The organism is Cyclobacterium plantarum (assembly GCF_011290685.1).
GTDB classification, from domain to species: domain Bacteria; phylum Bacteroidota; class Bacteroidia; order Cytophagales; family Cyclobacteriaceae; genus Cyclobacterium; species Cyclobacterium plantarum.
Genome location: NZ_JAANYN010000012.1, coordinates 1 through 45,900 on the forward strand (window position 1 = coordinate 1; position 45,900 = coordinate 45,900).

37 protein-coding genes are annotated in these 45,900 nt (G+C 43.6%); 4 read left to right on the plus strand and 33 right to left on the minus strand.

The features are described 5' to 3' along the window. Nucleotides 1-167: 167 nt before the first annotated feature. From G9Q97_RS21095 to G9Q97_RS21140, 10 genes are all read right to left on the minus strand, one after another. A complete protein-coding gene (locus G9Q97_RS21095; RefSeq protein WP_246255810.1) occupies nt 168-2,123 on the minus strand; it encodes a polysaccharide biosynthesis protein in 1,956 nt (651 codons plus the stop codon). A gap of 115 nt (nt 2,124-2,238) precedes the next feature. Continuing rightward, a complete protein-coding gene (locus G9Q97_RS21100) occupies nt 2,239-3,849 on the minus strand; it encodes a capsule assembly Wzi family protein (protein WP_166150602.1) in 1,611 nt (536 codons plus the stop codon). A gap of 476 nt (nt 3,850-4,325) precedes the next feature. After that, nucleotides 4,326-4,919 carry an acetyltransferase gene (locus G9Q97_RS21105; RefSeq protein ID WP_166150604.1) on the minus strand — a complete coding sequence of 198 codons (594 nt, stop codon included), beginning with the start codon at nt 4,917-4,919 and terminating at the stop codon, nt 4,326-4,328. A 19-nt stretch (nt 4,920-4,938) separates the two neighbouring features. Next, entirely contained in the window at nt 4,939-5,547 is a 609-nt protein-coding gene (locus G9Q97_RS21110; RefSeq protein ID WP_166150606.1) for a sugar transferase, read from the minus strand. Beyond that, nucleotides 5,544-6,710, minus strand: coding sequence for a DegT/DnrJ/EryC1/StrS family aminotransferase (locus G9Q97_RS21115; protein ID WP_166150608.1), 1,167 nt, complete (start codon nt 6,708-6,710; stop codon nt 5,544-5,546). Before G9Q97_RS21115 ends, G9Q97_RS21110 begins: the two co-directional genes overlap by 4 nt. Before the next feature lie 237 nt (nt 6,711-6,947). Beyond that, entirely contained in the window at nt 6,948-7,886 is a 939-nt protein-coding gene (locus G9Q97_RS21120) for an MraY family glycosyltransferase (protein WP_166150610.1), read from the minus strand. Nucleotides 7,887-8,617: 731 nt separating this feature from the next. After that, on the minus strand, nt 8,618-8,944 hold the full coding sequence (locus G9Q97_RS21125) for a type II toxin-antitoxin system PemK/MazF family toxin (protein ID WP_166150612.1): 327 nt from the start codon (nt 8,942-8,944) through the stop codon (nt 8,618-8,620). Next, nucleotides 8,944-9,225: a hypothetical protein gene (locus G9Q97_RS21130; RefSeq protein WP_246255811.1), complete on the minus strand. Its 282-nt coding sequence runs from the start codon at nt 9,223-9,225 to the stop codon at nt 8,944-8,946. Before G9Q97_RS21130 ends, G9Q97_RS21125 begins: the two co-directional genes overlap by 1 nt. Before the next feature lie 1,077 nt (nt 9,226-10,302). Beyond that, nucleotides 10,303-10,854: a helix-turn-helix domain-containing protein gene (locus G9Q97_RS21135; protein ID WP_166150614.1), complete on the minus strand. Its 552-nt coding sequence runs from the start codon at nt 10,852-10,854 to the stop codon at nt 10,303-10,305. A gap of 128 nt (nt 10,855-10,982) precedes the next feature. Continuing rightward, nucleotides 10,983-11,324, minus strand: a complete 342-nt coding sequence (locus G9Q97_RS21140) for a type II toxin-antitoxin system HigB family toxin (protein WP_162344337.1) — start codon at nt 11,322-11,324, stop codon at nt 10,983-10,985. A gap of 702 nt (nt 11,325-12,026) precedes the next feature. On the opposite strand from G9Q97_RS21140, the gene G9Q97_RS21145 reads away from it, so the two are divergent. Together G9Q97_RS21145 and G9Q97_RS24905 are read left to right on the plus strand one after the other, a co-directional pair. Next, nucleotides 12,027-12,254, plus strand: a complete 228-nt coding sequence (locus tag G9Q97_RS21145; protein WP_166150616.1) for a DUF4160 domain-containing protein — start codon at nt 12,027-12,029, stop codon at nt 12,252-12,254. Further along, complete coding sequence (locus G9Q97_RS24905) at nt 12,251-12,772, plus strand: helix-turn-helix domain-containing protein (protein WP_222852051.1); 522 nt, start codon at nt 12,251-12,253, stop codon at nt 12,770-12,772. The genes G9Q97_RS21145 and G9Q97_RS24905 overlap by 4 nt, the downstream gene beginning before the upstream one ends. 1,346 nt (nt 12,773-14,118) lie before the next feature. Here G9Q97_RS24905 and G9Q97_RS21155 read toward each other — a convergent pair. The 18 genes from G9Q97_RS21155 to G9Q97_RS21245 all read right to left on the minus strand — a co-directional run bounded on the left by G9Q97_RS21155 (nt 14,119) and on the right by G9Q97_RS21245 (nt 37,582). Continuing rightward, nucleotides 14,119-15,069 (minus strand): NAD-dependent epimerase/dehydratase family protein, encoded by a 951-nt coding sequence (locus G9Q97_RS21155; protein WP_317168794.1) that lies wholly within the window; start codon nt 15,067-15,069, stop codon nt 14,119-14,121. Between the two features lie 283 nt (nt 15,070-15,352). Further along, nucleotides 15,353-15,679 (minus strand): type II toxin-antitoxin system PemK/MazF family toxin, encoded by a 327-nt coding sequence (locus G9Q97_RS21160; RefSeq protein WP_162419620.1) that lies wholly within the window; start codon nt 15,677-15,679, stop codon nt 15,353-15,355. Next, nucleotides 15,679-16,008 carry a DUF2281 domain-containing protein gene (locus G9Q97_RS21165; protein ID WP_246255812.1) on the minus strand — a complete coding sequence of 110 codons (330 nt, stop codon included), beginning with the start codon at nt 16,006-16,008 and terminating at the stop codon, nt 15,679-15,681. The genes G9Q97_RS21160 and G9Q97_RS21165 overlap by 1 nt, the downstream gene beginning before the upstream one ends. 548 nt (nt 16,009-16,556) lie before the next feature. After that, nucleotides 16,557-17,750, minus strand: coding sequence for a glycosyltransferase family 4 protein (locus tag G9Q97_RS21170; RefSeq protein WP_166150618.1), 1,194 nt, complete (start codon nt 17,748-17,750; stop codon nt 16,557-16,559). Further along, nucleotides 17,747-18,847, minus strand: a complete 1,101-nt coding sequence (locus tag G9Q97_RS21175) for a glycosyltransferase family 4 protein (protein ID WP_166150620.1) — start codon at nt 18,845-18,847, stop codon at nt 17,747-17,749. The genes G9Q97_RS21170 and G9Q97_RS21175 overlap by 4 nt, the downstream gene beginning before the upstream one ends. A gap of 1,018 nt (nt 18,848-19,865) precedes the next feature. Continuing rightward, nucleotides 19,866-21,044 (minus strand): hypothetical protein, encoded by a 1,179-nt coding sequence (locus tag G9Q97_RS21180; protein WP_166150622.1) that lies wholly within the window; start codon nt 21,042-21,044, stop codon nt 19,866-19,868. Between the two features lie 16 nt (nt 21,045-21,060). After that, nucleotides 21,061-22,263, minus strand: coding sequence for a glycosyltransferase (locus tag G9Q97_RS21185; RefSeq protein WP_166150624.1), 1,203 nt, complete (start codon nt 22,261-22,263; stop codon nt 21,061-21,063). Nucleotides 22,264-22,315: 52 nt separating this feature from the next. Beyond that, nucleotides 22,316-23,254 (minus strand): glycosyltransferase family 2 protein, encoded by a 939-nt coding sequence (locus G9Q97_RS21190; protein ID WP_166150626.1) that lies wholly within the window; start codon nt 23,252-23,254, stop codon nt 22,316-22,318. A 7-nt stretch (nt 23,255-23,261) separates the two neighbouring features. Beyond that, on the minus strand, nt 23,262-24,359 hold the full coding sequence (locus G9Q97_RS21195; RefSeq protein ID WP_166150628.1) for a polysaccharide pyruvyl transferase family protein: 1,098 nt from the start codon (nt 24,357-24,359) through the stop codon (nt 23,262-23,264). Nucleotides 24,360-24,405: 46 nt separating this feature from the next. Continuing rightward, nucleotides 24,406-26,160, minus strand: a complete 1,755-nt coding sequence (locus G9Q97_RS21200; protein WP_166150630.1) for a thiamine pyrophosphate-binding protein — start codon at nt 26,158-26,160, stop codon at nt 24,406-24,408. A gap of 34 nt (nt 26,161-26,194) precedes the next feature. Continuing rightward, the gene (locus tag G9Q97_RS21205) at nt 26,195-27,079 is read right to left on the minus strand and encodes an SDR family NAD(P)-dependent oxidoreductase (RefSeq protein WP_166150632.1); all 885 of its coding nucleotides are present in this window, start codon (nt 27,077-27,079) and stop codon (nt 26,195-26,197) included. A gap of 94 nt (nt 27,080-27,173) precedes the next feature. After that, nucleotides 27,174-28,721 (minus strand): lipopolysaccharide biosynthesis protein, encoded by a 1,548-nt coding sequence (locus G9Q97_RS21210; RefSeq protein ID WP_222852052.1) that lies wholly within the window; start codon nt 28,719-28,721, stop codon nt 27,174-27,176. 862 nt (nt 28,722-29,583) lie between these two features. After that, nucleotides 29,584-32,004, minus strand: coding sequence for a GumC family protein (locus tag G9Q97_RS21215; RefSeq protein ID WP_166150634.1), 2,421 nt, complete (start codon nt 32,002-32,004; stop codon nt 29,584-29,586). A gap of 779 nt (nt 32,005-32,783) precedes the next feature. Beyond that, complete coding sequence (locus G9Q97_RS21220; RefSeq protein ID WP_166150636.1) at nt 32,784-33,176, minus strand: four helix bundle protein; 393 nt, start codon at nt 33,174-33,176, stop codon at nt 32,784-32,786. Nucleotides 33,177-34,732: 1,556 nt separating this feature from the next. Next, the gene (locus G9Q97_RS21230; protein ID WP_166150647.1) at nt 34,733-36,046 is read right to left on the minus strand and encodes a nucleotide sugar dehydrogenase; all 1,314 of its coding nucleotides are present in this window, start codon (nt 36,044-36,046) and stop codon (nt 34,733-34,735) included. 257 nt (nt 36,047-36,303) lie between these two features. Further along, entirely contained in the window at nt 36,304-36,597 is a 294-nt protein-coding gene (locus G9Q97_RS21235; protein WP_246255814.1) for a GIY-YIG nuclease family protein, read from the minus strand. 5 nt (nt 36,598-36,602) lie between these two features. Then, a complete protein-coding gene (locus G9Q97_RS21240; RefSeq protein WP_166150651.1) occupies nt 36,603-36,782 on the minus strand; it encodes a hypothetical protein in 180 nt (59 codons plus the stop codon). Between the two features lie 65 nt (nt 36,783-36,847). After that, a complete protein-coding gene (locus tag G9Q97_RS21245; RefSeq protein WP_166150768.1) occupies nt 36,848-37,582 on the minus strand; it encodes a polysaccharide biosynthesis/export family protein in 735 nt (244 codons plus the stop codon). Nucleotides 37,583-39,348: 1,766 nt separating this feature from the next. On the opposite strand from G9Q97_RS21245, the gene G9Q97_RS21250 reads away from it, so the two are divergent. Both G9Q97_RS21250 and G9Q97_RS21255 read left to right on the plus strand, forming a co-directional pair. Next, complete coding sequence (locus G9Q97_RS21250; RefSeq protein ID WP_166150653.1) at nt 39,349-39,597, plus strand: hypothetical protein; 249 nt, start codon at nt 39,349-39,351, stop codon at nt 39,595-39,597. Then, a complete protein-coding gene (locus G9Q97_RS21255) occupies nt 39,572-39,997 on the plus strand; it encodes a putative toxin-antitoxin system toxin component, PIN family (protein ID WP_222852053.1) in 426 nt (141 codons plus the stop codon). The genes G9Q97_RS21250 and G9Q97_RS21255 overlap by 26 nt, the downstream gene beginning before the upstream one ends. A 435-nt stretch (nt 39,998-40,432) precedes the next feature. Here G9Q97_RS21255 and G9Q97_RS21260 read toward each other — a convergent pair whose 3' ends face one another. From G9Q97_RS21260 to G9Q97_RS21280, 5 genes are read right to left on the minus strand one after another with little or no spacing between them, the layout of a single operon-like run. Then, nucleotides 40,433-41,386, minus strand: coding sequence for a glycosyltransferase (locus G9Q97_RS21260; protein ID WP_166150655.1), 954 nt, complete (start codon nt 41,384-41,386; stop codon nt 40,433-40,435). Next, nucleotides 41,386-42,348, minus strand: a complete 963-nt coding sequence (locus tag G9Q97_RS21265) for a glycosyltransferase family 2 protein (protein ID WP_166150657.1) — start codon at nt 42,346-42,348, stop codon at nt 41,386-41,388. The genes G9Q97_RS21260 and G9Q97_RS21265 overlap by 1 nt, the downstream gene beginning before the upstream one ends. Continuing rightward, a complete protein-coding gene (locus tag G9Q97_RS21270; RefSeq protein ID WP_166150659.1) occupies nt 42,348-42,905 on the minus strand; it encodes a DUF4199 domain-containing protein in 558 nt (185 codons plus the stop codon). Before G9Q97_RS21270 ends, G9Q97_RS21265 begins: the two co-directional genes overlap by 1 nt. Before the next feature lie 3 nt (nt 42,906-42,908). Further along, nucleotides 42,909-43,424, minus strand: coding sequence for a DUF4199 domain-containing protein (locus G9Q97_RS21275; protein WP_166150661.1), 516 nt, complete (start codon nt 43,422-43,424; stop codon nt 42,909-42,911). Then, nucleotides 43,417-44,664, minus strand: a complete 1,248-nt coding sequence (locus G9Q97_RS21280) for a dihydroorotase (protein ID WP_166150663.1) — start codon at nt 44,662-44,664, stop codon at nt 43,417-43,419. The genes G9Q97_RS21275 and G9Q97_RS21280 overlap by 8 nt, the downstream gene beginning before the upstream one ends. Nucleotides 44,665-45,900 lie beyond the last annotated feature (1,236 nt).

Here is a 45,900-nt window from a genome sequence, read left to right on the forward strand (position 1 = left end):
TTCGGGGTTTTTGAATTAAATTACCTCTATTTAATTCATTGTATATCAGTTTTTTAGGGATTCAGAAAGAAGCCCTACAATGTCGGGCCACAGATGAAGAGGATTTGCAATCCTACTTTATCTGAACCACGGAATGGCAAATTCCGCTGATCCGAACGAAAAAAATATTATTTTTCCACTTTTTGCTGGTCCAGCACCTCAAAACGGGACATTTGGCTGGTGTACTCGGGTACCATTTTTTTCATGTGCATGACAAGTTGCATCTCTTCTTCAGGATGAAACAAGGTTTCAAACAAATGGATTTTTCTTTTTATTTCCGGGTAATTTCCCGGACGCACCAGGGCTATTTTGATTTTGGGATGGTGGGTTTCTACCGAGAGTTCCCCGGAATCCAGCACTTCTTCGTACAGCTTTTCTCCAGGTCGAAGTCCGGTGATTTCAATCTCAATATCCTGACCTGGTTTTTTTCCACTGAGGTGAATCATTTTCCTGGCCAGATCGATGATCCTGATCGGCTCTCCCATATCAAAAACAAATATTTCCCCGCCATTTCCCATGGCACCTGCCTCCAAAACCAAATCACAGGCCTCAGGTATGGTCATGAAATACCGTGTTACATTGGGATCTGTCACCGTCAAAGGCCCTCCATTTTTGATTTGCCTTTTGAATAGGGGAATAACCGATCCATTGGAACCCAATACATTCCCAAAACGGGTAGTAATAAAGGCAGTACCTACCTTTTTCTGGTCTTTTAGATACTTGTCCAGAGATTGCACGTAGATTTCAGCAAGTCTTTTGCTCGCCCCCATTACATTGGTAGGGTTAACGGCTTTATCCGTACTGACCATCACCATTTTTTCCACCCCATAGGCCACCGAACAGTCCGCTACATTTTTTGTGCCCAGGAGGTTGCATTGTACGGCCTTAAAGGGATATTTTTCCATCATGGGCACATGCTTTAGTGCCGCTGCATGGAAAACAAAATGGGGCTTGTAAAGGTCAAACACATACCGGAGCCCGTCGAGGTTGGTCACATCCTCCAACACGGTGTGGAGTGGTAAATCCTTGAATTCATTTTGGATAAAAACCTCCTGATCATGCAAGGGAGATTCTGCAGTATCAAGTATCACCAGTAACTCAGGAGAGGACCTGGCGATCTGTCTGGACAATTCGCTGCCAATGGATCCGGCAGCTCCGGTGACCAGGACACGCTTTCCGGCAATGAGTTCGGCAACCCGCTTGTTTTTCAGGCAGATGGATTCCCTGCCCAGCAGGTCTTCAATCTTTACATCCCTAAGGGCACCCGGACTGAGGTTTCCCCCTACCCACTGGTTTACCGGAGGAATGGTCATGGCATGAATATCCAATGCGATACAGGCATCAATGATTTCCCGCTTGCGCCTGGTAGGAAGCTCGATAATGGCGATGATCAACTCCTCCAAGGCAAACTTCTCCACCAAATCCGGTAGTTCTTCCATGTTGCCAAAAACAGGCAAACCTTCAAAATTTTTACCCTTCTTCCGGGGGTCATCATCCAGAAAGCCATAAACCATATACTGGTATTGGCTGTCCTTCACCACGGCACGGTAGGTAATGCTACCGGCCTCCCCTGCTCCGTAGATCAATATTTTTTTCTTGGGCAAATCCATTCCCCTGAGCTTGTTTTTCCTGAAAAAATCCTTTACAAGCAGGCGGTAGGTAATTAAAAAAAACAAGGACATGACTCCGCCTATAATCAAAACAGCAAACGGCACCACCCTGCCACCACCATTAAACAGGACCATCAGCAGGTTTAAAACAGATACCGTAAGAATGGTGAAACCTACCGTGCGCAGGATCAACATGCCATCCATGATGCCGGTATGGCGTACGATTCCCACATAACTTTTTGTCAGGTACATGCCCACCAGCCCCACAAGAAGAAAAATCAAGGCTCCCCTGAATACCTGCAGATCAGCCATCATCAGCCAATCAAAATTCGTAGCCAGGAAATAAGCAAAAAAGATGGATACAAAAAGAATGATGCTGTCAAGACATGCGATGATCCACCTGGGCAGAACTTTGATTTTCTTTGAAAAAAACATCCTTAAAAACTTAGGGTTAGAAGCTGTTGTTTGTAACATCCAAATATAATGGTTTTTCACTTTACAAAAAAGCCATAACTTATCTCTGAAAAATACTTTTATTGAAATAAATACCCTGAAAAGCTGGTGGGGGACAAAAAACCCCTTTTTGCCTTTACCAATGGTAAACCATATGCAGCTGCATGTTGAAATTGGTACTTAGTCCATCTGCTTCCTGCCATTGGTAGTGGTGGGAATGGATGAACTGCCCGGTAGCCGAAACATTGATGTTACCTACCTTTCTTTCCCAAAGTAAGGCCAGGGCCAAATCGGTCCAGGGAGCCAAATCCGGGGACCCACTTTTTGCCGCATAGAAAAAGTCTTCATTTCTGCCCACCCGTTCCAAACGTATTCCTGTTTTTTTCCAGCCCTGCAAATAGGCAAATTCAAGTGTCTGTATATTGCTTCCCGGGCCCAGGCCCACTCCCAGTGGCTCGCCTCTGTGGGTGAAGCCCCGAAGTTGGGAATGGCTGTGCCAGGTAGCTCCGGCATTTCCCGAATAGCGTACCAGTCGGTTGATGGATTCCTGCTGCCGGGTCATCTCCCCCCGAATCTGGAAATGACCTTTCTCCATGGACCATATTTTGGTGAAGCCCGTTAAATAGGCCCTGGCATGTTCTGGATTGAGCATGAATTCCCGCCAATTCAAGGCATGGTCCCGCCGGCCATACTCAAAATAAAGCTCCGCCTGTACCTTCGGCAGCAGCCACCTGCCAAAAACCGCCACCTGTTGGTCCCAGTTGCCATTGGCGTTGGTGAAACCGTAATTTTCCTTGATCAAAGGCAGGAGAACCGGCACCATGGCCCTAAAACCCGATGGCCTGTCACTGTTATGGATCTGAAAAGTTCGGGAAAAGCCAAGGGACAATCCACTCAGCCATTTGGGTGACCAGGTAAGGATCAGCGCATTCAGGTAACGGGCATCTTTGCGGTGTGGCCTGTAAAATTGCTGATTGAGGCTTTCGTCCTGTACAGGCTTATAGGCAGTACTCTGCAGCCTGCCAAACAACAGCTGTGTTTCGAAAGAACCGAGAAATGTAGTAAGGGGAGCCCTGCTGCCCAGACTCAGGTGAGGAAATCCCGGTGCATGATGACTGAAAATAAGGGACTGGAATTGCCCCGGCCCCCACCAGATACTTTGGGTGCTCAGGCTTGCTTCCCAATTTCGCCAATGGGCTGCCAACTTTGATTGCCCCCAGCCCAGGCGCAGCAAAGCGCCCTGATTGAAGCGCTCCGGAAAATTGAGGGTATTGGGATAACGAAAGTAGGTGAGATTGGTAGCCCGCCCGTAAATATCCGGGAAGCCATCAAAGGAGGAATTGGCCGCCAGTACCAGCTCCGGTTGAAAGCGGAATTCCAGCCAATTGTCCTTATTGTATTGTACACCAGGATTCAACCAAAGCTGGGGGCCCCTGGCGGGTACGGTCAAATAAGGAAAGGCACCATAGGGCCTGCTACCGGAATGCCCCAAAGATGCCCTGAGCGGCAATAATTTCCAATTTTCTTTTATTTCCCTGCCGGCCGCCAGGCTGTCTCCTTCCAGCAGATCGGCAAGGGTTAAAGCAAAGGGACGTATGGTAAAACTTGCCTCGTTATTTCCCTGATTCAGGAGTTGCGCCCTTCTGCCCACCTCTTCCAGCATGGGCTCTCCGGCAATCACCTGGGCCTGAATCTGGTAAGAATTGACAGAAAGGAGAATCAATAAAAAGAATAGGGTTCGTCGCATTTGAGCCGAAAGATAAACTTTTTTGCAGAAAAAGTCGAAGAAAATATCCCGTCCTTTCAGGCCTGGGGTGAGTCGTGCTCTTTATATCGATGGGCTGCACCCATCGCTGCGGTATTCCGCCCGTTCAGGGCTTGGGATTTATTGATGATGGGATGATATGCTGATGTGGGGATGTGATGGTGTGATGGTGTGATGATGTGATGGTTTGATGGTTTGATGGTTTGATGATCTGAGTAGGTTAGGATAGAATTTGCAATCCTGATTTCGTGTCCCTCCGGGGATTACAAATCCCCCCCCTATCTGTACCACGGAATTGCAAATTCCGCGGAGCTGGAAGACGCGCTGGCCGACATTTGCAATGTCGGACCACAGATGAACAGGATTTGTAATCCTGATTTCATGTCCGTCCGGGGATTACAAATCCCCTCTTATCTGTACCACGGAATTACAAATTCCGCGGAGCGGTGAGCAGTATGCTATATATTTCCCTTGAGGCGATTGCCTATCCAGGTACTTCCATCGGGGATATTGCGGGTGACCACGGAGCCGGCACCAACCTTTACCCAGGCACCAATGTGCAAGCCTGGCAATACCGTGCTCCCAGCACCGATCAGGCTGCCCTCTCCTACCTCCACCCCGCCGCATAAAATGGCTCCGGGAGCAATGTGTACAAAATCCGATAGGCGGCATTCGTGATCCACAGCCGCCCCCGTATTGACGATGACCTGCTTTCCCAGACATGAATCTACCTTTACAATGGCGCTTTCCATTACTACCGTCCCCGCTGCCAGGGTAGCGCGCTTGCTAAAAATAGCCGAAGGATGGATGATGCTGGCAAAAGTAGCCCTTTCCCTGAAGCGCAAATAGAGGTTTTTTCGGTGGTTGTTGTCCCCTACGGCTATAAACAAAGGCTGGTCAAAAATGAAATCCTCCGGAACAGGACCACGAACAGGTATCTCCATCAATCGCGGAATTCCGGGATCATCGTCAAAGATACCTTGGACCCTGTCCGTGGAATCCAACAGATCAATGATCACCTTTGCATGACCGGATGCACCGAAAATATACATTCATTTAGCAATTAATGATTTAGGCACTTTGTCGGTTTCCGTTGAATGGCACCACCGACAGCCTGCCTTTCGGATAGACATGCTCCTTGCTGATCAGGGGCCTGAAGGTCCAGAACAGGATTTTCAGGTCCAGCAGAAAAGAGCCATGCCTAACGTACCAGGTATCATAGCGGAATTTTTCCTCCCAACTCAGCCTATTCCGCCCTTTGACCTGGGCCAGACCGGTAATGCCCGGTAAAACCTCATGTCTGCGGTTTTGTTCTTCGGAATACAAAGGCAGGTATTCGGGCAGCAAGGGCCTTGGACCTACCAGACTCATTTCTCCGGTAAGTACGCAAAATAACTGTGGCAGCTCATCCAGGGAACTTTGCCTTAACCAGGAGCCAAACGGGGTCAGCCGCTGTTCATCCCTGAGTAGATTGCCCCTTTCATCCCTGGGTCCGGACATGGTCCGGAATTTCAGCAAGGTGAATGGCCTGCCGGCTCTCCCCGTGCGGGTTTGCATGAAAAACACCGGGCCCTCCTTCTTGTACCAAAGCAGGATCACCAAAGCTGCCATCAACGGCGAAAGTAGCACCAACAATACCAGTGCCACTAAAAAATCAAAAATTCGTTTTCCCACCCTCATGACATTTTATCAGACAGCCTCAGGCTTTCTTTGTGTAGTAAAAAAATCACTTCCAGTATCCGGTCCATGTCATCGGCCGTCAGCGCCGTACTGCTCGGCAGGCAAATGCCCTGAGAAAAAAGCTCGGAGGACACGCCCCTTCCGAAGAAAGGCGTATTTTTATATAAGGGCTGCAGGTGCATGGGTTTCCACAGTAACCTGGACTCAATCAGCTGGTCTTCAAAGGCGCACATCAACTCTCTTGCTGAAAAACCTGTCTTCAGGGGATCTATCAGCATGGTCGTCAGCCAACGGTTGGAAAAATAACCATCCGGTTCTTTCAAAAAACTTATACCGGGAAGCTCTTCCAGGGATTGCTGGTACCTCTGGAAAATAGCCCTTCTTTTTTGGATCCGGTCTTCCAGACTCGCCAGCTGGGCCAGCCCTATACCGGCAGAAATATTGTTCATTTTATAATTAAATCCCAATTCGGAATGCTCGTAATGGGGATAATCCAGTTTGGCCTGTGTGGAGAGGTACCTGGCTTTTTTGGCCAGAAAACGACTGTCAGTGAGCAGCGCTCCCCCACTACCGGTGGTAATGATCTTGTTGCCGTTAAAAGAAAAAATACCGAGATCACCGAAGGTTCCGGCATACTGCCGGTCGATGCGGGACCCTACGGCTTCCGCCGCATCTTCAATGACGGGAATTTGGTACTTCTGGCTGATTTCCCTTATCCTGAGCCAGTCGGCCGGCATACCGAATAGGTTGACCACCACAATGGCTTTGGGCTTCTTGCCCAGCAGGAGCCGCTTTTTTATGGTTTCTTCCAGGATATCCGGACAGATGTTCCATGTTTTCCGCTCACTGTCTATCAATATGGGGCGGGCCCCCTGATAAAGTATGGGATTGGTGGAAGCGATGAAAGTAAAACTCTGACACAGCACCTCGTCTCCCGGACCAACACCCAAGAGGTGGAGGGCAAGGTGAATGGCGGAAGTACCGGAATTGATAGCCACCACATGAGCTGCCTCAAACCTGTCAGACAGCCCCTGCTCAAAGCCCGTAATGAACCTGCCATGTGTAGCGATCTGCCCCTCCTCCATTGCGGCCATGACATGGGCCAATTCCGTTCCATGAAATTCGGGAAAAGACAAGTGAATCTTTTCTTTAAATTTTTCCATTCTTATCCTCAATTCGAGTATTGCCGATTAAAGATAAAAATATTTCTATTAAAATTAAATTATATTAAATCCAGAGAAAGCAACTTTTGATGGCAAATACTTTCTAAAATCAGATAATTTATTCGCCAAAAAAATCAAGTACTTTTTACTATGGGCCTGTTGCATTTTCCTGATGGCTAAAAAAAAATCAGCTTTGTCAGCCAACTAAATACCGGGTGAATATTTTTTTATTTTTTTTTATATTTTTTTTATGAGCCAGTACCGGAAGCCTAAAAAAGCCGGAATCACCAGTATGACAAAAGCCAGGGAAGGTATCCATTGAAAGGTTTCCATGCCAATGCCATAAATCCATATCGCATTGATCAACAACTGCAAACCTGCATAGGCCAGGGATACCTGTACGTGGGGAATGCCTGCCTCATTGGCCAGGTACTGGTACAGGTGACTGCGGTGGGGCTGGAAGATATTTTCCCGGCGGATAAGGCGCTTCAGGAGTGTGATCACCGCATCCAGTCCATAGATGGTAAAGAAAAACAAATAGGCGGGGTTTCCGCTCAGGAGTATGGTTTTGACCATCAGGTAGCCCAGGATCATGGCCATGCTGACGGATCCCACATCTCCGGCAAAACAACGGGCTTTTTTACGTACGTTAAACCAGGCAAAGGCCAGTGAAGCCAGTGCCAGCAGTACCAGCAAGTTTCTTTCAGCGGACAATTCCGGAACCAGGGCAAAGCTCCCCAGGGCCACCAGGGCATAGAGCACGGTAATCCCGTTGATCCCGTCCATAAAGTTAAACAGATTGGTCCAGCCGATCAGCATAAAGAACAGCAATGGTATCCAGGCTCCCAGACTGGCTCCCTGCCCCAGATCCAGGAGCAGCAGGGACGTGGCCAGAAAATGCGCACCGATGCGCGGCAACTGGTGCAGGGGCCGGATATCGTCCAGCAGGCTGACTCCTCCGACCAAGAGGATGGCCAGGGCAAGCGGCCAGGAAGCTGCCCCCTGTAGCCAGGCCAGCAAGATGGCCAGGACAAAGACCATCCCACCGCCGCGTATGGTGCTGCGGGTATGGGAGGAGCGTTCATTGGGCCTGTCAATGATGCGATACCGCTCTGCCAGGCTAAAATAAAGGAGCATGGCTCCCATAAAAAAGAAGAATACGATCAGGTAGTACATGGATTCAAAAAACACCAGCGCAAATGTAGGGATTTTTTGGGTAAATGGTCAATGGTTTGATGGTCTGATGATGGGATGATGGGATGATGGGATGATGTGATGATGTGGTGATGTGGTGATGTGGTGATGGGATGATGGGATGATGTGGTGATTTGATGGTACGATGGTACAATTTGTTTAACCCTTAACAACCAGGGTTGAATCCAAATTAAGGGCTGACTGCCAAATAGCCAGGATGAACACCTCAGCCAGTTCCGAGCCTCTTTAACCCTTAACCACCACGGTTGAGCCCGAAACCAGCCATACTGCCTAAATACCCATTACAAATCTCCGGCCGGGTTCGAGCCAATTAACCCTTAACATCCCCGATGCTACATAAAACAAACCCCGGTGCCAGATAGCAACTTTGATTCCCTCAGCCCTTTCTGAACCACCTTAACCCTTAACCACCACGCCTGAATCCAGCACCCGGCCCAAATGCAAAAAAGCCAAGACATGTGCTCATGGTACGTGCTTTTTGGCATTTGCAATGCCGAACCCAGATGAACAGGGTTTGTAAGCCTGGGTTCGTGAATGCCAAAGGATGATGAATGATTTATTGATGGTATGGTGGAGGATTTATGATTTTTGATTTAGGGTTGGAGGTTGGCTGTGCCAAAAGCTAAAGGTCAACGGATGAATCCCAGTACCATACGTTTCCGCTCCGGTTTAGATGGCTTCGGTTCCGAAATTTAATCCGTTTTAATGTCAAATAACTGAATCAACTTCTTATGTAACTCACTTATTTCCGTTTCATTTATACTTCCCAGTTTTCCTATTACTAAGGACTTATCAATTGTGGCCATCTTTCCAATTCTTACGATCGAACGCTTCTTGAGTCCATTTATTGAATTGGGATGTAGTAGCAAATCTGTCGCTTCTTGCCAATGCAGCTGGGTAGAAATAAAACCTACAGTGACGTCTAAACTTCCAGCAATCAAAATCAAAGCAGGACGCTTTTTGCTTCCTGTCAAATCAGTAAATGGAAAGGGGATTAAAATTATATCTCCTTTCTGCATCAATATTTTTCTTTTAAATCACTCTCATTGTATAAATCTTCTTCATCCTGCAAAAAAGCAAAGGTATCTGATTCACTGGCAATTGTTTCGATCCCTTTTTGAAGGATTTGTTCTTCATGCTTTTTGAGTACAAAATCGGCAAAGTCAGCAATTTCTTGAATTCTACCTTCGGGGAGTCTTTCCAACGTTTCAACTGTTCTATGAATTAACCCTTTTTTTGTCATGTCTTCCTCCTTTTCTGAAATATACGGTTTTTTTAGATTTAGTTTACCGTTCCTCATACCGGGATTTTCTTACTGAACTGCAAGATTCGACTATTTCTGCTAATGAGATATTATTTTTTTGCACGGATTTATTCAGCCACTTAGCCTGAGCCATCATCAATGCTTTTTTATCCGCAACCCTCAAATCCATTCCCAGCTTTTTTGCAATATCCAAAAGAAGCTTCAGATCATCCTCGGAAGTACTATTTAAAATCAATGTTTCCGTCTTTTGATTTATATTTTTGCCAGATTGCCTGTTTAAATTATTTCTCCACTAAAGTAACGAATTAGTAGAACAAAAGATTTAAATGAACTATGCTTTTGATTTTTTGAATGATGTGATGATTTGACGATGTGGTGATATGCCCGGGCAGGTTCCATTTCTGGTTGACGCAGATGCTGCAGATTGTGGAAGGAAATGCCTGCTCCTTCTGCACCCATCGCTGGGGTATTCCGCCCTTGCAGGGCTTGAAGTAATTTGGCTATTCATTTATCATTAACCGTCGATTGAGCGATCACTCCCTTTTCAATTCTCCAACCGAATTCCAGCCTTTTAACCCTTACCCACCACGGTTAAATCTAAAGTAAGTCTTCCTGCCAAAATGCCCGTCTCAAATTCCCAAAAGGCTTCGAGCCAATTAACCCTTAACCAAAACGGTTGGACCAAAAGCAAGGTCTAAAAACAAAAAAAGCCAGACCTTAAAGTCCAGCCCTTATCGAACATAACCACCACAATTGGACCTAAATTGTATGGCAGCTTGTCCAACGGCTACTATATCAGGTATCCGGTACCAAGCCCCAAGGGGGCGAAATACCATAAGCCCCGGGTAAGCCGACAAGGGAGGCGCAGCCCGGGGTAGTTGGAGCCTCGCGTTTCCTGCATTGGCTATCCAGCCGCTCAATAGTGAAGCTGACTTTCCGCCAATGCCGAGCCACGTTTGTGACCTCCCCCCGGGCCCCCTCCTAAAACAGGAGGGGGAGGCAAGCCGGTCAACATGACCATATTAACCCTTAAACACCACGGCTGTAAAGTAATCTGGACCGATACTGCCATCTTTGATTAAAAGGATATCGGATGACATATGGCTGTTGATCTTATACCAATTCCGTCTTTATCATTCCGAGTTTTGGTTTATTTAATTTCTTAATCGACTCTTTGACTTTTTCTCTAGTCTCAAATTGTAAAAAAGTAGGAATCAAAATAGGTAGCTTAATACCTAAAACCCGATGAATAATAACCAGATCTTTTAATGAAAATTGAGATACACCATTCATCAATTCGCTCATATACGATTTTGGATGACCTAAAATTAATCCCAAATCTTGCTGAGTCATGTCAAAGGCTTTAAGTTTTTTGCGGATCACATACTTTCGGTTATGGATGAAATTTTCCTCAACTTTCACCATCTGCTCTGCTTTATCAGATTCTTCTACCTGTGATTCGGTTATTTTTTCAAAATCAGACCATTCCTTGTCTTCGTAATCTTTAATCAAATCACGAAGTTTTTTTCTTAAAGGTTTTAAATCCGGATTTTCATCAATCATTAAACGCAATTTACGTTCATATAATGATGCCTTTTCCAAATCATACTCATTCTCTAATCTTTCTATTTTCTCAATTTCGTTTATGTCAAAAATGTCTTTCATGTGTTTATAATTTGTTTTTAATAGGTCACATAGCCTGTCCCGATCTTAAATCGGGAGAATCTCGCATGCTTTATAATTATCCCTCCGTGTCCCGCTTGCGTCATGCTCGATTTCATGATTACCAATTTTTAAATCCAGTTATTATCTCTCAACCATTTTTTAATAACATTCCGATTGTTTTTAAAAGTCAGTTCATAATCATCATGACTACCAGCCCAAACAATGGTAGCTTCACCGTTTTCTTCAAATTCAATCATTATTAAAGTGCGATGAATATTGATGTTGAAGAAATAAAATTCTCCGCCATAAACACAATCGGCATCAGGTCTTTTAGCGGTCAAATCAAGTGGCGTTTCCCAATTGCTATTCTCAATCTCCGAAATCAATTGCTGAACTGCTTTAACCAGTTTCGAGTTCCCCCGATTTTTCCGAATCAGTTTACCCAAAATGGGTTTATTAATAATTCTCAAGTAACTGCTGTTTTAACCATTTTACGGGAAAGATAACAGATAGTTCGGAAATAATCAGAACAAATACTCATTTATTTGCATGGTGACAATTGCGCAAATTTGATAAGGGTTAGCCATAAAACTTTTAGATTTTTGGAGAAATGGCTAATACTTTAACGTTTAACAACCAGTGTTCGGTTAAAAATCAAGCCTTATTGCCAAAAAGAATGTTTGAATCTGCCAAAACCTACCGTGCCAATTAACCCTTAACTACCGCAGCTGAACCTAAGACAAGAGAACTTGTCACAAACCCGATCCCTACACCTCAGCCAGCTCCGAGCCTATTAACCCTTAACCACCAGTGTTAAGCCCAAAACAAGCTATCCTGCCTAAATGCCCAATTCAATTCTCCAGCCGAATTCCAGCGTGTTAACCCTTAACCACCACGTTAGAATCTAAAGTAAGGGCTGACTGCCAAATAGCCACGATGAATACCTCTGCCGGTTCCGAACCTCTTTAACCCTTAACCACCACGTTTGAATCCAAAATAAGTCTTCCTGCCAATATGCCCGTCTCAAATTCCCAAAAGGCTTCCAGCCAATTAACCCTTAACCAAAACGGCTGAACCCGATTCTACGCTTACTGCCTGGTTAGGGTCAATCTAAGGACTGAAAAACACAAACGACTATTGTACCTAATTAGATACTTTTCTATCTTTGTCGAATGCCATCAATCGACAGATTCGGTGGAATCAAAATCAATGGTGACCACAGACCAGCCCATATTCATGTTTTATACAATGAATTTGAAGTTTTGTTGACAATTGAAACTTTTGAAGTTTATGCGGGAGATCTTCCTTCAAAACAAATGAAGAAAGCAATGGACTGGCTTGCAGGAAATGCCGATTGGGCTTTAGAAGTGTTTTATGAACTTAACCCGAGTTTAAGATGAGAAAGACCATAAAAATCCCAAGAATTCTAAAAATCAACAAAATCGAAAACCATTCGATAAATGTCACTTTCAACAATGGAGAATCAAGAATAATTGACTTTAGAAAGGTTTTGAAAAGCATCGGAGTTGATGAAAATTCACCCGCTTATATCCTGTTCGACGATAACGAATTGAAAAAAGGTGAACTAAAAAACCATACACTTTCATTCGACAATGTTGAACAGTACCTAACAATGAGAAACGGGCAGAAAGAAAGAGTTCCATTTGAAATTGGTGCCGACATTTTATTAAAATATAGTCTTCCTGAGAAATCAGAAATTATGATGAAACTTGGTCGACTAATTCGTGACGCAAGACGGAAAGCGGGCTTGACACAACAAGAACTCGCAATTTTGAGCGGAACATCTAGAACATATATTTCAAGAATCGAAAATGACAGATCAGACGTTGAATTGGCGACTTTGAAAAAAATAATAGAAATCGGACTCGGACGTCAATTAGAAATCAAAATAAAATAAAAACAATTAACCGATTAAACATTTTTACCCCTAACCACCACGCATGAATCCAAATCCCCCCCCAAATGCAAAAAGGCCAGACCCTAAACAGTCACATGGCTGTAGGTAAAGGGCATGGCAGGACACAAGTTGTTTTCCTTGTTTTAACCCCAATTCCTTTCGTACTTTTTGCCTTGACGCAAAAAGATACCAAAAAAGTCAAGGCACAAAAATCCTTCCCCCCGCAACCCTCCCGCGCACCCCGGTTTTGTGCCGCCCCTCCCGCTTTACTCATACATATATGTTCTATCAAAACTACCAGGCACAACCGACTGACCTATAACCCTTAACCACCAGGCTTGAATCAAAAGTAAGGGCTGACTGCCAGAAAGCTACAATGAATACCTCAGCCGGCTCCGAGCCTCCTTAACCCTTAACCACCACGGTTGAGCCCGAAACCACCAATACTGCCTAAATGCCCATTTCAATTATTCAGCCGAATTCCAGCCTGTTAACCCTTAACCACCAGGCTAGAATCCAAAATAAGTCTTCCTGCCAATATGCCCGTCTCAAATTCCGAACAGGCTTCGAGCCAATTAACCCTTAACATCCACGATGCTACATAAAACAAACCACAATGCCAGATAGCAACTTTGATTCCCTCAGCCCTTTCCGAACCACCTTAACCCTTAACATCCAAGATTGAAACCAGCACCCGCCCCAAACGCAAAATGGCCAGACCCTAAAGCCCGGCCATTCAAATGCCATTTAACCCTTAACCACCACGTTTGAATCTAAAGTAAGTCTTCCTGCCAAAATGCCCGTCTCAAATTCCCAACAGGCTTCCAGCCAATGAACCCTTAACCAAAACGGTTGGACCAAAAGCAAGGTCTAAAAACAAAAAAAGCCAGACCTTAAAGTCCAGCCCTTATCGAACATAACCACCACAATTGGACCTAAATTGTATGGCAGCCTGTCTAACGGCTACTATATCAGGTATCCGGTACCAAGCCCCAAGGGGGCGAAATACCATAAGCCCCGGGTAAGCCGACAAGGGAGGCGCAGCCCGGGGTAGTTGGAGCCTCGCGTTTCCTGCATTGGCTATCCAGCCGCTCAATAGTGAAGCTGACTTTCCGCCAATGCCGAGCCACGTTTGTGACCTCCCCCCGGGCCCCCTCCTAAAACAGGAGGGGGAGGCAAGCCAGGAACAAGCATTACTACCGCACCTAAATCCCAAAACCAGCCCCAAATGCAAAAAGGCCAGACCCCAAAGCCCGGCCATTCAAATGCCATTTAACCCTTAACCAACTTTTCTGCCAAAAAAATCTGTGTTAATCTGTGGCTATCTGTGGTGAATCGGTAAACATTTACCCCTTGAATGCCTCAAAGGTTTTTTTAAATCCGTCCTCAGCACTCAGGGGAAGATCGCTGCCCAGGGCATCTAGCAGCTTTTCGTTGCTGACTTTATAGCTTTCGGTGAGCTTTTGCAGGCGTTCGCTGGTGAGGGGGAGCCGCAGCCGGTCCCCTACCCTTGCAGCAGCTCTCAACAGGCCCGCCGGGATTTTTAACAGTCGTGCCGGTTTCCCCATGGAGGCGGCCATCATTTGTATGAGTTCATTGGTGGAAAAAACACCGGAATCGGCTACCTGATAAATGCCGGAAGTGATCTCCTCCTCCATTAGCCGGAGCATCACCCAGCAGAGGTTATCCACGGAAAGGAAAGAGCGTTCGTTCGAAAAGGCAGCCAGGGGATACGGAAGGCCTTTTTGGGCAAAGGCATACAGCAGGTTCAGGTTGCCCTTGTTGCCGGGACCGTGGATCATGCAGGGGCGCAGGATATAGACCCGCTTGCCTTCGGGCAAATTATCCAGCAGGTATTCCTCCGCTTTCCGCTTGGACTTGCCATAAACGGTTTCCGGAGTGCAGGGGGTTTCTTCCGTAAGCCAGCCTGCTACCCTGTCGGCGCAGGCTTTGACGGAACTGATAAAAATAAAGGATTTGGCTTCCGGATCCGCCAGAAAGCGATCGTACAGCTTGCGGGTCAACTCGTAATTGGCCTCCCAGTAGTCCTGTTCGCTGGATGTTTTTTTCAGGTCATGGGCTTTTCCGGCCAGGTGGATGTAGTGGTCAAAGGACAGGTCGCTTTGCTGCCAAAAATCGGCATAGGACAAATCCCTGGCGGAGGGATTTCTGCTGAGTGCCTTCCAGGGCCTGTCTTTTAGGTGCTTTTGCAGGTTTTGGCCTACAAAGCCGGAGGCGCCAGTGATGATTATTTGATGGTTTGATGGTTCGATAATATGATGATTTGATTTGAGGATGTGATGATGTGATGATGTGGTGATGTGGTGATCTGATGATGTGGTGATCTGATGATGCGATGATGATGGGTACCTGAGCTTATCGGACTGAAAATCAGCCTAAAAAGGCATGCTGTGATGGGTTAAGGAGCGGAATTTAGGTTTTTATTGCAGTAACAAGACTTTGTTCCGCTGGGTGATTGTTGGCCTTGATTAGGAATTTGTTAAGGGTTAAGAGACTTATTTTTGGTTGTTACTTTGGTGATTGAGCTTTTATTGGGCTTATTCTTGGATTTGTTAAGGGTTAATTTATTTTAATTTCAAAAATATGAATCAACTTTTTATGCAACACCTTAATTTCTTTAAGATTAAGGTTTCCCAATTTCCCTATTACCAAGGATTTATCGATTGTGGCCATCTTTCCTATTCTTACGAGTGAAGGTTTCTTAAGTCCATTTATTGAATTTGGGTATAGTAGTATATCGGCCGGTTCCTGCCAGTGTAGCTTCGTAGAGATAAAGCTTACAGTGATGTCTAAAATTCCAACAATCAGTATCAACGCAGGGCGCTTTTTACTGCCCGTCAGATCGGTGAATGGAAAAGGGATCAAAATGATATCTCCCTGCTGCATCAGTATTTTTCTTTTAAATCATCTTCATTATATAAATCTTCCTCATCCTGAAGAAAAGCAAAACTATCTGATTCGCTGACCATTGTTTCTATCCCTTTTTGAAGAATTTGTTCTTCATTTTTTTTCAACATAAACTCCGCAAAGTCAGCAATTTCTTGAATACTGTCTTCTGGCAGTTTTTCCAATGTTTCAATTGTTTTATGAATCAAACCTTTTTTTGACATAAGTTCGTCTTTTTCTGCAATATACGGTTTTTTTAGATTTAGTTGGTTCCATCCAAGTCTGGAGTTAATGGCAGGACAAAGGCTGATGGGGGTAGTAAACGCCAAATCCTTTCGTACTTTTGGCTTAGATCCAAAAGTACCAAACCTACCTATCGGTAGGCAGGCCTACCTATCGGCAGGCAGGAGATCAAGGCACAAAAATCCTTCCCCCCGCATACCTCCCGCTCGGCCCGGTTTTGTGCCGGCCTGCCCGCTTCTTTCAATCGTAGACGTTCGATCAAAATTAGCCGATGCTTCGAAAATCGGTTCCTGGCAAAAAGTACGGATCCATACGTCAGCCGACAAGCGGCCACTTAACCCTTAACCACCAGGGTTGAATCCAAATTAAGGGTTGAATGCCAAATAGCCACTGTGAATACCTCAGCCGTTTCCGAGCTACTTTAACCACCACAGTTGAACCCAAAACCAGCCCTCCTGCCAAAATACCCATTTCAATTATTCAGTCGAATTCCAACGAGATAACCCTTAACCACCACGATGCTACCTCATTAAACCCTAATTGCAAAAATTGGCCTCTGGACCCTCAAACTACCTACCGAACCCATTAACCCTTAACTTTCCAATACGTGGTGAATGGATGATGGATACATTGGTTAGCTGGAAGGCAAATAGCTTAAAATAGAATCTGCCATGCGTTGATTGACTTTTTCCCGAAGAAACTTTTCTATAAATACAGATCGGTCTGCGGGAACAAAGGCCCCTAAATCGTGTTCTTGTAGTCGATTCACCAATCCCTGGTGATCACCGGGATCAAACAATAAGGTATCGGGAAGGTTTTCCCGGAGGAATTTCCGGGAATAGCCCCCTACCCCGGCAAGCACTGGTTTTTTAAACATGGCCAGTTCGAAAACCTTTGAAGGCAGTACTTTTTTAAAGGCGTTGTAGTCATTAAGATGCATCAGTAAATAATCAGCTTCCTGGTATGCTGCTAACAGTTCTACACGGCTAACCGGAGGATGCAAGGTTACGTTTGTAAGCTTTAGTTCGCGGATCTTTTGTTCCAGCAAAGGACGGGTACCGCCGTCTCCGATCAGTTTGAAATGAAATTCATCTCCCAGGGATGTAGCCGCCTGCGGAATGATTTTTTCCAGGCCCTGCCCCTGCCCCATATTACCCGCATAAAGAATGGTTTTTTTAGCGGGGTCGGAACGAGAAGGGGAAGCCGTTTGCTCGTAGATACGAACGAACTCAGGGTCAATTCCATTGGTGTAGTAACTGATTGTAGCCTGCGAATAGGGGGCGAAATAAGGAGCAAATCCCGGACTGATCAGATTGATATGGCTGGCATAGGTAAAAGTCTGTTTTTCCAGCACCTTCAAAACCGGCAAAGTAGCCTTCCTGACCAGTGGATTGTGTAATACTTCGGCCATGGTATCGACAAAGATATCGCGGACATCCAGGTACAAGGGCACCTTTAAGCTGCTGGCAACGCGATAGCCCAGGTAGGCCGTAAACAAACGGCTGCTGGAAGAAAAGACCAGATCGTACTTAATTCCTTTCACTTGTTTCCGGACCTGCTCGTAATAGGTTTTAAAACTCAGGATCTGATCTTTGATACCACTTTTATGTTTGGGGATGGCTATCCGATGAATGAAAACATTCCCCAAAGTCTCGTCTTCAGGAGCTTCCTGAGAAAAGGAACCATAGCGGTTGGGAAGCGTCGTCATCACATCTATCCTCACATCAGGATTCGTCCGAGCCAGGCATTCCAGTAAAGGGGTATTCCGAAAAGAACCAGCACATAAGTCTGGTTTAAAATAAAAAGTAAGATAAAGTATTCTCTTCAAGCCATTAGGATTTTGCGAATAACATCAATTTGAGACTCCCAAACAAATCTATCTTTAAGTTCCATTGCATGTTTTTTATAAAATTTATAGTCCTCCTTTAAGCGCCGTATCGCGACCTCTATATCCCTCGAGTTTTCGCCAAAAGAATCGACTACGATACCGCACTCATGCCTTTCGACAACCGTAGCCATAGTAGGGTTTTTCCCAACGATTACAGGAAGACCATAGTTTAGACTATGGTATAACCTATTTGGCGCACAATAAAAGTTATTCAAATTTCTATTAGTATAAAATACAAATGAAAATTTCGATTTACTTAAGTAATAAGGTAAGACAGAACTTGGTTTTTTACCTAAAACCAATATATATTCATCAAAACCAATTACAGAACTCCTAACGTTTTTAAAAACCTCATTCTTTTCACCTACAACCAATAGAGGCATTTTGGCATCAACACATGCTTGAGCAAGACTACCAAAACTTCTGGAAGGATGCGTAGCACTTTGGCAATAAGCAAAAAAATCAACATGAGACCAATTTTCAAAACTATCATCTCTATAAGACAAAAGTGATTTATGGTTCGAATTGGAAGGGTAATTCTCGAGAACAAGATAATCATGTATCGAAAATTCTGTTTTCATGAGTTCACCTCTTGATTGGTTTGCAACAATAACTTTAGATGACTTTTTTAATGCATAATTAAAAATCCTTTTTAATACCTTATTTTTAAACACGATTTGAGGTGGAAGTTCGTGCAAATCCCAGATTACTTTAGAATTACTAAGGAAAGGAATAACAAACATCATTATTGGGTCATGAACCCAAACTAAGGAATATCTGGAATCACGAATGAAAAATAATTTGTAAACTAGCAGATAAAAAATAGAAAAAAATCGAAAAAATAAATTATTTGAAAGTTTACTAAAATTATATAAATTTTTAAAAACAACTTTATCGATAAACACATTAGATTTAACATCCTCTAATACATAAGCTGTAATACTATTTACATCCATTTGAAGCAACGAATTAATCTCTTTTTTTAGTCGTTCGTCAAATAAAATTGATGAGGTTTTAATTAAAATAAGAACGTTCATTTAATAAACAAATTTTTTAGAGGTTAAATAAATTGAATAAGGAATTTATCAAATAAACGTTTTGTACGAATAAGTTGGGTTTGCCACCATCCTTTGCAGTAGTTTCTCAAAAATCCCATATTTCATTTTATGGCGATTATACTGGTAGGTATAATTGTGAATGTAGTCTTGATGATCCGTCACCGAATAATGAGTTCCTCTCTACCAAGCTTTGAACATCAAAATTACCCGACGCATATGCTTAAAATATCTCTCCTGATTTTTAACGAACAAGTTTTGGAAAATGGGCCTCCATACCATTCCAGCAATCTGTCTTTACCTGTGTATCTCTATCTATATAATCTGTCAAAAAACCTCCTAGATTGATCTTTGAGTCGGTTTCAATAATCCTTTCGTACCAACGGGAAACAATACCTAGCCACTTTCTATGGACACCACCAGGATTTTCTTATTCCCCTCGCTTCCTCCAAGAGCTTAGCCAACCTGCCCGGCTACACGGGTTCCGTCTACTTCTACTTTCCCCGCCATGTGCAAGTCTAGGCTATTTTCAATTAACTTCATCACTTTCCGCTGAAAAGCCAACAAGTATTTCGCCTGAGCTCAAATCTAGGGCTTAATTCCCCGCTACTAACGCCATTTTTGGCAGTAGATACAGAATAAACAATATAGAAGACCTTAAGAAGAGAGAGTTAACTGTTGTGAAAAAGAGTGCCAGCCGTCGGTGATTCTAGACTGCGACATTTGGTACACTATTTGTCAATTTCATTAAACGCCTTGTAATGATGTGAATGGCGGCATTTCTTACAAATATAGCCATCTCTACTCTTCATATCTGCCAAATACTCATAACATGATCTATAATAGGGCAACTGGTCTTTAAAACCAAATATAGAAAGGCTCTTATAATTCCTTTCCATAAAATCACCGCTAAATGGTATTATACCCTTATTTTTGCCATTTAATAAACGAATTGTTCAATAACATATAATAAGAAAAAAATTTGAACAAATTTAATACTTCAAAAAATACCTTTTCTTTTTATTACATTGGCAACAACAAATCCAGTAAAAGGAGTAATATATGCATCTCGCAAAAACGTCCCATCTAAAAAAAGTAGAAATAGAAGAATTAAACCACTACTAAACCAAATACCGCTTTCTATATGATTTAGAAAAAAAAAGAATATAAATCTTTTAATCAAATTATATAAATAAAATATAAAAAATATAATAACTAAAAATAATCCAAAGGTATAGGTTAACTCCAACAATGGAAAATCTATAAAAATTCCAAGGGAACTATCAATAGAAGTTCTCTTACTGACAAAGCCTCTAGGGAAAATTAAATCATCTATGGAGTTAAAGTAAATGTTAAAATTATTTGATCGAATATTGTCAGCATTTGAAAACTCACCTTGAAGAAGTGACTCGGATTTCAAAAAAACTCTAAGATGGAGATCCGGAGAAATTGAAAAGAAATATGAAGAAATAGAAGAATAATTAATAATTATGAGAAAAATGAACAGAACTGGAATAATAAATCGTTTTATAGCCTGAAAGAAATCTATTTTAAACGAGGAGAAAAAAGACAATGTCAAAGAAATAATAAAAACAAAAATTTGTCTTCTAACCCCGGAAAAAAAAGAAAGAAAAGTACAAACAATTAATGAAAAAACCTGAATTCTTCTAAGATTAATAAAAACAGGTATAATTACTAAAAGTGACAACGCAACCATATTGCCGTATACTGCCAAAGAACCATCTGTCTGATTTCCTACAACTAGAGAATTGAATTGCAATAAACTTAATATCAACCAACCAAAGGTTGAACCAAAGCAAATATAAAAAACATCCTCAAGGGATGTTTCATTATACCTATTGAAAACAGAAATTGCTAAAACCAAATAGAAATAACCTCTGAATGTGGAAAGTATAGATATTAAATCATATTTTTGATAAATAAAAGAAATAAATAGAATTAAAAAAAGAAATAACATCGAGAACTGCATAGTATATCCCCGTGTAAGCCTAAAATCAACCTTATTTTTTATTAAAGGAAAAAAAGCAAGAAAAAAAAATTCGGGAACTGCAAAAGGAAGTCTTAACAATTCGATAGTAATAAAAGAAGAGACCGGAGAAAAAGTAAAAAAACCAAAGGAAAAAAAGACAAAAGAATATAAATTTGGTTTCCCGTTCATGAAACGTATCAAAATTTCATACATAACTACCAACGATGGATTCAATAATTATTTTTGCGAAAAAATTTGGACTTCTATGTTTAACAAAATTATCAAATACCTGACAATCAACGTTTTGAAATGATCCATTAAAAAAAACATTTTTTATTGACTCAGCAATGCCTTCAGGATTGTCCTGCTCAATAAAATATCCTAAATTATTTTCTTCTACAATTTCTCTTAATAAGCCATGACCCGTAACTAAAACAAATTTATGCGAGGACGCAGCGTGCCCAAGAAAACCACTAGATCCTTCACTTCGTTTATAAGGAAGAATCAATATAAAACATTGATTAATCGCTGTCTTCATAAATTCCTTTGAAACGAATCTATTGTCAAAGATTATCGAACTTGTACAATCCTTATTCAGTTTTTCGATCAAGGTTATAATTCTGTTATTAGCTTCACTATTGACTGGTTTACCAATTAATAAAAATGATGTAGAAGCGACAATATTTTCCGGTAATAGTGAAATCGATTCTAATAAATCAAAGGTGCCCTTTCTAAAACCTAAGGAACCGATATGGAGAAATATTTTTCTGTGCTCATCTATATTGTAATATTGCTTTAAATTTAAACCTTCTATTGAACAGAGATCTGGAACAGGATCAGGTAAGAAAATAAATTTTGAAGTATTAAATTTCTTATTATAAAAATGAACGGCTTTTTTATCATTTAAAATAAAGATATTTCTTATTGATGAATTTAGAAGAACCAATCTTAAGAAAATAAATTTCCTAAAATACTTAATTTTATTGAAAAGTGTTCTCCTTGAGGCTCGAAAAAACGGCATAAATAGAATACCTGATAATTTATACTTCGGTCTACGTAATAATAATGGTAATTGAAAAATATTAAATACCATTAAACAGACATGATCTACTTTAAATTTATTCGCATAATAATCCATGATTCTAAAACTATCTATAGATCTTTTTAACAACGACGGATTATTAAGATAGTCATAATCGAATTTACATTCCTCGATAAGTTCACAATTCACTATATTTTCTGCTTCTTCCCAAATATCAGGAAAATTGTCTTTAAATCCAGTACCAACTACAAAGTAAAAATAAGAATGATTATTTTCCGAAGATAAAAAATCAAGGAGATACTTTAAATATTCTGAATGATGTCCACTCATCGCTGTATCAAAAATTAATACATTATTACGGTACATAATTATAAATTATATATCAAAACCTAACATTAATTCAAAAAAATATCACTTACTATTTAAAACCAATCCAAATTTGTAATAAAAATCTATTTATACGAACTGGAAAATAAACTAGCAACAAAGATTTCACAAATAGTTTATTACTATTGATTTCTTTTTTTATTAATTTAACTTGTTTTAGACAAGAACTATCCTTTCTGTATCCCCAAATAAAATAGGCTGCCATGTTATTAATATAAAATTGTAAATTATCATTTTTTGATTTTGAAAGTTGTCCATTTAGTATATAACTAACCCAGTGCCTTTCTATAGGAGGCCGATTCCCTGTTAACCTTTTTTCTGGATTAATATCGCAACAATAAAATGTTAAAGGAGTATTAAGATAAATAATTTGAGATTTTAGAGAAACTCTTGAAAAAAAATCATAGTCTTCATAGTATGAGATTCTTTCATCAAAGTCACCTACTTGAAGTATAACCTTTTTATTGACTACACAACATGATGTATGGAAAGGCAATTCATATATCTGATATTCTCTGAAATATTCAAATAAATCAAATTCTACACTTTCGTTAGTACTCGCAAGCTCCGTAACACTTTTTAAAGTATTCTTACCTCCATTCTCAATCCTGTAGTAGGAGGAAAAATATAAACATCTATTAGGATACTTTCCAATTAATTCTGAAATTTCTTCCAAATAAAAAGGCGACCAATAGTCGTCTGCATCAAGGAATGCCAGGTAGTCGTATTTAGCCGATTGAATACCGACATTTCTCGCACTGGAGACGCCACCGTTGTCTTTCGAAATAACACGTATCCGCTTATCGGAAAATGCGGTTACTATAGCAATGCTTTGATCGACGGAACCATCGTCTACCACAATACACTCGAAATTTCCTTGAGTCTGGTTTATGACACTCTCTAAACAACGTCCAATATAGTCCTCTTTATTGTACAAAGGGATAATTATGGAAAAATACAGCTCTTTCAACTAACGTTCATTTTAATGCGCGACTTAGAAAGGTTTTTCCAACGTCTCCCATGCTGATAATTCTTTCATCAACGAATGACCAATCGATAGTCATTAAAGACGCTTCAGTGGTAGATGCGATGGTTGTCCCATCTACAGCGAGCTGATTCAGTTCCAGTCGTTTCAACAGCGACAATATTCGTTCATCTCGATTAAATCCTTTACCCCACTTAAGGAATAAAAACGGCGTGTGCGTAAAAAGAGCAAACAATACCGCATGATAGGAGTCCGTTATCAATAACTTGCTTTTAGAAATCGCACGAATCCAATCGAATGGACTAAAGTTGATACCCTTCATATCTAGTTTTTCCAAATCCGAAAATGAATCCAGACTACAGGCAAGTGATTCTAAAATTACCCCTCTCTCCTGGTTACCCTTGGCCAAAATAAATTTTGATACCTTTTTCCGTTTGTTTTCAGCATTCAAATTAAGGTGCTCTTTCCAATTAATCAAAAATGTCGGGTCGGGAGTCCATTCCGCCTTAGCTAAACCGATCCGCGTTAAGTAGAAAACCAGACTATCTTCCCTCGCCCCTAGCTGGTCAAATTTACTCAGAGAATCAAGCGCTACGGCCTGCATGTCATTGGAAAATACCTCTCCACCCGAACTTGCTGCATAAGAAATTCTTTTGATAGTTTCATGGCCAAAATTCAAAAAATAAACTGGCATGTCATGCGCTAAAACTATTTTAGGACTCCAAATCTGATCGCTTCCTACTATGTACATATCAGCGTCCGGTGGTGTTTCCTGTAATTGCTTGAGGGAACGATAGGTAGCGCTAGTCCTAAGTAAATTCTCGTCTTGAAACTTTTTGAAAACTTTCGCTTTGAGGAAATCGAATTTGAGCTCAACTAGATTCCTTTTGAATTTTGAATAAGTTGAACCCGGGCTTTTTCCTAGGACATTAATAATAAATAATAATAGTTTACTATATTTTTTTTTGCGTTTGTAGTTTATAAACGAAACATCGTTCCCCTGTGAAGAAAGAAACGCTTTTAATGCATAGGCCTGGAGGTTTGCTCCATAATTTAACTCTGAGTGAAATGTTAGAATTTTAATTTTCATTTAATTTCTTTAGGCACTTACAAATAAATTTCTCCAAACATTAATATTATTTCTTCCCAAGATTCTTTCGAAGTAAAGCCATCCCCCGATCTCCCAAAATGCCTTTCGCAGTTTGTTTCATTGTGGATTTCGCTCCAAAAACTGTATCTTTATGAATACTCATCATCATTTCCAAAGCTTTGCTTTCGTCCTCACTGTTTGTAAACACTTCAAATACTATTGGCCGTGCCTTAGATTCTGTCTTAATAAAGCCACTATGTACGCTTAAAAATTCTTCTTTTGAAGTAGCAGATAAGTATTCAAAACCCAAATTCTCCGCATATTGCTTCACCAGGGTAGGCGATTGATTGCCAAAATGGCCCGCAGCCGAAATATATTCGTCCGCATAGTCTCGAAAATGAGAAGTGTGGTGTTTATACTGTTTAAACTCTGTCCCTTTGCCGTTGTTTACCAATAATATGCGGATATTGTTTCCAACGTGCCTATTTCCTAGAACATTCAAATCGTAAAAGAAAGCCAAATCTCCTATAACGCAATAAAAAATTTTATTCCTATTCGCCAGAGATGCACCAATTAACGTCGATACGCAACCATCTATCCCAAATCCGCCAACGTTCGACATTAATTCCACCCCCTCTGGCAACTCAAACAAGTTCCAAGACCGTAGACTATTTAATATTCCAAAATGAATTACAGAATTTTGGGGGATTTTATCTGCCAAGATATGTGCAAGGTAAATATTCGAGAATGGAAGCTCTGGAATACTATTTCTCAAAGAACTTAGAAACCTATCACAACTTGTATAATAAGAATTATCTGACTCCTTGTCATTTGTATATTTGTTAAAAAAAACTGATTCATCCATTTCAAAAACTGTAGTAAGTTTTCGGAAAGTATCTCGGATCTCCCCATCTGGACTAACTCGCCAAACCTCCGTTCCGGACAACGAAATAGATGGATAATCACCTGTCACTTCTCCAATATGTATCATTAAGTCCGGTTTAAAAGTGGTCTTATCAAGGTACTGTTGAGAACCCACCAATGAAAACAATAAACGATTTTTTCCGTGGTATCCACTTGTATGGTCGCAGAATACAACTGCACCGGTTGATAAACAAAAATTTTCTAAAGCATCTGCTTCTCGCTTATTCCACTTTCTATGAGAACCAACAAAAACAGCAATCCTACTGTCAGGCAACTTTGGAAGCTCATCCTTTGAGAAAAACCGATTGATTTTGCGATAAGATGGAAGTACTTTGGTCGAATACGTTCGCTGCGAACTAGTTTGCAGATTAATATGCGCTGGTCCACCACCTCCACGTCCTAATTCAAGGATAGCTTTATTGACCGTGATCACACAATCCCACTCGTCCTCCGCATCCTTTATAATGGGCAGATTCAAACTAAGTCGGGCAACGTCATTTGGAATTACAGATCTGTCTATAACCTGGGCTATATGATGCCCCACCCTACCGACGGGCTGAGAAGAAGTGATTGCCAAAACTGGTAACTTGCGATAGAAAGCCTCAGTAAGGCCGGGTGCATAGTTTCTAGATGCAGTTGCTCCGGTACAACTGATTACAACCGGCTCGTTAGTCTCTGCTGCAAGACCACATGCAAGGTATGCTGCAGATCTCTCGTCTACTGAAGAATAAACTTCAAAGTATTTATCAAACTGGACACTGGCTACAAATGGAGAATTTGAGCTGCCAGGGGATGCTATAATCCGCTTAATTCCATGTGCTTTTAGTAACGAGAGTAGTACCTGAACATTCTTCTCGTCTGTATACATTGTGCTCATAGGGTAAAAATTTGGTAGATAAGATTGTTGTTAGTTATTTAAGTGAAAATCCTCCATCACAAATGATTGTTTGTCCAACTATAAAATTGGAAGCATCACTTAATAGAAATGCAGCCAATTCTGCAATCTCCTCGGGGGATGCTATTCGATTTTGCGGATTTAAATCACAATAGCTATTATCTCTTTGCTTTAAGAATTTTTTTTGCATTTCTGTAGAAATAATTCCTGGTGCAATTCCATTGACGATAATATTTTTTGGTGCAAGGGATATTCCTAAACCCTGGGTCAAACCAGCGATATCCCATTTGGTCATTCTATATGGATAAGTTGCTCCCACATATCCACCTTGGGAAGATATATTAATTACTTTTTTGACAGAACTTGTACTGGTATTTTGCTTTAACCAAATTCGACAAATTTCTTGAGTTAGAAAAAAAAGGCCCTTTGAGTTAATATCGTATACCTGCTCCCAATCCTCTTCTTTTACATTTGGGAAAAGTCCCTTTGATAGCACACCGGCATTGTTTACAAGTATATCAACCTCGCCTCCTAAAATTTCTTTGGCCTCTGTTAAATGACTTGATAACTTTTCTGTTTCACTTACATCCCAAGCCAAAATTCGGAGATTAGGATTACTAATAGTATTTGCTACTCTCTCCAATTTATGAAAGTTCCGACCCGTAATTAGCACAACAGCCCCTAAATCCAAAGCCTTCTGCGCAATTGCCAGTCCTATACCCGATCCTCCCCCTGTAACTATGATTCTTTTATCATTTAGCAGCTCTTCATATTTTACGTAAGTAACATTTATAGAAAGATGACCACCAGATGTAAGAATTTTAGGGGCTAGCCTGATTAATCTGGGAAAATTAGTAATCAGTATTCCACAAACTTTTAAAGCGGATTTTATTTTTTTCAAGATAGAACGTAACATATTAAAGAAAAAACAGAAGGAAATAGTTTCCAATTGAGTTCAATCAAAACCAATACTCTTATCTCTAAATTTTGGCCGGTCAAAATGGAAGACTCTTTAATTTTGAGTGAATGAGCTTTGTAAGCTTTTTTCGGATTTTGGAGGGCAGTCCAATATAATATATAGATATTGCTGTGATACCAAAAATAATTACTAATGATACAGCAAAATAGAATAAATCTCCCACTGGAAATAAATCTTTAATTAACAACGAAAGAGCAGTAGAAATAAAGATAACCCCGAGAATAGAAGGAAGGGTTTCTTTCAAGTAAGAAACAACAGGTAATCCTGTTAAATTTCCAACAATTTGTAAACGTACAATAAACATTATAACGTTTACTAAAATAGCAACATAAAAAACAAATTCCGGTCCAAAACCACCGTTCAATAAAATCCAGGAAACTATCAGAATACTAAATTGAAAAAAACCAAGTATGGATTCATAGGTCGCCATTTTGCCGGGTGCCCTTGCTGCGGTAGTTACGGGTAAACTTATCGAAAATATAAGACCTTCTACCAAACTTAACCTAGCGAATTCTACTGTATAACTGGGAGTTTCCTTTAACCAGTAGACAAGTATAGACTCCATTTCAATGAAAACGGGTAGAGCAAGAATCCACATCAAAAAAAAAGTTGCCTTAGATCCATTCGTTACCAATGCAAACATCTCCTCCTTTTCATTTGCAGCGTATGATTTAATAATAGGTGGGTATAAACTGGTATTAAATTGTGTGGCAAGTTTATTTGATTGTCCAGAAATATTTATTGCAATGGCTCTTGCAGCTACAACAAACGGAGTAAAATACTGATTAAGAAGCACTGTTATTGCTGCGCCCCTGGCTACTGTGGTTAATTGCCCAAAAAGAGTCCATCCTGTAAAACCAACTACCTCTCTCGCCAATCCAGCATCCCAAGATATATTTTTAATTTGGCATTCAGCATACCTATTAAAACAAATTATTGAATAAATTGTAGTGTCAATTAAAGAAACAAGCAGTAATAATAATCCATATACCAAAATCTTGTCGCCCGGCAGATAAATCAGCAAAAAGACAGCGGCAAGTTTAAGTATTGCATCGACAATTGCCATATAGGCATAGATTTTCATATCCTCATGGGCGATAATCATAGCCATTAATGGTGATTTAAGAATAGTAAGTACAAATGTAAAAACGGCGAGGTAGAAAAGTGAAACCAAAGTGTCAAGCCGGCCATCGGGAACTTCCAAATGATTTTCAACAAACCAAAGACCGCCAGTGTTCAGGATCACAAACGCTGCCAGCCCAATACCCAGATAAATTAGCGAATTAACTCCAAAGACCCTATTGAGTTTGTTCTGGTCTTGTTGCCCCAAGGCATGTGAAAAAAAACGCTGGGTTGCGGAGGCCATCGAACCAGGCAAAAAACTTAGTAAGGCAACTACTCCTCCCACCACATTGTAGAGCCCATAATCCTCCGCGCCAAGCGTATTCAATACAATACGAACAGTGTAAAGAGAAACCCCCATCGTAATGAGCATGCGCGAATACAACAGCAGCGTATTTTTAGCAATGCGCTTATTACGATTTGATTTAGTTTCAGTCAACATGAAGGAAATAAAAGTTGGTCATTAAAAAATTTATGTCACCTTTTACGGTAATTTGTTAAGGGCTAAGGAGCTTATTTCTGGTTGTTATTGTAGTAGATGTACTTTGTCCGGCTGGGTGGTGGTTGAGCTAATTTTTAGATTTGTTAAGGGTTAAGGGGCTTGTTTCTGGTTGTTGCGGTGGTAGCGGGGTGTTGTCCGGCTGGGCTGTTTTTGGGCAGCTCCCCAGCTTTGTTAAGGGTTAAGAGCCTTGTTTCTGGTTGTTATTGTTATAGCGGGGTGTTGCCCGGCTAGGTGGTTGTTAGGCTGATTCCTGGAATTGTTAAGGGTTAAAATGCTTATTTCTGGTTGTTATCGTGGTAGCGGGGTGTTGCCCGGCTGAGAGATCGTTAGGCTGATTTCTGGGTTTGTTAAGGGTTAAGCAGTTGCGCAAAAATCCGTTGGATTTTTGGGAATACCATTGTTTAACCCTTAACTACAACGGTTCCATTTCAAATAAGCTAAACTGAAAAACAACAGATCTCAACTTCTCAGCCCCTTCCGAACCATATTAACCCTTAACCAGCACGATTCGACCTTTAAACACCTTCCCTGCAAACCACCACCTTTATACTCTTCTGCCCATTCCGAGCCAAATTAACCCTTAACTATCACGGTTCAACAACCAATAAGCTCAACTGCAAAACAACTGGTCTCAACTTCTCAGCCCCTTCCGAACCATATTAACCCTTAACAACCACGATTCAACTTGATTCAACCTTAATTACCAACAAGAAACATTGACCATTTCGCCACCTTTCCTACCATTAACCACCAGGATTCAACCTAAAACAAGCACTGATGCCAACCAGCAACTTTGATTCCCTCAGCCTCTTCCAAGCCACTTCCTCCAGGACTTCTTCTCCTGCTGGTCTTCGGCATAATAACCGTAGCCATAGCCATAACCGTAACCGTAGCCATAGCGTTGGGCTTTTTTCTCTACTCCGTTAAAGATCAGGTAGGCCTTGTTGAGGATTTGCTGCTTCTTCAGGGTGTTGATATGCTCAATAAAAAGCCTTTGGCTGTAATTGTAGCGGATCACAAAGAGGCAAAGGTCTGCCAGCTGTATCAGGTCCAGGGATTCGGAGACCAGGCCTACGGGTGGTGTGTCCAGGATAATGACATCGTAACGCTCACGCATGGCCGTAAGCATTTCCCTGAAACGGTCGGTAATCAGCAGCTCGGCGGGATTGGGCGGTATGGGGCCGGAGGCGATCACGTCCAGGTGCTCGTAGTCGGTAGCCTGGATCACCGCATTCAGATCTGATTCCTGTCCGCTGAGGTAGGTGGATAAGCCGTTTTTGTTTTTAAGTTTAAAATCATCGAAGATCCGGGGTTTGCGCAGGTCGCAGCCGATCAATAAGGTCTTCTTGCCGCTTAGCGCATAGACGGAGGCCAGGTTGATGCTGCTAAAAGTCTTGCCTTCCCCGGAGATGCTGGAGGTGATCATGATCACGGAAGGCTGCTCACGGGGCAGGATAAAGTTCAGGTTGGCCCGCAGGGATCGAAATGCCTCCGTGACCCCGGAGCGGGGATGGTTGAGGACCACCAGGTTGTCCTTTTCCTCGCTTTGGTTGATGCTGCTCAGCAGGGTAAGGTTGGATTTCCTTTCCAGTTCCTTGCCATCCTTGATTTTGGTATTGAAATAGTTGCGCAGCATGCTGAAGCCTACTGGAATCATTCCTCCTATTATAATCGCTGCTAAAAATGTTAGCGCCTTCTTGGGGCTGATAGGCCGGGGATTGACCAGGGCCGTTTCGATGATTTTGTTGCTGGGCGTATTGGATGCCCGGGTGATGGCGGACTCGGCCCGCTTTTGCAGCAGGAAGGTGTACAGCTCCTCATTCAGGGAAAACTCCCGCTGTATGCGGATCAGGTTCTGCTCGGTCTGGGGCAGGCTGCCAAAGGTGCTTTCTATGCGCCCTATGCGCTCCTCCAGGTCGTTGATCAGCAGCAGGGCATTCTGGTCGACATTCTGAAGCAGTTCCAGTATGGACTGATTCATGTCAGCGATCTGCCTGTTCACTTCCCGTACCGGAGGGGCAATCTCCGTCAGCCTGGAGGCATGCATGGATTTTTCGGCCTGCAGCTCCAGCAGGTTTTCGATCAGGGTATTCAGGATGGGATCTTCTATGCCCAGTCCGGAGGGCACCACGATATTGTTGTAGTCCTCCCGCTGCAGGTAGCGCTGCAGCTGCTGGAAATACTGGCGCTTGTACTTTTCCTGGGCCAGCTGTGTTTCCAGCTCCTTGAGTTGCTCGAAAATGGCCGTTCCCTCGGAGCTGAGGTCGTAGATGGCATTGTTGGAGCGGAAATTTTCCAGCCGGTTTTCGATGTACATCAGGGAATCCGAAAGCACCACCAGCTGGGCATCGATAAAGTCTATGGTATTGCTGGCCATAGCGTTTTTCTCCTGCAGCTCGTTTTCCAGGTACACGGATTGCAGCGTATTCAGGTAATCCCTGCCCTTGGCAGGCGTCTCGGTCTTCAGGGTGAGTTGCAATATGGTAGACTGCTTGTCCATGGGAGAGATCTGCAGGTCCTCCCCGGTATACTGGTTGACCAGGCTGTAGCGGTCGCGCAGGCGGATCAGCATTTCGCCCTCGCTGTCGGCCCCGGTCAGCCCTACCCGGAAGCGGTTCATGGGCAGCTCCACCCATTCACCGAAACGGTAAGTCTCCTTCGGAGATGCAGGATCTTCCAGGGCTTCGCGGCTATCGCTATCGGGAAAGATTTGGTTGAAATTGGCATCCTCGTAACTCAGTGTAAAGGTCTGCCGGTCGGACCATTGGATGCGGATCAGGCCGTTGGCCAGCTGGGGATGGCTCCAGTCCACCTCCACGGCAATGGGGGTTTTCTGGTACAGTTCTTTTTGCACAAATACCTCTTCCTGAAAATACTCCACGTCAAAATCCAGTAGGTCCAGGGCGGCTTCGGCGATGGGGCGGGATTTGAGGATGATCATCTGGTTGCCCAGCACCATTTCATCTCCTCCCATCATGCCCAGTCCGGTGGTTTCAAAAATCCCGGTAAGGGGGCTTTCTTTTTCCTTGACAAAAAACTTGGAAGAGACCTGGTACACGGGCACAGAAAAGCGGATGATCAGGTAAGCCAGGGAGAGGGTAATGCCCAGGGAGAGCAGTATATAGTACCGGATGCGCCAGACTTGCAGCAGCAGGTCCTTTACATCGATCAGGTCTTCCTCCGGCACTGCCACCGGCGGCCTTTGCGGGTCGGGTTGATTCATTCGTGAGCTGTTTTTATATCGTTAGTGTTGTTTTGAAGGGTTTAATGCTTAACTGGTTTTGAAGAGGTTAATTGTTTAACTGCTTAACTGTTTAATTGATGGGAAATCGTGCGATTTTCCATTTTCGAACCTATTTTATAAAACGAACATTTTCAGGATAATTACCAAACTTCCTCTTCTACGTGAACCCAACGATTAAACAATTAACCGATTAAGCGATTAAACAATTTCGCACACGTTTTTTGAATACGATCCCAATATCAATATTGGTCCTCTTTCTTTAAAACGAGCACGTTTGGATTAACTGTTTATTTGTTTAACTGGTTAATTGGTTAACTGATGATAAATCGTTCGATTTACTATTTTTCGTACCTATTTTTTGGCTACGAAAACATTATCTATCACTCCTAATAATCTTCAAAAACGAAAAATCAACAATTAAACGATTAACCAAATAAGCGATTAAACATCATCTCACACGTTTTTTGAATACGATCTCAATCTCATTGTTCATGCACTTACATCAAAGACAAGCATGTATGGGATAACTGTTTAATTGATGGGAAATCGTTCGATTTTGCATTTTCGAACCTATTTTATAAAACGAACATTTTCAGGATAATTACCAAATTTCCTCTTATACGTGAACCCAACGATTAAACAATTAACCGATTATGCGATTAAACATCTTCGCACACGCTTTTTAAATACGATCCCAATATCGATATTGGTTCTCTTTCTTTAAAACGAGCACGGTTGGATTTTTCAAAAATGAAAAATCAACGTTTATTTTTCAGTGTTTCCTTATTCCTTAACTGATATTTGTACAGGGAATTCAGTTTGTTGGAAATTTCATCAATCTGCAATCTGGTTTTTTCATAGGTCATTTGATCAATATATTCCATATCAATTGCTGTATTTAAATGATCTATGGTTTCCATTGCACTAGAATAGGAAATATTTGTAAAGTGGGCCTGATCAAAATTGGAAGCCCTTCCTGAACCTTCTGCTATGTTCGCCGAAATACTGTCAGCGGATCTTCTTAACTGGCTAGTAAGTTCGTACCGCTCAGATTTCGGAAAATCCATTGAGATTTTTCGAATGTCAATTTTAAATATCCTAGCCAATTTATAAACATCCAACTTTTCGAAAGAATAGATATGATAGCTCATTAGATCGTTAGTGTAAATTTTGACTTGATTTAAAGTGTTTAATTGGTTAACTGGTATTGAAGGGTTTAATTGGTTAATTGCTTAACTGTTTTTCAAAGGGTTAACTGTTTAATTGGTTAACTGATTAACTGATGGGAAATCGATCATGATACCAATTTCGTACATGGTTTATAAGGGCGAAGATTTGCAGGGAATGGTTAAACATACTCTACAACCAGCACCAATCGATTAAACAATTAAACCTTTAAGCGATTAAACATTTTCGCACACGCTTTTTGAATACGATACCAATCTCATTGTTCATGCACTTACACCAAAGACAAGCACGTATGGGATAACTGTTTATTTGGTTAACTTGTCCTGAAAGGTTTATTTTTTTAACTGGTTAATTGGTTAACTGATAAATCATTCGATTTACTATTTTTCGTACCTATTTTTTGGCTACGAAAACATTATCTATCACTCCCAATAATCTTCAAAAACGAAAAAATCAACAATTAAACGATTAACCAATTAAGCAATTAAACATTTTAGGACAGTAGAGGATGGATGGGTTTTGATTTTCCTTTTGTATCAACTGGATGAGCTGGAAAAGCAAATAGCTTTTACCCACCCTGCGTTGCCCGGTCAGTACCTTAATGATATTTTTTCCTATAAATGGCCTTAACTTGTTGAGGTAAGCAGTTCGGACCCGAATATGTGCCGGTAACTTTATTTCCATTTCTATAAATACATTTATAACTTTATGGTTATTACTGTAAAGTTATAAATATAACTATAATAACGAGGAAATGGGAAACTTTAAGGGTTAAGTGCTTTGTTTCTGGTTGTTATTGTGGTAGCGGGGTGTTGCCCGGCTGAGATGTCGTTAGGCTGAATGGGAAAGTTGTTAAGGGTTAAGGGCCTTTTTTTGGTTGTTATCGTGGTAGCGGGGTGATGCCCGGCTGGGTTGTGTTTAGGCAGCTCCGCAGCTTTGTTAAGAGTTAAGCGGTTGTGCAAAAATCCAAAGGATTTTTGGGGATACGATTGTTTAACCCTTAACAACCACGGTTCGACTACTAACAAGGCCAACAGCAAAACATCTCATCTCAACCACTCAACCCGATCAGCACCATTTTAACCCTTAACAACAACGGTTCGACCAAACAAAAGCTCCGGTGCCAGGAAGCAACTTTGATTCACTCAGCCCCTTTCCAGCATCTTTAACCCTTAACAACCACGGTTCAACTTTACATAAGGACAATAGCTAAACAACCCTTTTCTACTCCTCAGCCCGTCTCGAACCATATTAACCCTTAACAACCACGTCTCCACTCCTAACCAGCTCCCCTGCATATCAGCCCCGAAATACTCCTATGCCCATTCCGAGCCATATTAACCCTTAACAACCACGGTCCGACTTCAATCAAGCTCAAATTCCGGCAAGAAGCATTGACCAGCTCACCACCTTTCCTACCATTAACCACCACGATTCAATTGCCAACAAGCCCAATTGCCAAACATCTCGTCTCGACCCCTCAGCCGATTCCGAGCTTCGTTAACCAGCGCCTCCGGCGCTAAAGCCTCGCATCCACCTTATCCTTATCCAGCACAGCCTTCACATCGAACACGACCAGGTCCTTGTGCTTCTGAATGGGGAGCTTTTTGAATTTCTGGTGGGCGACGGCCAGGATGATGGCGGAATAGTCCTCGATATTGGGGCAGTCCTCTCCGCCAATGATCTGCACGCCGTATTCGTGGGCGACTTCTTCCGGGCTGGCCCAGGGGTCGTAGACATCCACATCCATATCAAAGGAACGCAGTTCCTGGAATATATCGATCACACGGGTGTTGCGTACATCGGGGCAGTCTTCCTTAAAGGTAAAGCCCAGGATCAGTACCTTGGAGTCGATCACTTTCAGGTCTTTGCGCATCATGTGTTTGATCACCTCGGTGGCCACATGCTTGCCCATGGAGTCGTTTAACCGGCGACCGGCCAGGATGATTTCGGGATGGTAGCCCACTTCCTGTGCTTTCTGGGCCAGGTAAAAGGGGTCCACGCTGATGCAGTGACCGCCTACCAGTCCCGGTTTGAAGGGCAGGAAGTTCCACTTGGTGCCGGCAGCAGCCAGGACCTCATGGGTATCGATCTGCAGCAGGTTAAATATCTTGGACAATTCGTTGACAAAGGCGATGTTGATGTCCCGCTGGGAGTTTTCGATCACTTTTGCGGCTTCGGCCACCTTGATGCTGCTGGCCTTGTGGGTGCCGGCGGTGATTACCTCCCGGTACAGGCTGTCCACGTACTCGGCCACTTCGGGAGTGGAACCGGAGGTTACCTTCAGTATTTTGGCCACAGTATGTTCCTTGTCTCCGGGATTGATCCTTTCGGGAGAATAACCGGCATAGAAGTCCTCGTTATAGCGCAGGCCGCTGACTTTTTCCAGCACCGGCACGCATTCTTCTTCCGTCACGCCGGGATAAACGGTAGATTCATAGATGACCACATCCCCTTTTTTCAGGTATTTGCCGATGGTCTCGGAAGCCTTGAGCATGGGGGTGAGCACGGGGCGGTTGTGCCTGTCTGTGGGGGTGGGCACGGTGACTACATAAATCTGGCAGTCTTCCAGGTTTTTGGGGTCACAGGTATTGAAAAGGCCCTTTTGCCCGGTTTGGGGATTGGCGGAGAGCACCTTTTTCAGGTCCTCATCGGCCACTTCCAGGGTACCGTCTTTTCCGGCATTGAGTTCTTTGACTCTTTTTTCGGAGATATCGAATCCTATTACGGGAAATTTTTTGGCGAATTCTACAGCCAGGGGCAATCCTACATAGCCCAGTCCGATTATGGCGATTTTTGCCTCAGCAAGAGGTTTTAGTGGTGCTGTTGTCATTGTGATTAGATTCTAAAACAGTCAAAAAGATGTTTTTTGCTGATAATTAAATAGTTAAATGAAAGATGCAAATATAATTGATTGTCTTCGATTTTGCTCAGGCTGCAGTAATGTTTTTCGTATGTGTCCGGAAGTGTGGGCTTCGGCTCCGCTCAGCCCACGAGGACGTGTCCGTAAGCGTGGGTTGAGCGGAGTCGAACGGGCGGACCCTGAGCCGAGTCGAACGGGCGGACCCTGAGCGGAGTCGAACGGGCGCATTACTTCCTATTCCTAAAATGTGTTTCGTTATTACATTCGGCAAGTTTCCGGATTTCAGCTGTCGCTCCGTTGATCAATGCTTCCTTTTTCTTTCTGGACCAGCCTTGCACTTGCTTTTCCCGGTAATAGGCTTCATCGATTCTGCCGTAGGTTTCGAAATAGACCAAGCTGACAGGCAGGCGGGCTTTTGTATGGTTGGCACCTTCTCCCATCTGGTGTTGCAAAAGCCGTCGATCCAGATCGGTTGTACTACCCGTATAATAACTACCATCTGCGCATTCCAATATGTACATGTACCCTACCATCTTTCAATGACGCCTATTCCGCTGGCTTCGGCTACGCTGGCTTCGGCTACGCTCAGCCACCGAAGCCGCCGTAAAGATTCGCGGTGCCTGAGCGGAGTCGAAGGCACAGCTTCGCCTCCTGAGTCCCATGATGCGGTACGGAACCCACCCGAAGGCATGTAAATGGAGTACAAAAAAATAAATTGAAATGGGGATAAAAAATCCCTTTTTCAATAAATAGCGTTATTTCAATTCCTGTTTAATTGATGGCATTCAGGACCAGCAAGACCGCCGACAAGGTGGTCACGGCCAGTTGAAAGGTTTGGACAAAATTCACCCCGGTACCGAGTTCACGGATCTTCATGGGTTCGGCATACAGCATGTCGTTGGGACGAATGAAGTAAAACTCGGATTCCACTATCCGCTTATCGTTCAGGTTTACGCGAAAGGACTTGGTGCCTTCCGGATATTGGCGGATGAGCACCACTTCGTTTCGTTTGGCGGTGGTGGTCATGTCGCCGGCATGGGCAATGGCCTGAAAGATGCTGATGCGGTTTTGCAGTATGGTAAAGTTACCGTTGCGGTGAAATTCTCCCAGGGCAGAGAAGCGCACGCCTCCCAGGCGGACCCGTACAAAGAAATCCTCTTCGTTTACATAGGCTTTGAGTTTGCTTTCTATCAGGCTTTGTGCTTCTTTGGTGGTCAGGCCCAGCAATTTAATCTCTCCAAGCAGGGGCAGCTCCACCTCACCATTTTCATCCAGGGTATAGCCGTTGATAAAGAAGATATCGCCTCCATTTTGGGCACCTTGTGCCATGTTCATCCGGGCTGATTGATCGCCGGTGGCGATACCGAAAATCTCATTCAGTTCTTCAGAGGTGGTTTTGACGTTGATGTCCACCACGTCGTTGTATTGTAAATAATAATCTTCGGAAATATTGGGAACCAGTTCGCTTTCGGTGTACAAGGGAATTTGCTCGTCTGTATCCTGCATATAGATGATGCGTTCATTGGAAATGCAGGAAGCTGCCAAAAACAAAACAATGCTGGTAAAAAATAGGGACTTAAAGACTTTCATTTATAGGGTATAAGGGAACTTTATTCTGCAGGGCAAATATATTTAAAAGCAGGGCAGCAAAAAAACGGATATTGCATTTTTTCACCGAACAGATGAAAAAATATATTTTAAACTTTTGGTTGAAGGCATATATACCACATTTCTAAGGAAAAGTATCCTTTTTTTCTCCTATGCGGCGCCAAATGCCTTAGGCGAGCGGGGATGCGATGATGTGATGTTGGGATGATGGGATGGTTTGATGGTTTGATGATATGATGATGGGATGATGCGATGGCAGAAGGATTGTTTAATTGGTTAAGGGGTTAATTGATTTGGGAAGGGTCAGCACCGGAGGGAAATCGGCCGTCCCTACGGGACTTTGGGGCAATCGTCGGCTTTTGGTCCGTGGGCTGAAAACCCACGGTTATTATATGAGTCGTGCCTACGGCACTGGGGTTGGCGGTGGCTTTGATGTCCACGTAATCAGGATTGCAAATCCTGTTTATCTGGGTTCGACATTACAAATGTCGAACAGCGGAATAGCGGAGCTCCTCGGGATTTGCAATCCCGTGGACAGATTAAGGGGGATTTGTAATCCCCGGACCAGTGCGGATCTGTGGTGAATTATTTTGTTTTTATCTGATACCTTCAGTTAAAAGCTCCGCTAGGAGCGGCCTATCTAGTAACCATGGGGTTCAGCCCATGGTTTTAGGCCAATCTCCGGGGCAAAGTGCCGTAGGTACGGAACATTTGTACGGCCCCGTCACTTATCGGCCGTCCCTACGGGACTTTGGGGCAATCGTCGGCTTTTGGTCCGTGGGCTGAAAACCCACGGTTATTATATGGGTCGTGCCTACGGCACTGGGGTTTGCGGTGGTTTTGATGTCCACGTAATCAGGATTGCAAATCCTGTTTATCTGGGTTCGACATTACAAATGTCGAACAGCGGAACAGCGGAGCTCCACGTGATTTGCAATCCCGTGGACAGATTAAGGGGGATTTGTAATCCCCGGAGGTGTGCGTTGTCTTTTTTGGTCACTGAGGACTCGAAGAAGGCACAGAGGGCACGAAGGGTTTAATTGGGTAACTGGTTAATTGATTTGGGAAACTTGTCTAAGGTCCTAAAAACTTTTAGAAAATGATCCGGCATTGCAAATGCCTCGTGCACGTAAATAAATGGATACGAGGGATGTAGTTAGAAACTACACCCAGAAAGAGTTATATCAGACCAAAAAAATCTTTGCTGATCGGTGGTGAATTTACCCTACAATTAACCGATTAAACATTTTAACCCTTAACAACCACGATTCAACCTAAAACAAGCCCTGATGCCAAGCAGCAACTTTGATTCCTTTATCCGCTTACCAGCATCTTTAACCCTTAACAACCACGGCTCCACTTCTATTACGCTCAACTGCAAAACTACAGGTCTCAACTTCTCAGCCCCTTCCGAGCCATTTTAACCCTTAACCAACGCGGTTGAAACCAAACCCAGCCATCCTGCCCAAGTGCCCGTCTCCAGCTCCTCCACCCGGTTCGAGCCAATTAACGAAAAAAATCCGTGCCAATCCCTGGTGAATTATTTTGTACTTAGCAGGACTAAGCACAAATGCTAATCCAAGACCATGTACCTATTTCTTTGGCTATTGCGTTAAATGTATTAAATTAATCTTTAGATGTTAAATCTTCAGTAACTATTACTTATGGAAACCGAGCACACCAATCTTACCAATTTGCAGCGTGAAATGTTGGGACTATTCGCCAGGGAAGTTTCAGAGGAGGAACTGCAGGAAATCAGGGACTTGCTGACTTCTTATTTTGCTGAAAAGGCGATGGATTTATCTGACAGAGTTTGGGATGAAAAAGGCTGGACAGCTGAGGATGCGGAGAAAATGGCCCATTCAAAAATGAGAACCCCTTACAAAAGTGACAGTCCAAAGAAAGATTCCTAAAATTGTGCTGGACACAAATATTTTTTTGGTTTCCCTATCCAGGAAATCCCCTTACCATTGGGTATTTAAAAATTTTATTCAGGGAAAATTTCAACTTTGTGTAAGTAATGAAATTCTTTCTGAATATGCCGAAATAATTGAAAGACATATGGGAAGGGAGGTAGCTGATGCCACTTTACAGGTTTTATTTGAAACCCCCTATTTGATAAAAACGGTAATTTATTTTAAATGGGGAATTCTGGATGACCCAGATGATAATAAATTTTCGGATTGCGGTTTTGCAGTAAATGCAGACTATTTGGTTACCCATGATAAGGGTTTTGGAAAATTGAAAGAATGGAAGTTCCCCCGGTTAGCCGTTATTGATGCAAAACAGTTTAGCGAATTGCTTGAAGGTTAATACAATAGCTCACTAAGAAGGAGGGCACGAAGGGTTTAACTGGTTAATTGATTTGGGAAACTTGTCTAAGGTCCTAAAAACTTTTAGAAAATGATCCGGCATTGCAAATGCCTCGTGCACGTAAATAAATGGATACGAGGGATGTAGTTAGAAACTACACCCAGAAAGAGTTATATCAGACCAAAAAAATCTTTGTTGATCTGTGATGAATTTACCCTACAATTAACCGATTAAACATTTTAACCCTTAACAACCACGGCTCCACTTCTATTACGCTCAACTGCAAAACTACAGGTCTCAACTTCTCAGCCCCTTCCGAGCCATATTAACCCTTAACCAACGCGGTTGAAACCAAACCCAGCCATCCTGCCCAAGTGCCCGTATCCAGCTCCTCCACCCGGTTCAAGCCAATTAACGAAAAAAATCCCTGGTGAATCATTTCCATTTGGTGGGCAAGGAATATTCCGTGATCACCCCTAGTCCATAGGCCAGAAGCTGTCCGTAGGAGGTCAGCAAGGACAAAAGTGCTACTTTGGGACTGCCCAAAGCATTTACCAGCAAAGCCAGACTCCATGCTGCATAGGCCAAAGCCAGCAGCCTGCTTCCGGTGGGCCAGAGCCAGGCAAGTACAGGCAGGGCAAGGATGCCTAGTAAAAACAAAACCGGCAGGAGGTGCACCGCTTTTACCGCCTCCGGGTGAAAGTGCCGGATAAATACCCGGTTGCGGCCAAACTGGAAGCTTTGCCGCAGAAAGGAGCGAAAATCATTTTTGCGCTGGTGGTAGACAAAAGCCTCCGACACCAGCTCCAGCCTGAAGCCGGCCTTTTTGATCCGCAGGCTGATCTCTATGTCTTCCGCCATATTGGGGTGGGCAAAGCCTCCGAGTTGCTCATAGACAGTCCGGGAAAAACCCATGTTGTATCCCCGGGCCTGGTATTTGGCGGGGTCTTTCATTTTGCCGCGGATACCGCCGGTGGTCAGAAAGGAGGTCATGCTGAAATTCATGGCCTTCTGCCAGTCATTGAAGCCGGCATCGGCATCATCCGGCCCTCCATGGGCCTGCAGGTTTCGCTTCCGGATGGCCTGCTCCAGCACTTCCAGGTATTGGGGAGGTATGATACAGTCGGAATCAAAAAAAACAAAATATTCACCCTGAGCCAGCTCCATACCCTTGTTTCGGGCAAAACCCTGTCCGCTGTTGGACTGGTAATGGTACTGCAGGTGTAGCTTTTCCCTGAAGGCTTCCACTACCGGCTCCGCGGTATCGGCCGACCCATCCTCCACCAACACCACTTCAAAATCCAAAAAAGTTTGCCGGCACAGGCTATCCAGCAGGAGCTGCACTTCTACCGGGCGGTTATAGACCGGAATGATGATGGAAAAGCGCATCAGGATCCCGGGTTAATTTCTTCTTCGATATTGTAATCGCTTTTCTGGGAATTGGAAGAGGTCATCATTTCGGCCAGGAAGCCGGTAAGAAACAGTTGTACCCCCACGATCAGGGCCACAAGTGCCAGAAAAAAGAGGGGTTGGTTGGTGATCTCCCGAACGTGCAGGCCCAGTCGCAGTCCGCGGATTTTTTCAAAGATCAGCCAGGCGGTAATGATCAGCCCCGAGACAAAGGACAGCGTACCGAGCAATCCAAAAAAGTGCATGGGGTTTTTGCGGTAGCGGTTGACAAAAGAAACGGAGATCAGGTCCAGGAAGCCATGGACAAAACGCTCCAGACCGAATTTGGTGCTGCCATATTTCCGGGGGCGGTGTGCCACTTCTTTTTCTCCGATCTTGCTAAAACCGTTCCACTTGGCAATCAGGGGGATGTAGCGGTGCATTTCCCCGTAAATGTGGATATTTTTGACCACCTTCCGGGCATAGGCCTTCAGTCCGCAATTGAAATCATGCAGCTTGATGCCGGAGAGCATACGGGTAACCCGGTTAAAGAAGCGGGACGGCAGGGTTTTGGACAGGGGATCAAAACGTTTCCGTTTCCAGCCACTGACCAGGTCATACCCTTCTTCCCGGATCATGCGGTACAGTTCGGGTATCTCCTCGGGGCTGTCCTGCAGGTCGGCATCCATGGTGACCACCACCTCCCCTGCTGCCCGGGAAAAACCGGTGTCCAGGGCAGCGGATTTGCCATAATTGCGGAAAAAACGGACGGCTTTTACGCAGGCGCCCTGTCGGGAAAGGCTTTGAATCACCTCCCAGGAACCATCAGTAGAGCCATCGTCTACATAAATCAACTCGTACGACAAGCCGGAAGCGTCCATCACCTTACTGATCCAGGCCTGCAATTCGGGCAGGGATTCTTCTTCATTGTAAACCGGTATGACGATGGATAACTGGGTCATTAAAAGTCTTTTGTTTTATCTCTTTTCTTAAGAATGGCGCCTAATATCAGGGCCAGGATGGCATAAACGATAAGGGATATGCCGAAGGCCTTGAATTGACCGGCAATGGTAAAGCTATTGGCCATTTCGCTGCGCATTTCATCGATCTGATCTCCCGAAATGCTGTCGCCGGCACCGAAACTGTCCAGCATGGCCACCATGTTTTCCAGCTGGGTTTCCACCAGCAGTTCCGGCAATCCCGGATCGATCACAAAATACAGGAGCATATTGCCCAGTGTGGAGATCAGCCCGGAGATGATGAGGGTAACAAAGGAAAACTGGAAAGCAGCCCCAAAATCCATATAGCCGCCTATTTCCTTGCGGTATTGGCTGCCAAAATAGATGACCAGCGCAAAAAAGATGACCAGTATGGAGATGCCATACCAGGCTGCAACCAGGAAGCTGTAGTCGATGAAATAAATGATAAAATTGATGGCCAGCATGACCAGCCCGATGACCAGTCCTGCATTCAGCGCGGCTCTGGCCGGCGTGTTGCTTTGTTGTGCTTGTGGTTCCATAAGTTATGTATTAACAGTTCTCTTTAAAATTATGGAAATTATTATGGTAAAGAACAATCCGGGAAAGATTTTTCTAAGGAAATCGTTGGTGGCCACATCCAGGATGCTCATGGCAGACAGGCTGGCAAGGGTTTCGGTATAGGCCGTTTCATTCAATTGTTCTTCCAGGATCTGCCGGTTATCTTCCATTAACTTCAGGTTTACCTGGCGGAAAGCCTCAAAAGTGGGTGGATCCAGGTGCAGGAAGACATAGACATACAGGGCGGAAAGCAGGGCCATCAGGCTGTAAACAAAAAAGCCCACACTCATGCCCTGGCTGAAATAAAGGTTACCCCCATTGAATCCGTCCCGGAAGCTTTTGATTCCGAAAAAAACAAATACCGGGACAAACACATAGCCCAGGATCAGGTTCATGCTGAGGGGTTCCACGTCCAGGGCGTACATGGTTAGAAATCCAAAAAGGCACAATCCCGCACCGGAAAGGCCAAAAGGCCAGGCTGCCCTGAGGTAGCTATTCATGGATGCCCTCCGTTTTTTCCCGGTTGATCAGGTATTTGACCTTTCCCTTCAGTTCCTTCCCCCAAAAGGGTGAGTTTTCTGCCAGAGAGGCATTGCTGTTGTGGTCCAGGGTCCAGGTAGCTTCGGGGTCAAAGACGGTAAGGGTATCCCAGGCAGTTTCTTCTTTGCCCAATACTTTTTGCGGGCCGGAGCATAGCTTGCTGATCAGCAAGGGGTAGCCCAGTTCCTCTTCCAGGCTAACCAGTGCCGGCACGAAGGTAGGCAGTCCGGACATGCCAAAGGGAGAGAGGTCAAACTCCATGTTTTTGGCATCGTTGTCATGGGGCACATGGTTGGATACCAGGGCATCTATGGTGCCATCCTTCAGGCCTTCCAGCAGGGCTTCCCTTTGTGCTTTGCCCCGGAAAGGGGGCATCACTTTCAGGCAGGTATCAAATTCCAGCAGGTCCTCATCGGTAAAGAGCAGCTGGTAAATGGAAATATCGGCTGTTACGGCCAGGCCTTCTGCTTTGGCCTGGCGGATTTGTTGCAGGGCACCCCGGGTACTGACGGTCTGAAAATGCAGGCGTCCTCCGGTATAACGGAGGATTTCCAGGTTTTTCTGTACGGCCACTTCTTCGGCCAGATCAGGAATGCCTTTTAGGCCCAGGCGGGTGGAAACGATTCCCTCATGCATCTGCCCAAACAGGGCCAGCATGGGGTCCTGGCTCTGGTCAAAGAGTACCCCATTGATCCGCTGCAGGTATTGCAGGGCCTTCATCAGGCGATCGGAATGGGAAAGCGGCACCAGGCCCTCTCCAAAAACCTGTATGCCATAATGGTTCAGGTCCAGCATTTCGGTAAGCCCTTCTCCCTTAAAATCCCTGGTCACCGCCGCCTGAATATGGAAAGTGGGAAAAAGGTGGCTGGTATGGTTTTGCACATAGGCCACTTCATTCTTGGACTGCAGGGGTGGCTGGGTATTGGGCATGATTACGGCTTCGGTAATTCCTCCCTGAGCCAGGGCTTTGGCCAGGCTTTCCAGGGTCTCCCGGTACTCCTCTCCGGGTTCGCCGGAAAAGCAGCGCAGGTCGGTCCAACCCCTGGAACCCAGCAGCCCGCTACAATCGAGAAGGGTTTCATCCGGCCCGGGATGGGTGGAGGGGGCATTTTGAAGGGTTTTGCCATCGTACAGATAATCAGCCGGTGGAAGGATCTCCTTATCGGTGATGATTTTCAGTGACTGGAAGCGTAGGCTCATGTGAATTGTTATTTTTGCAAAACTGCAATTTTATTCCCTAAAATGGAAATAAAAGAAAGGGAAGGATGAGGTTGAGGGGCGTGTTTTTGGTGGTTGTTGTAGTAGTTGATTTTTGTCCGGCTGGGTGGTTGTTGGAGCTGCATCCGGAATTTGTTAAGGGTTAAGGGTTAAGCGCCATGTTTTTTGTAGTTACTCTTGTCTTTGGATTTGGGCTGATTTGGTGGTCGTTTGGCTGAATCGCAGATTTGTTAAGGGTTAATTGGTTAAATGTTTATTTGAGGGTGTCACTGTTCGATTTCCCATTTCCAAAAGCACGGCTCCGCGGAATTTGTAATTCCGTGGTGCAGATAAAAAGGGATTTGTAATCCCCGAACATGCACGAACATCATCCGGCATTGCAAATGCCTCGTGCACGTAATTAATTGGATATAAGGGATGTAGTTAGAAACTACACCCAGAGAGAGAAGGATTCGATGATGTGATGATGTGATGGTGTGGTGATATGATATGATGGTGTGGGGATGTGAGCTGCCTTGCCTGTGGTGAATCTTTTTGTTTTTATCCGGTACCACTTGTTAAAAGCTCCGTTAGGAGCGGTCGATCTAATAACCATGGGGTTCAGCCCATGGGTTTAGGCCAATCTCTGGGGACAAAGTGCCGTAGGTACGGAACATTTGTACGCCCCCGTCAAATATCGGTCGTCCCTACGGGACTTTGGGTCAATCGTCAGCTTAGAGTCCGTGGGTTGAAACCCACGGTTATCCTATCGGACGTGCCTACGGCACTGGGGTCGGTGGTGGCTTTGGTGTGCGCGTAATCAGGATTACAAATCCTGGTTATCTGGGTTCGACATGGCAAATATCGAACAGCGGAGCTGCGCGGAATTTGTAATCCCCGAACGTAAACGAACATCATCCGGCATTGCAAATGCCTCGTGCACGTAATTGATTGGATATAAGGGATGTAGTGAGAAACTACACCCAGAGAGAGTCGTGCCTACGGCACTGGGGTCGGTGGTGGATTTGGAGTGCGCGTAAACAGGATTACAAATCCTGGTTATCTGGGTTCGACATGGCAAATATCGAACAGCGGAGCTCCGCGGAATTTGTAATCCCCGAACGTGCACGAACATGATCCGGCATTGCAAATGCCTCGTGTACGTAATTGATTGGATATAAGGGATGTAGTGAGAAACTACACCCAGAGAGAGTCGTGCCTACGGCACTGGGGTCGGTG

Excerpts from the sequence above, each read along its gene's own strand:
- G9Q97_RS21095 (WP_246255810.1), bottom strand. The coding sequence starts at position 2,123 with ATGTTACAAACAACAGCTTCTAACCCTAAGTTTTTAAGGATGTTTTTT.
- G9Q97_RS21100 (WP_166150602.1), bottom strand. The coding sequence starts at position 3,849 with ATGCGACGAACCCTATTCTTTTTATTGATTCTCCTTTCTGTCAATTCT.
- G9Q97_RS21105 (WP_166150604.1), bottom strand. The coding sequence starts at position 4,919 with ATGTATATTTTCGGTGCATCCGGTCATGCAAAGGTGATCATTGATCTG.
- G9Q97_RS21110 (WP_166150606.1), bottom strand. The coding sequence starts at position 5,547 with ATGAGGGTGGGAAAACGAATTTTTGATTTTTTAGTGGCACTGGTATTG.
- G9Q97_RS21115 (WP_166150608.1), bottom strand. The coding sequence starts at position 6,710 with ATGGAAAAATTTAAAGAAAAGATTCACTTGTCTTTTCCCGAATTTCAT.
- G9Q97_RS21120 (WP_166150610.1), bottom strand. The coding sequence starts at position 7,886 with ATGTACTACCTGATCGTATTCTTCTTTTTTATGGGAGCCATGCTCCTT.
- G9Q97_RS21125 (WP_166150612.1), bottom strand. The coding sequence starts at position 8,944 with ATGCAGAAAGGAGATATAATTTTAATCCCCTTTCCATTTACTGATTTG.
- G9Q97_RS21130 (WP_246255811.1), bottom strand. The coding sequence starts at position 9,225 with ATGAGGAACGGTAAACTAAATCTAAAAAAACCGTATATTTCAGAAAAG.
- G9Q97_RS21135 (WP_166150614.1), bottom strand. The coding sequence starts at position 10,854 with ATGAAAGACATTTTTGACATAAACGAAATTGAGAAAATAGAAAGATTA.
- G9Q97_RS21145 (WP_166150616.1), top strand. The coding sequence starts at position 12,027 with ATGCCATCAATCGACAGATTCGGTGGAATCAAAATCAATGGTGACCAC.
- G9Q97_RS24905 (WP_222852051.1), top strand. The coding sequence starts at position 12,251 with ATGAGAAAGACCATAAAAATCCCAAGAATTCTAAAAATCAACAAAATC.
- G9Q97_RS21160 (WP_162419620.1), bottom strand. The coding sequence starts at position 15,679 with ATGCAGCAGGGAGATATCATTTTGATCCCTTTTCCATTCACCGATCTG.
- G9Q97_RS21175 (WP_166150620.1), bottom strand. The coding sequence starts at position 18,847 with ATGAACGTTCTTATTTTAATTAAAACCTCATCAATTTTATTTGACGAA.
- G9Q97_RS21180 (WP_166150622.1), bottom strand. The coding sequence starts at position 21,044 with ATGAACGGGAAACCAAATTTATATTCTTTTGTCTTTTTTTCCTTTGGT.
- G9Q97_RS21185 (WP_166150624.1), bottom strand. The coding sequence starts at position 22,263 with ATGTACCGTAATAATGTATTAATTTTTGATACAGCGATGAGTGGACAT.
- G9Q97_RS21195 (WP_166150628.1), bottom strand. The coding sequence starts at position 24,359 with ATGAAAATTAAAATTCTAACATTTCACTCAGAGTTAAATTATGGAGCA.
- G9Q97_RS21200 (WP_166150630.1), bottom strand. The coding sequence starts at position 26,160 with ATGAGCACAATGTATACAGACGAGAAGAATGTTCAGGTACTACTCTCG.
- G9Q97_RS21210 (WP_222852052.1), bottom strand. The coding sequence starts at position 28,721 with ATGTTGACTGAAACTAAATCAAATCGTAATAAGCGCATTGCTAAAAAT.
- G9Q97_RS21215 (WP_166150634.1), bottom strand. The coding sequence starts at position 32,004 with ATGAATCAACCCGACCCGCAAAGGCCGCCGGTGGCAGTGCCGGAGGAA.
- G9Q97_RS21220 (WP_166150636.1), bottom strand. The coding sequence starts at position 33,176 with ATGAGCTATCATATCTATTCTTTCGAAAAGTTGGATGTTTATAAATTG.
- G9Q97_RS21230 (WP_166150647.1), bottom strand. The coding sequence starts at position 36,046 with ATGACAACAGCACCACTAAAACCTCTTGCTGAGGCAAAAATCGCCATA.
- G9Q97_RS21235 (WP_246255814.1), bottom strand. The coding sequence starts at position 36,597 with ATGTACATATTGGAATGCGCAGATGGTAGTTATTATACGGGTAGTACA.
- G9Q97_RS21245 (WP_166150768.1), bottom strand. The coding sequence starts at position 37,582 with ATGCAGGATACAGACGAGCAAATTCCCTTGTACACCGAAAGCGAACTG.
- G9Q97_RS21250 (WP_166150653.1), top strand. The coding sequence starts at position 39,349 with ATGGAAACCGAGCACACCAATCTTACCAATTTGCAGCGTGAAATGTTG.
- G9Q97_RS21260 (WP_166150655.1), bottom strand. The coding sequence starts at position 41,386 with ATGCGCTTTTCCATCATCATTCCGGTCTATAACCGCCCGGTAGAAGTG.
- G9Q97_RS21265 (WP_166150657.1), bottom strand. The coding sequence starts at position 42,348 with ATGACCCAGTTATCCATCGTCATACCGGTTTACAATGAAGAAGAATCC.
- G9Q97_RS21270 (WP_166150659.1), bottom strand. The coding sequence starts at position 42,905 with ATGGAACCACAAGCACAACAAAGCAACACGCCGGCCAGAGCCGCGCTG.
- G9Q97_RS21275 (WP_166150661.1), bottom strand. The coding sequence starts at position 43,424 with ATGAATAGCTACCTCAGGGCAGCCTGGCCTTTTGGCCTTTCCGGTGCG.
- G9Q97_RS21280 (WP_166150663.1), bottom strand. The coding sequence starts at position 44,664 with ATGAGCCTACGCTTCCAGTCACTGAAAATCATCACCGATAAGGAGATC.